Source organism: Haloferula rosea, from assembly GCF_016595525.1.
Classification (GTDB): domain Bacteria; phylum Verrucomicrobiota; class Verrucomicrobiia; order Verrucomicrobiales; family Akkermansiaceae; genus Haloferula; species Haloferula rosea.
The window spans coordinates 173,014-230,684 of record NZ_JAENII010000007.1; the positions used below are offsets into that span (position 1 = coordinate 173,014).

Annotated in this window: 49 protein-coding genes and 1 tRNA gene (1 of these 50 running past the window's edge); 30 read left to right on the plus strand and 20 right to left on the minus strand. The window is 60.4% G+C overall.

Going from position 1 to position 57,671, the window contains the following annotated elements; genetic code table 11:
- The 5 genes in view from JIN81_RS10820 to JIN81_RS10840 are tightly spaced (at most 53 nt apart) and all read left to right on the plus strand, a layout consistent with a single transcriptional unit that may run on beyond the window.
- Positions 1-874, plus strand: the 3' portion of a protein-coding gene (locus tag JIN81_RS10820) for a hypothetical protein (RefSeq protein ID WP_234044718.1). Its footprint begins 32 nt before the window's first position; the window shows 874 of its 906 coding nt (coding positions 33-906); its start codon lies off the left edge, out of view; it ends in the stop codon at positions 872-874.
- Positions 871-1,536 (plus strand): CatB-related O-acetyltransferase, encoded by a 666-nt coding sequence (locus JIN81_RS10825; protein WP_200279031.1) that lies wholly within the window; start codon positions 871-873, stop codon positions 1,534-1,536. The genes JIN81_RS10820 and JIN81_RS10825 overlap by 4 nt, the downstream gene beginning before the upstream one ends.
- Positions 1,533-2,630: a dTDP-glucose 4,6-dehydratase gene (rfbB, locus tag JIN81_RS10830; protein WP_200279033.1), complete on the plus strand. Its 1,098-nt coding sequence runs from the start codon at positions 1,533-1,535 to the stop codon at positions 2,628-2,630. The genes JIN81_RS10825 and rfbB overlap by 4 nt, the downstream gene beginning before the upstream one ends.
- Entirely contained in the window at positions 2,627-3,499 is an 873-nt protein-coding gene (gene rfbA, locus JIN81_RS10835; protein ID WP_200279035.1) for a glucose-1-phosphate thymidylyltransferase RfbA, read from the plus strand. Before rfbB ends, rfbA begins: the two co-directional genes overlap by 4 nt.
- Positions 3,500-3,552: 53 nt before the next feature.
- Complete coding sequence (locus JIN81_RS10840) at positions 3,553-4,650, plus strand: DegT/DnrJ/EryC1/StrS family aminotransferase (protein ID WP_200279037.1); 1,098 nt, start codon at positions 3,553-3,555, stop codon at positions 4,648-4,650.
- Positions 4,651-4,670: 20 nt separating this feature from the next.
- Here JIN81_RS10840 and JIN81_RS10845 read toward each other — a convergent pair whose 3' ends face one another.
- The 4 genes from JIN81_RS10845 to JIN81_RS10860 all read right to left on the minus strand — a co-directional run bounded on the left by JIN81_RS10845 (position 4,671) and on the right by JIN81_RS10860 (position 9,055).
- Complete coding sequence (locus JIN81_RS10845; protein ID WP_200279039.1) at positions 4,671-5,525, minus strand: FkbM family methyltransferase; 855 nt, start codon at positions 5,523-5,525, stop codon at positions 4,671-4,673.
- A 74-nt stretch (positions 5,526-5,599) separates the two neighbouring features.
- Positions 5,600-6,730 carry an FkbM family methyltransferase gene (locus tag JIN81_RS10850; protein WP_200279041.1) on the minus strand — a complete coding sequence of 377 codons (1,131 nt, stop codon included), beginning with the start codon at positions 6,728-6,730 and terminating at the stop codon, positions 5,600-5,602.
- Positions 6,731-6,759: 29 nt separating this feature from the next.
- Complete coding sequence (locus JIN81_RS10855) at positions 6,760-7,887, minus strand: Gfo/Idh/MocA family protein (protein WP_234044721.1); 1,128 nt, start codon at positions 7,885-7,887, stop codon at positions 6,760-6,762.
- A 19-nt stretch (positions 7,888-7,906) separates the two neighbouring features.
- Complete coding sequence (locus JIN81_RS10860; protein ID WP_200279045.1) at positions 7,907-9,055, minus strand: ATP-grasp domain-containing protein; 1,149 nt, start codon at positions 9,053-9,055, stop codon at positions 7,907-7,909.
- A gap of 389 nt (positions 9,056-9,444) precedes the next feature.
- Between JIN81_RS10860 and JIN81_RS10865 the strand changes: the two genes are divergently transcribed.
- The 4 genes from JIN81_RS10865 to JIN81_RS10880 all read left to right on the plus strand — a co-directional run bounded on the left by JIN81_RS10865 (position 9,445) and on the right by JIN81_RS10880 (position 13,830).
- Positions 9,445-10,347 (plus strand): hypothetical protein, encoded by a 903-nt coding sequence (locus tag JIN81_RS10865; protein WP_200279047.1) that lies wholly within the window; start codon positions 9,445-9,447, stop codon positions 10,345-10,347.
- Between the two features lie 69 nt (positions 10,348-10,416).
- Complete coding sequence (locus tag JIN81_RS10870) at positions 10,417-11,067, plus strand: sulfotransferase (protein ID WP_325100874.1); 651 nt, start codon at positions 10,417-10,419, stop codon at positions 11,065-11,067.
- 21 nt (positions 11,068-11,088) lie between these two features.
- The gene (locus JIN81_RS10875; protein WP_200279052.1) at positions 11,089-12,297 is read left to right on the plus strand and encodes a hypothetical protein; all 1,209 of its coding nucleotides are present in this window, start codon (positions 11,089-11,091) and stop codon (positions 12,295-12,297) included.
- Positions 12,298-12,303: 6 nt separating this feature from the next.
- Positions 12,304-13,830: an MBOAT family O-acyltransferase gene (locus JIN81_RS10880; protein WP_200279054.1), complete on the plus strand. Its 1,527-nt coding sequence runs from the start codon at positions 12,304-12,306 to the stop codon at positions 13,828-13,830.
- Here the strand turns inward: JIN81_RS10880 and mnmA are convergent.
- A complete protein-coding gene (mnmA, locus tag JIN81_RS10885; protein ID WP_234044723.1) occupies positions 13,827-14,993 on the minus strand; it encodes a tRNA 2-thiouridine(34) synthase MnmA in 1,167 nt (388 codons plus the stop codon). The two genes, JIN81_RS10880 and mnmA, sit on opposite strands and share 4 nt — an antisense overlap.
- A gap of 35 nt (positions 14,994-15,028) precedes the next feature.
- Here mnmA and JIN81_RS10890 point away from each other — a divergent pair, with 35 nt between their 5' ends.
- From JIN81_RS10890 to JIN81_RS10905, 4 genes are all read left to right on the plus strand, one after another.
- Entirely contained in the window at positions 15,029-15,895 is an 867-nt protein-coding gene (locus JIN81_RS10890; protein WP_200279056.1) for a hypothetical protein, read from the plus strand.
- A gap of 62 nt (positions 15,896-15,957) precedes the next feature.
- On the plus strand, positions 15,958-17,265 hold the full coding sequence (locus tag JIN81_RS10895; RefSeq protein ID WP_200279058.1) for an ATP-dependent Clp protease proteolytic subunit: 1,308 nt from the start codon (positions 15,958-15,960) through the stop codon (positions 17,263-17,265).
- A 78-nt stretch (positions 17,266-17,343) separates the two neighbouring features.
- Positions 17,344-18,543 (plus strand): ATP-dependent Clp protease proteolytic subunit, encoded by a 1,200-nt coding sequence (locus JIN81_RS10900; protein WP_200279060.1) that lies wholly within the window; start codon positions 17,344-17,346, stop codon positions 18,541-18,543.
- 156 nt (positions 18,544-18,699) lie between these two features.
- The gene (locus JIN81_RS10905) at positions 18,700-19,335 is read left to right on the plus strand and encodes a methyl-accepting chemotaxis domain-containing protein (protein ID WP_200279062.1); all 636 of its coding nucleotides are present in this window, start codon (positions 18,700-18,702) and stop codon (positions 19,333-19,335) included.
- Between the two features lie 57 nt (positions 19,336-19,392).
- On the opposite strand, the gene JIN81_RS10910 is transcribed toward JIN81_RS10905, so the two are convergent.
- Complete coding sequence (locus JIN81_RS10910; RefSeq protein ID WP_200279064.1) at positions 19,393-24,102, minus strand: PQQ-dependent sugar dehydrogenase; 4,710 nt, start codon at positions 24,100-24,102, stop codon at positions 19,393-19,395.
- 138 nt (positions 24,103-24,240) lie between these two features.
- Entirely contained in the window at positions 24,241-25,788 is a 1,548-nt protein-coding gene (gene gpmI / locus JIN81_RS10915) for a 2,3-bisphosphoglycerate-independent phosphoglycerate mutase (protein ID WP_200279065.1), read from the minus strand.
- Positions 25,789-25,972: 184 nt separating this feature from the next.
- Between gpmI and JIN81_RS10920 the strand changes: the two genes are divergently transcribed.
- Positions 25,973-26,048: transfer RNA gene (locus JIN81_RS10920), tRNA-Lys, on the plus strand.
- A 224-nt stretch (positions 26,049-26,272) separates the two neighbouring features.
- Here JIN81_RS10920 and tpiA read toward each other — a convergent pair.
- Both tpiA and JIN81_RS19035 read right to left on the minus strand, forming a co-directional pair.
- Positions 26,273-27,040, minus strand: a complete 768-nt coding sequence (tpiA, locus tag JIN81_RS19030) for a triose-phosphate isomerase (protein WP_234044724.1) — start codon at positions 27,038-27,040, stop codon at positions 26,273-26,275.
- A 36-nt stretch (positions 27,041-27,076) separates the two neighbouring features.
- Positions 27,077-28,273 (minus strand): phosphoglycerate kinase, encoded by a 1,197-nt coding sequence (locus JIN81_RS19035; RefSeq protein ID WP_234044725.1) that lies wholly within the window; start codon positions 28,271-28,273, stop codon positions 27,077-27,079.
- 89 nt (positions 28,274-28,362) lie between these two features.
- Here JIN81_RS19035 and eda point away from each other — a divergent pair, with 89 nt between their 5' ends.
- The 4 genes from eda (at position 28,363) to JIN81_RS10945 (ending at position 32,497) form a co-directional block, all read left to right on the plus strand.
- On the plus strand, positions 28,363-29,031 hold the full coding sequence (gene eda, locus JIN81_RS10930; RefSeq protein WP_200279067.1) for a bifunctional 4-hydroxy-2-oxoglutarate aldolase/2-dehydro-3-deoxy-phosphogluconate aldolase: 669 nt from the start codon (positions 28,363-28,365) through the stop codon (positions 29,029-29,031).
- 63 nt (positions 29,032-29,094) lie between these two features.
- Positions 29,095-30,648, plus strand: coding sequence for a pyridoxal-phosphate dependent enzyme (locus tag JIN81_RS10935; RefSeq protein WP_200279069.1), 1,554 nt, complete (start codon positions 29,095-29,097; stop codon positions 30,646-30,648).
- On the plus strand, positions 30,645-31,424 hold the full coding sequence (locus tag JIN81_RS10940; RefSeq protein WP_200279071.1) for a sialate O-acetylesterase: 780 nt from the start codon (positions 30,645-30,647) through the stop codon (positions 31,422-31,424). The genes JIN81_RS10935 and JIN81_RS10940 overlap by 4 nt, the downstream gene beginning before the upstream one ends.
- A 23-nt stretch (positions 31,425-31,447) precedes the next feature.
- Complete coding sequence (locus tag JIN81_RS10945) at positions 31,448-32,497, plus strand: agmatine deiminase family protein (RefSeq protein WP_200279073.1); 1,050 nt, start codon at positions 31,448-31,450, stop codon at positions 32,495-32,497.
- An 8-nt stretch (positions 32,498-32,505) separates the two neighbouring features.
- On the opposite strand, the gene JIN81_RS10950 is transcribed toward JIN81_RS10945, so the two are convergent.
- Positions 32,506-33,576, minus strand: a complete 1,071-nt coding sequence (locus tag JIN81_RS10950) for a vWA domain-containing protein (protein ID WP_200279075.1) — start codon at positions 33,574-33,576, stop codon at positions 32,506-32,508.
- A gap of 142 nt (positions 33,577-33,718) precedes the next feature.
- Between JIN81_RS10950 and JIN81_RS10955 the strand changes: the two genes are divergently transcribed.
- Positions 33,719-35,200 (plus strand): carboxypeptidase M32, encoded by a 1,482-nt coding sequence (locus tag JIN81_RS10955; protein ID WP_200279077.1) that lies wholly within the window; start codon positions 33,719-33,721, stop codon positions 35,198-35,200.
- On the opposite strand, the gene JIN81_RS10960 is transcribed toward JIN81_RS10955, so the two are convergent.
- Positions 35,193-36,020 (minus strand): hypothetical protein, encoded by an 828-nt coding sequence (locus tag JIN81_RS10960; RefSeq protein ID WP_200279079.1) that lies wholly within the window; start codon positions 36,018-36,020, stop codon positions 35,193-35,195. The genes JIN81_RS10955 and JIN81_RS10960 overlap by 8 nt on opposite strands.
- A 134-nt stretch (positions 36,021-36,154) precedes the next feature.
- Here JIN81_RS10960 and polA point away from each other — a divergent pair, with 134 nt between their 5' ends.
- Entirely contained in the window at positions 36,155-38,911 is a 2,757-nt protein-coding gene (polA, locus tag JIN81_RS10965) for a DNA polymerase I (RefSeq protein ID WP_200279081.1), read from the plus strand.
- Between the two features lie 49 nt (positions 38,912-38,960).
- The gene (locus JIN81_RS10970; RefSeq protein WP_200279083.1) at positions 38,961-39,602 is read left to right on the plus strand and encodes a hypothetical protein; all 642 of its coding nucleotides are present in this window, start codon (positions 38,961-38,963) and stop codon (positions 39,600-39,602) included.
- A gap of 8 nt (positions 39,603-39,610) precedes the next feature.
- On the opposite strand, the gene JIN81_RS10975 is transcribed toward JIN81_RS10970, so the two are convergent.
- From JIN81_RS10975 to JIN81_RS10985, 3 genes are read right to left on the minus strand one after another with little or no spacing between them, the layout of a single operon-like run.
- Complete coding sequence (locus JIN81_RS10975) at positions 39,611-40,096, minus strand: Lrp/AsnC family transcriptional regulator (protein ID WP_200279085.1); 486 nt, start codon at positions 40,094-40,096, stop codon at positions 39,611-39,613.
- 40 nt (positions 40,097-40,136) lie between these two features.
- The gene (locus JIN81_RS10980; RefSeq protein ID WP_200279087.1) at positions 40,137-41,210 is read right to left on the minus strand and encodes a 6-phosphofructokinase; all 1,074 of its coding nucleotides are present in this window, start codon (positions 41,208-41,210) and stop codon (positions 40,137-40,139) included.
- 54 nt (positions 41,211-41,264) lie between these two features.
- Positions 41,265-42,221, minus strand: a complete 957-nt coding sequence (locus JIN81_RS10985; RefSeq protein ID WP_200279089.1) for a D-alanyl-D-alanine carboxypeptidase family protein — start codon at positions 42,219-42,221, stop codon at positions 41,265-41,267.
- A gap of 332 nt (positions 42,222-42,553) precedes the next feature.
- On the opposite strand from JIN81_RS10985, the gene JIN81_RS10990 reads away from it, so the two are divergent.
- The 4 genes from JIN81_RS10990 (at position 42,554) to JIN81_RS11005 (ending at position 45,452) form a co-directional block, all read left to right on the plus strand.
- Positions 42,554-43,573, plus strand: coding sequence for an RNA recognition motif domain-containing protein (locus JIN81_RS10990; RefSeq protein ID WP_200279091.1), 1,020 nt, complete (start codon positions 42,554-42,556; stop codon positions 43,571-43,573).
- Positions 43,574-43,640: 67 nt separating this feature from the next.
- Positions 43,641-44,546 (plus strand): tRNA (adenosine(37)-N6)-dimethylallyltransferase MiaA, encoded by a 906-nt coding sequence (gene miaA / locus JIN81_RS10995; protein WP_200279093.1) that lies wholly within the window; start codon positions 43,641-43,643, stop codon positions 44,544-44,546.
- Between the two features lie 34 nt (positions 44,547-44,580).
- On the plus strand, positions 44,581-44,985 hold the full coding sequence (locus JIN81_RS11000; RefSeq protein WP_200279095.1) for a Minf_1886 family protein: 405 nt from the start codon (positions 44,581-44,583) through the stop codon (positions 44,983-44,985).
- Positions 44,982-45,452 (plus strand): hypothetical protein, encoded by a 471-nt coding sequence (locus tag JIN81_RS11005; RefSeq protein WP_200279097.1) that lies wholly within the window; start codon positions 44,982-44,984, stop codon positions 45,450-45,452. Before JIN81_RS11000 ends, JIN81_RS11005 begins: the two co-directional genes overlap by 4 nt.
- On the opposite strand, the gene JIN81_RS11010 is transcribed toward JIN81_RS11005, so the two are convergent.
- The 5 genes from JIN81_RS11010 to JIN81_RS11030 all read right to left on the minus strand — a co-directional run bounded on the left by JIN81_RS11010 (position 45,442) and on the right by JIN81_RS11030 (position 50,299).
- On the minus strand, positions 45,442-46,179 hold the full coding sequence (locus JIN81_RS11010; protein WP_200279099.1) for a purine-nucleoside phosphorylase: 738 nt from the start codon (positions 46,177-46,179) through the stop codon (positions 45,442-45,444). The genes JIN81_RS11005 and JIN81_RS11010 overlap by 11 nt on opposite strands.
- A 45-nt stretch (positions 46,180-46,224) precedes the next feature.
- Positions 46,225-47,166: a 2-dehydropantoate 2-reductase gene (locus JIN81_RS11015; RefSeq protein WP_234044726.1), complete on the minus strand. Its 942-nt coding sequence runs from the start codon at positions 47,164-47,166 to the stop codon at positions 46,225-46,227.
- A gap of 4 nt (positions 47,167-47,170) precedes the next feature.
- Positions 47,171-48,085, minus strand: coding sequence for a histone deacetylase family protein (locus JIN81_RS11020; protein WP_200279101.1), 915 nt, complete (start codon positions 48,083-48,085; stop codon positions 47,171-47,173).
- A gap of 107 nt (positions 48,086-48,192) precedes the next feature.
- Positions 48,193-50,004, minus strand: coding sequence for a sodium:solute symporter family protein (locus JIN81_RS11025; RefSeq protein ID WP_200279103.1), 1,812 nt, complete (start codon positions 50,002-50,004; stop codon positions 48,193-48,195).
- A 10-nt stretch (positions 50,005-50,014) separates the two neighbouring features.
- Positions 50,015-50,299 carry a DUF4212 domain-containing protein gene (locus tag JIN81_RS11030; protein WP_200279105.1) on the minus strand — a complete coding sequence of 95 codons (285 nt, stop codon included), beginning with the start codon at positions 50,297-50,299 and terminating at the stop codon, positions 50,015-50,017.
- 221 nt (positions 50,300-50,520) lie between these two features.
- On the opposite strand from JIN81_RS11030, the gene hflK reads away from it, so the two are divergent.
- The gene (hflK, locus tag JIN81_RS11035) at positions 50,521-51,483 is read left to right on the plus strand and encodes an FtsH protease activity modulator HflK (protein ID WP_343217935.1); all 963 of its coding nucleotides are present in this window, start codon (positions 50,521-50,523) and stop codon (positions 51,481-51,483) included.
- A complete protein-coding gene (hflC, locus tag JIN81_RS11040) occupies positions 51,483-52,478 on the plus strand; it encodes a protease modulator HflC (RefSeq protein WP_200279108.1) in 996 nt (331 codons plus the stop codon). Before hflK ends, hflC begins: the two co-directional genes overlap by 1 nt.
- Positions 52,479-52,577: 99 nt before the next feature.
- On the opposite strand, the gene JIN81_RS11045 is transcribed toward hflC, so the two are convergent.
- Positions 52,578-53,546: an AEC family transporter gene (locus JIN81_RS11045; RefSeq protein WP_200279110.1), complete on the minus strand. Its 969-nt coding sequence runs from the start codon at positions 53,544-53,546 to the stop codon at positions 52,578-52,580.
- 175 nt (positions 53,547-53,721) lie between these two features.
- Here JIN81_RS11045 and JIN81_RS11050 point away from each other — a divergent pair, with 175 nt between their 5' ends.
- The 3 genes from JIN81_RS11050 to JIN81_RS11060 all read left to right on the plus strand — a co-directional run bounded on the left by JIN81_RS11050 (position 53,722) and on the right by JIN81_RS11060 (position 57,647).
- On the plus strand, positions 53,722-54,891 hold the full coding sequence (locus JIN81_RS11050; RefSeq protein ID WP_200279112.1) for a hypothetical protein: 1,170 nt from the start codon (positions 53,722-53,724) through the stop codon (positions 54,889-54,891).
- A gap of 66 nt (positions 54,892-54,957) precedes the next feature.
- The gene (locus JIN81_RS11055) at positions 54,958-56,421 is read left to right on the plus strand and encodes an efflux transporter outer membrane subunit (RefSeq protein WP_267907995.1); all 1,464 of its coding nucleotides are present in this window, start codon (positions 54,958-54,960) and stop codon (positions 56,419-56,421) included.
- 23 nt (positions 56,422-56,444) lie between these two features.
- A complete protein-coding gene (locus JIN81_RS11060) occupies positions 56,445-57,647 on the plus strand; it encodes an efflux RND transporter periplasmic adaptor subunit (RefSeq protein WP_325100876.1) in 1,203 nt (400 codons plus the stop codon).
- Positions 57,648-57,671 lie beyond the last annotated feature (24 nt).

The following is a 57,671-nucleotide window of genomic DNA, read 5'->3' on the forward strand; positions in this document are numbered from 1 at the left end:
AAGGAACCCAAAGAGGGCATACGTGACATGCCGGGATCGGAGGGATGGAGGCGGTGCCCAGGTGTGCGCCCACCTCTCCACCATCCTCTACGCGGCCCACCACCGCGCGACCTACGCCCACACCCCCTTCCAGGAAATCGCCCATCGTCCCAGCGACCTTTCCCCATCGGAATGGGTCAAAACCTGGGAGGAGTTCTTCTCCATCGGCCACGGAGAGACGCAAGCCGAGGACATCGGCGACCTGAAGGAGGTGCCCTTGCCGAAACCTCATCGAAAAAGTCCGAGGAAGGGCGCTCTGAATGTGGTCCACCACTGCCATAAGGTCACCAACCAGCTCGTCGATGCATGGGACGCACTCCGACCATCGATGCGGACAAAGTATTTCCATCACGCCAAGCCGGCCACACCACTTGACGACAAATCAAAGCTGAATCTGGCGGTTCATGTCCGCCGTGGTGACGTGACCTCGAGTGGCACCTTCTCCGAGCGCTTCACCGAGGGAACCACGATCCACTCGCACGTGCACCGCATCGTCCAACTGCTGGGGCCCGACCACTGTCAAGTCCACCTGTTCTCCCAGGCCGGGCAGAACCTGTCTGAATTTGATTCACTTGAACCCCAATGGCATCTGGATCTGGATCCCCTGACCACCATCCACGCCATGGTATCCGCCGACGTCCTATTCGCGGCCAAGAGTTGCTTCAGCTGGCTCGCCGGCCTGATTGGTAACGGTCAGGTGATTCAAGACGACTTCTGGCATCCATCGATGCCGGATTGGATCAATTTTTCCGAGCTTCCCGAGCTGCCCGACGATCAACTCCGGCTGCGGCTCCAGCCTTCACTGTTAGCCCCAACCGTCGCCTCCAGGTCATGAAGCAGTGGCTGAGACAATGGAGGCACCAACGACGGTTCGCCCCCTACGGAAAACCGGAGTTCGTCCACCCCTCCGCACGCATCAGCCGGAACAGCAGTCTCGAAGGGCCGGTCTGCGTTGGACCGGGTTGCCGCGTGAAACAATCGTCCATCGGAGGCTACAGCTATCTGGCCTACGACATCCGCATCCACGATGGCACAATCGGACGCTACTGCAGCATCGGACCGGAAGTGATCATCGGAGGGCTCGGCAAGCACCCTACCGACCATTTTTCCACCTCTCCACTGACCTACTCTCCCAGCCATCCGCTGAGCGAACGACTGGGCCACTCGAAGACCGACCTCGGCTTTGAGGAATCCGCTCCTGTCACCATTGGCCATGACGTCTGGATTGGAGCACGAGCCATCATCGTGGATGGCGTCACCATCGGCCACGGCGCCATCATCGGAGCCAACACCGTAGTCGCCAAGGACGTCCCCCCCTATGCGGTGTTTTACGGCAGCCCCCCCAAGGCCCGCCGCTTCCGCTTTCCTCAGGAAACCATCGCGAGGCTGCTGGAGTCGGAGTGGTGGAACAAAGCTCCTGACCAGATCAACGACGACGACCTCCTCGCCCTCGTACAAGAACATCACCCATCCAACCCGGAGAACCCAGCCTCATGAGTGCATCATCCACACAACCCCAGAGAGTGCTCGTGACTGGCGGCGCCGGCTTCATCGGCAGCGCCCTGATCCATCACCTCCTCCGGACGACCGCTTACGAGGTCTTGAATGTCGATTCTCTGACCTACGCCGGAAACCCCGAGTCGCTGGAAGCCGTCAAGGATGACCCCCGCTATCGATTCAAGCAGATCGACATTACCGATCGGGCAGCGCTGACCTCCGCCTTCGCCGAATTTCAACCCACCGGAGTGTTCCACCTTGCGGCCGAGTCCCATGTCGACCGTTCCATCGAAGGATCCCGCGCCTTCATCGACACCAATGTCATCGGCACCCACACGCTGCTCGAGATCACCCGGGCTTACCTTGCGGAAGCCGATGAATCCGTCCGGAAGCCATTCCGTCTGCTCCACATCTCCACGGATGAAGTCTACGGTGACCTGTCGGAAACCGATCCGGCCTTCACCGAACAGAACCGCTACGATCCCAGTTCCCCCTATTCGGCGTCCAAGGCGGCTTCCGACCACCTCGTCCGCGCGTGGGCGAGGACCTACGGGCTCCCCGTTCTCATCACCAATTGCTCGAACAACTATGGTCCCCGTCAGTTCCCCGAGAAACTGATCCCCCACATGATCCTCAACGCCATCGCAGGCAAGCCCCTGCCGGTCTACGGGGACGGGAGACAGATCCGGGACTGGCTCCATGTCGAAGACCACGCCGACGCCCTTCTCACCGTCTTCGAGAAAGGACGAACGGGAGAGACCTATAATGTCGGCGGCAACCACGAGATGAGGAATCTCGCCCTCGTGGAAATGCTCTGCGACCTCCTTGACCAGCATCCCCAGGCTGTCGCAAATCGAAGTGGAGAGAGTTTCCGCGAGTTGATCACCTTCGTAACCGACCGTCCCGGACACGACCGCCGCTACGCCATCAACCTCAGCAAGATCCACGCCGAACTCGGCTGGTCGCCCGCCCACACCTTTGAGGAAGGGCTGCGCGAAACGATCGACTGGTACCTCACCCATACCGGCTGGTGGCAGCGTATCCTCTCCGGTGAATACCAGCTCGAACGACTCGGAACCCAACCCAGATCATGAAAGGAATCATTCTCGCCGGCGGATCAGGAACCCGCCTCCATCCGGTCACCAAGGTGCTCTCGAAGCAGTTGATGCCGGTCTATGACAAGCCGATGATCTACTATCCGCTTTCCGTGCTCATGTTGGCCGGGATTCGGGAAGTCCTGATCATATCCACACCCCGGGACCTCCCGCTCTTCAAGGAACTGCTCGGTGATGGCAAGCAACTCGGATGCGACTTCGAGTACGCCGAGCAACCCGAACCCAAAGGGCTCGCCCAGGCATTCACGATTGGTGCCGACTTCATCGGCGATGACTCTGTCGCGCTGATTCTCGGCGACAACATCTTCTATGGCTCCGGCTTCGGCCAGCTCATCCGCGAGAATGCGAATCCCGAGGGTGCCGTCATTTTCGCGGCTCCCGTTCACGACCCCGAGCGCTACGGAGTGGTCGAGTTCGACAAGGACCAGAACGTCCTCTCGATCGAAGAGAAGCCGATCAAGGCGAAGTCACACTTTGCCGTTCCCGGGCTGTATTTCTACAACAACGAAGTGGTGGAAATCGCGCGGGCCGTCGAGCCATCGGAACGCGGAGAGCTCGAGATCACCTCAATCAACCAGGCCTACCTCCAGAGGCAACAACTCAAGGTCGGCATCTTCAACCGCGGTATCGCTTGGCTCGACACGGGTACCTTCCAGTCCCTCAACGAGGCCTCAACCTTCGTCCGTGTGATCGAGGAACGTCAAGGGACCAAGATCGGATGCATCGAGGAAACCGCCTTCTACTCGGGGTTCATCAACGCCGACCAACTCGCAAGTCTGGCCGCCGAGTATTCCAACAGCACCTACGGCGACTACCTGCGCCAGCTGGTCCGGGACTCCCGGAGCTAGACGACCCCGACCCGCTCCGGGTTGCGACATCCTCCTTTCCTGCGCACACCTTCATGGCCACCGCCCCCATTCAAGTCACCACTCCCTTTCTCCCGGAGTTCCGTGCCTATACCGACCTCCTCCAGGGCGTATGGGAACGAAACCACCTCACCAATCAGGGACCCTTGGTTCGGGAACTGGAATCCAGAATTCCTACCCACCTCGGACTCGAGCGCCCCGTGCTCTGTGTGGCAAACGGTGGGCTCGGCCTGCAGCTGCTTCTCAAGGCCATGGATGTGCGCGGAACGGTGATCACAACGCCGTTTTCCTACGTGGCGACCTCGTCCTGTCCTGCTTGGGAAGGCCTTGACGTTCGCTTTGCAGACATCGAGTCCGACCATCTCACGCTCGATCCAGCCGCGGTCGAGGCTTCGATCGATTCATCCAGCGAAGCAATCATCGCCACTCATGTGTTCGGCAATCCATGCGCTGTCGACTCACTCGCACGCATCGCGGACAAGCATGGTCTGGCACTGATCTACGACGCTGCACACGCATGGGGAGTGCGCCACCAGGGAAAGAGCATCCTCTCGTTTGGTCATGCTTCCATGGTCAGCACGCACGCGACCAAGCTGTTCCACACGGTCGAAGGCGGCTTCGTTACGGCCGCCGCGCCGGATGTCATGGACAGGGTCGAGTGGATGCGTCGATTCGGCCACAAGGATAACGACAGCTTTCATGGCATCGGCATCAACGCAAAGATGTCTGAGATGCATGCAGCCATGGGCCTTGCCGTGATGGACCGGCTCGGAGAAATCAGCGGCCGCAGGGAGAAGATTTGCCAAACCTACAAGGAGGCACTCGCAAACCAGTCGGAGATCCGGCCCGCATTCGCCCTCAGAAGCGACACGGAGTGGAACCACTCCTACTTCCCGGTTCTATTTGAGTCGGAAAAAAACCTCCTTCGAGCCGTGCAGCGAATGGGTCAAGATGACATCCACCCGCGGCGCTACTTCTACCCTTGCCTCAATCAGAGTTTCTCGACAGACGACCGCGACGGGTGCCCGGTTTCATCCGACATCAGTCGTCGAATCCTGTGCTTGCCACTGTCCCACGCTCTGACAGACGCGGAATTGGCCAGAGTGATCAGAGCGCTCGGACTTGCCGCCTGAACCCGCGGCGATCACCCGACTCATCTGGTGATCAGCAGATCACACCAGCCCCTGCGATTTCGGCTGAGTTTGCGGGTGTAAGCAGCAAAGGCCCTTGCGTCCGCAGAAGCAATCGGCCGACTTAGAAGTTCATCGAACGGCTTCGTATAGTATCCATCGATATCAAGATTCTCGCAAACGCGATAGCGACCGACGAGATCCTCAAGGAATGCATCAGGATCACCACCAGCTTGCTCGATCCACCACGGGGCGTATTCGATCAATAACAACGGGTTGAAGTCCCCGCCCATCAGGGATCGGCAACCGGCCAAGACCTTGTCCTCATACCCCTGAGTATCCACCTTCACGAACACAGAGCCTGAAGTAACACCTTCATCCTCGAGAATCTGATCCACCGTGGTCTGCGGAACCGAAACCGTCTCGAAATTCCCCGTCAGCCCCTTGACACGGGAATCAACACTCATTGCCAGGTTCACTTGGAGCTCGACGGCATCCTCGACAACATCTCCAACGGCGGCATTCACCACCTTGACGTTGCCCAGCCCATTCTCCTCGCAATTGCGCTGGATCACACCTATCAGATGTGGATTCGGTTCTACCGCAATGACCGTGGAATCAGGAAAGGCCCGTGCGAAGCGAAGTGTCATAAAGCCTACATTCGCTCCTACATCAACCACCACGTCGGGCGCCATGTACTCACGGACCTTCACGAGGAATGAGCTATGGAACATTCTCCAATACTCTTCCTTCCTGTAAGTGGACACACTGCTCTCATCCACATGCAACTTCGCTTCCCCGAAGTCGATCTCCTTGGGCAGGAGCTTATTGATATGCGAATACAGCTCGGGGAGTGTTCTGGGTAGTTCGGAGCTCATATCCAGTTAGCAAGAATGACGCAAAGGCAGGAGCCAATCGGAATCGGTTTCGTCTGTAAGAACGACGGGGACCGTCAGGCGGGAACGAAATACATCACGGTCTCGGTCCAACCCTCGGTGTAATGCCGGAGATACAGTTTGTAGTCCGGACGGATGCCGAGGATGTAGTCCTTCAGCACCCTGAAGTCGGATGGATGGTGGTAAACGGCGATGGCCAACTTCGGATGATCTTCCGCGATATGACGGCGGCACCCGGTCAGGGCATTGATCTCCCATCCCTCGATGTCCATCTTCACGAAGCTCACCTTCGCCTCAACACGTTCGTCAATCGTTGTTGCCTGCACCTCTTCCGTTCCGCTGTCGGAAACCGCACTCGCTGAGCCGGAATCGGCATCGAAGCACATGGTGCCCGATTTGTCTGAGGCGATCTCCTTCACGTAGTTGATGTTACTCAAACCAGTCAAACGCTCCTTTGCCTTCTTCAGGTTCGTCTCGGATGGCTCGAAGAAGTAAACACTGTCATATTCAGGGCACCGCTTGCAGAATTCCTCGGTCGTATCGCCATCAAAGCCGCCGCAATCGACGAAGACCTCGCCCGCGCCAAGACCGAGGAAGTCCTCAAAGTACTGTTCCTTCGGCCGATAGGTCTGGCTTTCAAGATGGGACTGGTCACAAGTGAGGCGAAATCCAAGAACCTGATCAAGAACCGCCTTGGACTCCTCATCGGCAAGCGAGTTCCGAAGCTCCTGCCAACTCTCCAGGTACTCGGCGACGTCCACCCGGGTATCCGCCGAAAAGCCGGGAACCTCGACCGCATCCGGCAACACTTGCAAAAAATCACCATAGGAAAGGACCGCCCGAACACCGAGTTCCTTCGCACGCGCCAAGGCGAGGTTGTTGCGGGCCATGAGAACACAGTTCACGACTATCGACTCCTTCGGGACGTCCTCGCCACGAACCACCGGCTTTCCTTGCCACTCGGCATCGGAGCAAAAATCATCGATCACGCCAGCGACTCCCGGCAACCCGATCAGCGCCTGGGAGTGCTCGTTCCTTCCCAGCAGATACGTGGGGCCCACGTCTGCAGAGCCTGCGTGAACCTGCTCGACAAGTTGGCGTGTCTCCGGATCAACTTCCCGGATCTTCAATCCCAGCAACCCGTCTTTCGGGGGTGTGGCGGCGTTGGCATGACGATTCTCACTCATATGATTTGATGGATTCTGTTGGGAGGTTGCTATTGAACCTTCTCCCAATTGCTTGACTTGGATGATCTGACAAGGGCTTCGAGGAACTTCAGACCTTCGATCGACAGGTCGGCACCAAAGACCTCGCGTGAAGCGCCTGACCCACCTTGCTTGTGATCGTGAACCGAGTCAGCGAGGTCCCGGTAGAGATTGGCAAATGCCTCGATGAAGCCAGCCGGATGACCTGCTTTGAATCGGGTATACCGCTGCTCGGAAGCCACACTCACCGATGAGGCGCGATCCAACTTGACGCGACGGCCGTCCGCATAGGCAACCTCCAGTTCTTCCGGGTTCGCTTGAAACCACTCGGCCGACGCCTTGCTGCCGTAAAGCCGCAATCTCAGTCCATTCCGATGACCAAGCGCACACTTGCTGAACCACATCTGGCCCTGCACCTTCTCCGTGTAGCGGCAGAGGCAATTCACGTTGTCGACGACATCAAACCACCCACGACTGGCTTGATCGGCCACAACCTCCAACGGGGTAAACCCTGTCAGGTAGTGGATGAGCTCGTGAAGGTGCACCGCGAGATCAAGGTGCAGAATCGGCATGGGCCCGTCCTTCAGGCGCCATTGCTGCGGACACGGCTTGTTTCCATCGGCATCGGTCCGAAGGTAACCCTCCTGCGGCATCTCCGCCTGAAAGTGAAGGATCTCACCGAGCTCACCTTGATCAATCATGCGGCGGAGTTCGCGGACCATCGGGTAACCGGAATAATTGTAGATCACGGCGAGGTATCCCTGACTCGCCTCACAGGCCTGACGGAGTTCTTCAGCTTCACCACTCGTCAATGCCATCGCCTTCTCACAGATCACCCGCATCCCGGCATTGAGGCACTGGAGGATCATTTCGTGGTGCAGGGGCGTCGGGGTCAGGATCACGACGGCATCGAGCGCATCTCCTTCTTTCTCGAGCATTTCGCCCAGACTTCCGTAGGTCCGGTCTTCTGCCACTCCGTAGGTCTCCCCCGCCTTTTTGTTGGCTTCAGCGTGCGTGCTGAAGGCGCCGGCCTTGAGCGACCAAAGATTGTCCATCCTCGAAGCGCAGTAGTGCGCATATCCGACTGCTGAATCCGGTGCTCCACCGACAAATCCAAGGTTCAATGGCAAATTCGACATAACGATCTCCTGGGGCTTCTCAGGCGAGGTCATAGAGGTCACCGGAAAGCAATTGCTGGTATTGAGCATGCTGCTCGTCCGCCGACGATGCACGTAAAAAGAAAATCGCGGCTCGCCCTGCCGGACTCGGCTGGAGGAAATCGCCGGAGGAAGCCAGCGGCACCATCAGCTTGAGTTCGACCGGATGCCGGAATTCAAGCCCCCACAAGGACATACCCCCGGGCGAGGTGACCGTGTGGCGGATGATCCATTCCTCCGCCGCTGACGAATCCGCAGCCACGGGCAGGCACCCAAGAAAGCCAGACGCATAGTTCGCGGCATACGGCTGACCGTTAGAAAATTCGATCAAGAGCGAATAGAGATCACCGGGACAGCGGCGGGTCACCTCGATGATCCAGTAACGATCCCCGCTGACGATGAACTGGGAATGGACCAGACCATCCACCAGTTGCAGCGATGCGGCGAGTGTCTCCACGTTCTTCCGCAGGGCCGCGCCCATGCTTTCGGGAAAATCCGGATCCACGCGACTCGTATCCACCGCGAACGCATTGGCGGTGCAGTCCTCCTGCACAAAGACATCCGTGACCACCTGACCGGCCACCACAAACGCCGAGTGACTGAAGAGTTGGCCCTCAACAAACTCCTCAATGATCGAACCGGCAGTCGGAGAGGCCACATCGGCGGCTGCCACGGCCTTGGCAAGCTTTTCGGGAGTCACGTCCCGGACAACCTCAATCCCCTTGCCGCTGAAGGAGTCGACCGGCTTCACGATCACGGCATCAGCCACCTCGGCCTGCTCACGCGTGAGCACTGCCGGCACGGGCAGCCCGATTCCACGGGCGACCTCCCGAAATTCATGCTTCTCATTGATCACCCGAGTGGTCTCCGGCGAATCGAGCCCCTTGAAACGCCCGTCGTTGATTTCCGCACACACCTTGTAGGACAAGTCGGTGCAGCCGGGCACCAGAAAATCGAAGCCCATGGAGTCCACGAACCTGCTCAAGGCCTCCGTATCCGAGTAGTCGAGTTGCTCGTAGTGCTCCGCAAGCTTCGCCAGCGGCTCATTCGGCTTCCCGCCCACGACCCAAACTTCATGCCCGAGCGCACACAGCTCACGGTAGACCGGATAGGTGGCGCGGTTGGTATCAACTAGAAGCGTGCGGGGCATGGAAGAAGATGGCCGGTTCGGCCTTGACGCCCCGGTGGCAGGACGATTCCCGGCTCCGAAACGCCGGAGATTTCTTGGCACCCTGTCCGCTACTCTGACAAGGGTAAAACGGGCTCAAACCAGCCGCTCCCACGCAGATCCCGCTATCCCCGGCGGGTCTCCGGCTTGCAGCACTGCCCACCCCTCCAGACCACAACCGGGCCCGTATAGGAGAGCGTGCCGCTGACACACCTTCGCTGCCCGTCATCTCTGACCCGCCGAAGCCATGCCCGCCTATCCGCTTTACTCTCGCCGGGAATTTGCAAACGGTCGGCCCCATTCCGAAGCGGATCCGAGCGACCTGAAAGCCGCACCGCCCCCTTTCCAAGATCCTGAATCATCGACCCTTCATGGCCCTCGCTCCGATCTTCATGACCACCTACCGGAGGCTCGATCACCTCAAGAAGTCGCTGGAATCGCTCGCACGGAATCCACTGGCCTCAGAGAGCACGATCTACCTCACCTCGGATGGTCCGCTACCGGAACATAAGAAGGAGGTGTTCGCCGTCCGGAATTACCTCGAGAATCTGGAGGGTTTCGGCCGTGTGGAGCTCCACTTTTTCGACCAGAACCACCGGGGACAACTTTGGGATCTGCGCAGGGAAGTCAGCGAGAAGCACGGCCGCTTTATCTTTCTGGAGGAAGACTGTGTGACAGCTCCCGGATTCCTCGGTTTTCTCAATGCCTCACTGGTTCGATGGAAGGATGATCCGGCGGTGTTCGGGATTGTGGCCTTCACCCCACCGCTACCGGAATTGGCGGGCCCGGAAATGAGGGCATTCCGCGTCCCTTGCGCCAATGTTTGGGGTTTCGGCACCTGGGAGAGGAATGACAGGATCATCCGCAAAACGATGCCCAAGAGCGAGGTATCCAAGACGCTGCGGTCCCATAAGATGCGCGCAAAGGCCTTCGAATCGCTGGGAGCTCCGTTTCTCGGCATGCTCGGCAAGGCCGCGAGAGGCCAGTATTTCGGTTATGATATCATGGCCAACTACGAGATCATCCAGCGGGACATGGTCTGCATCTACCCGAGCCAATCACTCATCAGGAACACCGGCTTCGACGGAACGGGCGAACACTGCGGCACCAGCGACAACTACGATGTCCAGCTCTACGACCAGCCCCGCGAACGCTGGGACGACCTCAAGGAAGTGACAAGCAAGGAGGTGAATCGAGCCTTCGGGCGTTTCCATGGCACCAGCGCCAGAAATCGTTGGCGGTTCTACTCGCGGTGGCTGCGTGGAAAACTCTAGCCGAAGACCAGCTCCCCCACCCGGGCTTTCCCATTGACAGTCTGAAACGCCGGGAAGCAAGTTCGGCGGGTGAAATCAGTGTTGAGGCGAGTCTTTCGCAAACGCCAGAAGGTGTTCGTTGTCGGTCAAAACAAGACCGGAACCACCACCATGGCCATGGCGCTCCGGGCACTCGGCTACAAGGTGGGCGATCAAGTCGCTGCCGAGCTCCTCTTCGACGACTGGAACGAGGGCCGGTTCGACCGGATCATTGATCTCTGTAGGGAAGCCGACGCATTTCAAGACATCCCCTTCTCCCTGGACCGGACCTTTGTCGAAATGGACAAGGCGTTTCCCGGATCAAAATTCGTGCTCACGGTCAGAGACAGTCCCGAGGACTGGTTCGAGTCCCTGACTCGCTTCCACACCAAGATCATGGGTTGCGATGGCCTCCCAACGGCGAAGGACATGGCCGATTTCAATTATCGTGCCGAAGGCTGGTTTCTCAAGGCTCATCTCGCCATCCTCAAGATCAACGAAGAGCAGATCTATGATCGCGACATCTACCTCGCACACTACAACGCCTACAACCAGAAGGTCATCGATTACTTCAGGGATCGTCCCGACGACTTCATGCTCCTGAACGTGGGCGATGATGACGCAGCGGAACGCCTGTGCAATTTCCTCGGCAGGCCCGGGAAGCTGCAGGCAATGCCTCACGAAAACCAGAGCAAGCAGTAGTTCCTTTCCGTCCCATCCGCCATGCCTTCCGTTCGACGACACACTTGGGTGCTGCTGGGCGGAATTGTGGCCTTCATGCTGGCCACCGCGTTCATCAACAGCTGGGTCAACCCACTCCGGGTCATCCCCTCACCCTGGAGCGATCCGAGCTTCGAACCTTACCGGGACATCAGCTCGCAGATCAGGACGGGGAAGGCAGGGCTGGTGCGCAGCCACGATCAGGTCGACGTCGCATTTCTCGGATCATCCCGTGTCGAGAATGGCTTCGATCCGGAAATGCAGGAATGGAATAACCTGGAAGTGCTGAACCTTGGCTGCAGCGGAGGTTACATCTACGAGACCCGTGGTATTGCTGATTACCTGCTTGAACGAAACAGCCCCTCCATCCTGTTTTGCGGCATCGACCCAGGCGACCTCTCCCGCCCCATGGACAGCCGGGACAAGAGCGACTTCTATGCCTCCCCCTTTGCCCGGAACGGCGACACCATCGATCGCGAACTCCGCTACCTGCTCGGTGTTTCCTCGCTCGAGAACTCCCTTGAAACCATCAACCGCCGAGCGAAGGACCGTCGATCACCCTACACGCCGCGCGGACTCCGAGGCGTGGACGAGGGGATCGACCAAGGTAGCCAGCTTGGATTCATCCGCCGTCAACTGATCGGCAATGCATTCAGTCAGGAAGGCACGACGGCGAACACCAAGATCGTCCCCGACAAGATCGAGGCGCTTCGCGATCTCATGATCAAAGCACGGACTTCAGGCGCCCGGCTCATCATCTTCTTCCACCCCCAGCATGCGATCATGCTCGCAAGCCTCGAAGACCAGGATGACCCGCCGGTCTTCTTCGCCAATGAACGCGCGGTGCTGATTGATCTGGTCGATCAGGTGAATCGGGAAGAGTCGGCGGGGCCGCCGGTCGAGCTCTGGGACTTCTTCGATTTCCACCCCATCAACTGCGAAGCCCTGCCCCTCGGAGACACGTCGCGAATGACATTCTGGGACGATCTCGGACACTTCTCGGTCCCCGTAGGAAACGCCATGCAGGCGAGAATGATGGGGTGGCCGGTCGAACTCGAGGGCGCCGAAGACTACGGCACTCCGCTGAGCAAGGAAACCCTCCCACAAAGAGAGGCGGAAGTAAGGGAAGGATATCGGGCCTACCTCGAAGGTCCACGACGTGGCGACGTCCTCTGGAAGGAAGAACTGATCAACCGCAAGTCGGGACCCTGAGATGCGATGATCTTCAATTCCTATCTCTACCTGCTCCTCTTCCTCCCCGTCGTCGTGCTTGGATTCCAAGCCCTTCGAACGGCTCCATTCCGGGTATCCATCGGCTTCCTCGTGCTGATGAGTTTCATCTACTACGCATGGTGGAGACCGGAGGACCTCTGGGTGATCGGTGCATCGTGCTTGGTGAATTTCTTCCTTGGGCGCGGGATCGCCCGAGGCCGGGCCAAACCTTCGGGCTACGGTTTGCTCGTCGTGGGCCTCGTGATCAATCTGGGGCTTCTAGGATGGTTCAAGTATGCCGGACTGTTCGACAAGACCCTGCTCGCTCTCACCGGCAGTGGACTGGGACTCCCCGACATCGTTCTTCCGCTGGGCATTTCCTTCTTCACCTTCCAACAGGTCGCCTACCTCGTGGACTCATGGCGCGGTGAGGCGGAGGAATACCACATCACGGACTACCTGCTCTTCGTCACGTTCTTCCCTCAGTTGATCGCCGGCCCCATCGTCCACCACAAGGAGATGTTGCCCCAGTTCCAGCAACAGAAGGGTCGCGGACTTGAAGCAATCAATCTTTCCATCGGCGTCACGATCATCGCCATCGGACTCTTCAAGAAGGTGGTGCTGGCCGACAACTTCGCGCGGGTCGCCGGCCCCATCTTCGATCTCGCCGCAGCCGAGGGAGCCCGTGACCTGACGATCGGCGAGGCGTGGGCTGGCACCCTTGCCTACACCCTGCAGATCTACTTCGATTTCTCAGGCTACTCGGACATTGCGATCGGGTCCGCCCGCCTCTTCGGCATCCGCCTCCCGCTCAACTTCGCCTCGCCTTACAAGGCGACTTCAGTGGTCGACTTCTGGCGTCGCTGGCACATGACTCTTTCGCGGTTCCTTCGCGACTACCTCTACATCCCCCTCGGCGGCAGTCGGTGCGGGAAAACGCGTCGGTACATCAACCTGATGCTCACGATGCTCCTTGGCGGCTTCTGGCACGGCGCTGGATGGACCTTCATCCTCTGGGGCCTGCTCCATGGCAGCTACCTCTGTGCGAACCACGCATGGTTCCACGTTCGCAAGAAACTGGATTGGAAACCGATGCCCAAACCCATCGCGATCGGGCTCACCTTCTTTGCCGTCGCGCTCGCCTGGATTCCCTTCCGTTCGGGCAACTACGAGCTCGGCCCCGAGGGGTCCACCACTGCGGCACTCTCGTCGACGTGGTCGATTCTCGAGACCATGTTCGGAGCTCAAGGATTCACCTTCTGGCCACCCGACGCCGCGGTGGTCGTCAAGGACTCCAAGGCCATCCGGCCGATCCTTGCCGGACTCATCGTCGTGTTCCTGCTTCCCAGCACCCAGGAGTTCATGCGCCGATACACTCCCGCCATCGGGCTCAGAAAACCCTCCAAGGATGGGCCACGACGCAGCTGGCAATGGCGCCCGACGGTGCCGTGGGCCCTTTTCAGCCTCGCGATGCTCTACCTCGTCGGTCGAGAGTTCGACCAACTCAGCGAGTTCATCTACTTCCAGTTCTAAGAAACGCCGCCAATCTGCTCGAACACGCCGCCGCCCAGCAGGCGCCCTCCGTCGTAGAAGGCGCAGATCTGCCCTGCTGCGAGCGCGCGCTGGGGGTTCTCGAAGAGCACTTCGACCCGTCCGTCCTCCATCGGCGTGACCCGACACGGTTCGGGTTTCGAACGGTAACGCGGTTGAGCTTCGACCCGCCGCTGCCGATCAAAGGGCTCGTTGATGGTCGAAACGCTGCCCACCACCGCCGACGTGACATAGAGCCCCGGGGTCTCCCCTTCGTCCCACCCGAGGACGAGCTGGTTCAGCTCGAGGTTCTTCCCGACCACGACATAAGCCATCCCTTCCCGGGGCGATGCAACTCCATGCCCCTTGCGCTGACCCAGCGTGTAAAGGTGCAGGCCATCGTGGCGCCCGAGCACCTTGCCATCGAGATTCACGATGTCGCCCGGATTGTCCGGAATGTAGTGGCTGATGAAATCCCGCATCTTGATCTCACCGATGAAGCAGATCCCCTGGCTGTCCTTCTTTCCCGCCGTGGGCAGATCGTGGCGGCGAGCCACCTCACGGACCTCGGGCTTGAGCATCTCCCCGGCTGGAAACATGGCGTGGGAAACCTGGTGCTGGGTCATCAGGGAGAGAAAATAGCTTTGATCCTTGTTGGGATCCGCCCCCTTGAGGATGGCCGCCCCACCCCCGGCGAGGTCACGGCGACGCGCGTAGTGCCCGGTCGCCACATACTCGAACTCCTGCTCGAGCGCATAGTCGAGAAACACGCCGAACTTCATCTCCCGGTTGCACCAGACATCGGGATTCGGCGTGATGCCCTCCCGATATCCATCCACCAGATAATCGACAATCCGCGCCTTGTATTGATCGATCAGGTCCACCACCCGGAACTCGATGCCGAGTTTGCGGGCGACCGCCAGCGCATCATCCAGATCCGTCTCCCACGGACAATCCCCCGGGAGTCCTTCCGCATTGATCCAGTTCTTCATGAAGGCACCCGTCACCTCATGTCCCTGCTCAATGAGCAAGGCTGCCGCCGCGGAGCTGTCCACTCCGCCGGAAAGACCCACCAGCACCTTCGCCATGCCGCGAAAAGAGAGTGCCCACCGCAACCTGCCAAGCGGGAATTTGCCGATCTTGCGCTTCTTGGGCAATTTTCGCATTGGGCGATCCGGAGAATTCGGTGCAGCCTCCCGCCGTGTCCGACTCCGCTCGCTCTCCACTTTCCGGCTGCGCCATCCTGATCGCCGCCGTACTGATGCTCGTTTTCCTCATCGGCTTCTCCGTGTGGCTCCCGTTCCGCCAGGCGGACGAAATTGAAAAGTTCACTCAAGAACAACCCGCGCCAGTCCCCGCGCTTCAGATCTCGGATTTCGAAACCGAAACCACCTCGCTCGTCGAGCGGCTGGAGAACTTCCGCAGCAGCCTCGCCGATCAGGATGCCGAAGCCATCATCGAACTCGACGCCCAAGACCTGAATCTGGCAATCGCCCAGTTCGAGCCCCTCGAAGAGCTTCGCGGAACTTTCCATGTCGATGCAGTCAAGGACGACCTTCTTCACGTCTCGATCTGCTACCAACTCAACGGCCGACCACGCCTTGCGAAAGAAGGTGAGGACGGTCCCATCACCGCGGATCCACGCTATCTGGTCGGCACCCTGAAAGCTCGTCCCTTGCTGACCAAACGCGAGTTGGTGCTTTCGGTCGATGCTCTGGAAGTCCCGAATTCCGAGGTCCCCGAAGGTTTCATGGGGCATTTCTCCACACTCCGGATCTTTGAAGCGGCCAAGGATCACGAAGTGATTGGTCCGGCCATGGCTCAACTCACTAGCGCTCAAATCGAGGGCGACAAGCTGGTTCTGTCCCGAATTCCGGGAGCCCCCATCCCCGATGTCGTCACCGACGAGCAGTTCCAGAAAAGCGGCGGGAAGATCGCCATCTTCCTCGGAGCAGGCGTTTTGGTCTTCCTGATCTTTGCGGGTTTGGTGCTATTCATCGGATATCGCACCCAACTCCGAAAAATCCAGGAACAGGAAAAGACAAACTTCGGCGAGGAGGACGCTTGACGCGAGACGTCGGCAATCCGAGTTGATTTGGACCGAAGTCTGCTCATACCTAATCCCATCCTATGAAATCGAATGTCACCCGGACTGCCCTGCTGAGTCTAGCACTCGCCGGCGGCCTCCACGCCCAAGATAGCAACGCTTCCGCGGCCTCGACTGCGGTCACCCCCCCGGTGGAGGTGAAGCAGGAAGCCGAAAAGCAAGCTCCGAAGCCGAAGCCGAAGTCCAATGAGGAGAAGCGCCAGGCCGAGATGAAGAAAGAGCAGGAGCGCCTCGCCCTTGAGAACGCCTTGGTGGACGAGCGCGTGAAGTACGAAACCGCAAAAATGCGTGCGGAGGCCGCTCGCCTGAAGGCGGAGAAGGACCTCATTGCCGAGCGCTTGTCACACGCCACCATGAAGCGGAAGGCAGAAGAGGAAGCCAAAAACGCCAAGATGGAAGTCGAGCGTGAGCGTCTCACCCGCGAGGCCGCCATTGCGAAGGCCAAAGCCGAATCCCTTGGCAACCAACTCAAGGCGCTGCAAGCCGAGCACAGCATCGAACTCTCCAAGCTCGACGCCCAGATCAAGAAGATCGAGGCAACCGAGCGCCGCAAGGGCTACGCAAATGCCAAACCGGAGTACCTCAAGAACCCCCTCCGCAAGGACGGCACCGTGGTCATCTCTGACCGCCGGATCGCCCTGAACGGACCGATTTCCGGCGGCACTGCGGACTTCGTTACCGACCGGATCCACTACTACAACAATGCCAACCGCCAGCATCCGATCTTCATCGTCATCGACGAGTGTCCGGGTGGCTCGGTGATGGCTGGATACCGCATCCTCAAGGCGATGGAAGCCAGCGATGCGCCCGTGCACGTCGTCGTCAAATCCTTCGCGGCCTCCATGGCGGCAGCAATCACGACCCTGGCCGAGGAGTCCTACGCGTATCCGAACGCGGTCATCCTCCACCACCAGATCAGCTCGACGCTGTTCGGACGCCTGAACCTGACACAGCAGAAGGAATTCCTCGCCGAGAGCAATCGCTGGTGGGAGCGCCTTGCCACCCCCATCGCCGATGAGATGGGCATCACGAAGGAAGAATTTATCGAGAGGATGTATGAACACTCTTCCAGTGGTGACTGGAGCGAATTCGGTGTCGAAGCCCAGAAGCTCAAGTGGGTGAAACACATTGTGAGTGGTATCGACGAATCCTCGTTCCTGCGGGATCCGGACGCCAAGAAGACGACTCCGACCACCACCACGACGACCCGCACAGGTGAAGTCGAAGCTGGCGTCGACGAAGATGGTCGCCCCGTGATGTATCTCCCTCGCCTCAACCCGAAGGATGTCTACTTCATCTACAATCCGGACGGCTACTACCGCCTGCGCTGAGCCGACTTCAGCCTGATTTTCTCGAAAGACGGGGCCCCCAAGGCCCCGTCTTTTTTATGAGCCCCCGCCCCTGCCTCCATGTATCGCTCCATCCTCCAACTCACCCTCGTTCTCTCCCTGGCTCCATCGCTCCTCGCGGAGGACGAGAAAGTGAATGCCAGCGACGAACGGCAACGTTTGGAACTTGAGAACAGTCTGATCGACGAACGGACGAGGTTTGAAACCGCAGGGATGCGCGCCGAGATCGAACGACTCAAGGCCGAGAAGGAACTTCTCACAGCGCGGCTCAATCTGGCTTCGGCCAAACGCAGGTCGACCGACCTCAAGAATCATGCAACTTTGGAACTCGAGAAGCAGCGCTTGGAACGCGAGGCTGCCATCTCCAAAGCCCGGGCGGACAAACTCGAAGGCCGACTCAAGGCCGCTCAAGCCCAGTCCAGCCTGAGGATTTCCCGCCTTCAGAACGAGATCCAGAGGCTGGAAATGGAAAAGAAGCGGCACAATTACGCGGACGCTGAGACCCAGTATCTGCTCAACCCGCTTCGTCCTGACGGCACCCTCGTCATCTCCGATCGGAGAATCGCTCTCAACGAAACCATCACGACTTCCACCGCGGACTACATCACCGACCGCATTCACTACTACAACAATGCGAGCCGGGAATACCCCATCTTCATCGTCATCGATGAGTGCCCGGGCGGCTCGGTCATGGCAGGCTGCCGGATCCAACAGGCAATGAAGGCCAGCGACGCTCCGGTCCATGTGGTGGTCAAATCATTCGCCGCCTCGATGGCAGCCGCCATCACCACTCTGGCCGAAGAATCCTACGCCTACCCGGACGCCATGATTCTCCATCACCAGATCAGCTGGGATCACCGCACGGAGCGGAACCTGACCGAACAAAAGGACTTCTTGAAGAACTGCAACCGGTGGTGGAACCGCTTTGGCACGCCAATCGCCGAACACATGGGAATCACTTCCGAGGAATTCATTCGTCGAATGTATGCCCATTCCAGCAGCGGCGACTGGAGGGAATTTGCTCCGGAGGCCAAGCAACTGAAGTGGATCAAGCACGTCGTGAACGCCATCGAGGAATCATCCTTTGTGAAGCATCCGGATGCCCGCGACTCGCCCCGAACCGATTCCTCCACTCCGAGCGCAAATGGGGTCCAACAGGGGGTCGATGCCACGGGGAAGCCCATCATGATCCTTCCCCGGATCAATCCGCTCGACGTATACTTCCTCTACAATCCGGACGGCTACTACCGCCAACGCTGAGATGCCACCGAAATTCAGTGGACGAGGCATCCGACACAGCGCTTTTCCCGGTCTCACTACTCGTCATCCACGGTCGTTCTCGAACTTTTCGCAAACGACCACTTGAATGCTTAAGTTTTCTTGATAGTTTTGGTTCGTGATTTAACACACGAAACCATGAGCACGCACACCCTCCAAGACGTCAATATCGATCTCGGGACCCCCGCCGAGACCTCCGAAACTCCGTCCGCCAAGCCACGCCGCTGGTGGAATCCATTCCAACGCTCCGACGCTCCCCGCCGCCCTTGGCTGCGCCGGGGTCGTGCCTTGGAAGAACTCCGGGCCGAGCATCTCAAGCTGATCGAGACCATTGAGCAGTTGAACGAGCGGATTAGTGCTCGTGAAGACAACCCTTCCATGGAACTTGATCCGATGCCGGTCATCCGTGGAATCGAGAGCATCAGCAGCGGTCAGGCAAAAATTTCCGAGAGCCTTGAGTCCTTGAATGGTTTCATGGAGCGCGCCAGCGCAAGCGGTGAGCGCCTGACGGAAGCAGTCAGTCAGGTCGATCAGACTCTCGTTGCCGTCCAAGGAACCCATTCCGAAACCGTTGGTGCCCTGGGCCAGGTGTCGGACCGAATGGACGATGTGACGCTGCGCTTCGAGACGCTCTTTGACCGCATGGCCGAGTCCGAAAAGTCACTGGCCGAGGACTATCGCAAGCTCCAACATCGGACGCTGCTTTCCGTGGCAGCCATCAGTGCAGCCGTCATCGTGGTGCTCTCCCTGTTCATGACCGCGCCTTGGGCATAATCGCCAGAGGTTGGCATTCCCTCACGCCTTGGTTTTCATCCGGGACTCGCTCGGTGCTCATGGAGTGCGCACCCGGATGAAAAGGCTGGCGGGGACTTCCCCGCCCAGTTCCTCCTCCGTCATCACGACCCTCGTGGTGCTCGCCGGCCAGTCGGCCGCCTGAACGAATCCTGCTTCGTTCCAACCGCCCAGGTCTGCGGACCAATCGATCAGGTAAGTCCGCCCCGGCACCGATCGGAATTCGAGGCTCGCTCCCACACCGGCCTCAGGCAGGGCGGTCAACACTTCAAATCGACTGGAGGCATCCGTCGGGTCCGTCCCTGCCTCCTTCTCGTCCGCATCCAGCACACCGTCCCCATCGGCATCTCCGGCTCCGAGCAAATCCAGGTCGGGGGCGTAGACAAGCTCCCACGAATCCGCCAAGCCGTCCTCGTCCTCATCAGCGCTGCCACCGAAGCCGAGGCTCACGCTGAACAGGTAGGTCCGGTTGCTGAATTCGGGCGGAGCTTCGTAAATGTGGGGAATGACCGGTGGCTGCCCGAGCTCCAGGACGGCACCCACATGATCCGGGTCGTGATAGCGATAAAAAGGCTGGTCTCCGCCCCACACAAATGCCATCGCACCGGCATCATCCCCCCCTGATCCGTCGGCAAAGGAGTCCACGAAGCCCGCGGCCACCGTTTCACCCGGAGCAATCGAGATCAGGGTCGTTGAGGCTCCGAACGGCCGGTCGTTTTGACCGACGAGGTAGCTATCCTGCGTATTCCCGATCGCAAGCACGGTGAAATCATCCCCACCATTCAACCTGACCACGAACGGGGTGATCGGATCAGTCAACCGGGTCGTCTCGAACTTGAACCGATCCACGCTCACAGTGAGGGTATCGGGCGTCGTATTGGTAAAGGTCTCATCGAGATTGATCACGAAATTCGACGGGGCGCCATCAACGTTCCGAGTCCCCGGCAGTGAGGAATCCGCACCGACGCCCACCGCTGCCACCCGGTAGCTGATCGAGAAGTCATAATCGCGGTTCTGCCCGGTCTCCAGATTGGCACCTACCTGCGGCTGCAGCCCGACCACGACCGACCCTGCATCTCCTTCGAAGGGACCACCACTTCGCCAAATCTCAGCTCCACCCGGCGACCACGACACCACCTCGCCGCCGCTCCCTCCGGACCCATCCGGGTTCGCATCGAGGAAGCCGACTGCCAGCGTTTCTCCAGCCGCCAGAACGACATTCTCCACCCCGTCTGCGAAAGGAAACTCGTTGGCTCCCACGGCGTATCCGGTCCGAGTTTGCCCAATCGCCATCACGGTGAACTCGTTGTCCCCGTTCACCTTCACCACGAAGGGCGTGACAGGGTCTCCCACCGACATGGCCGAGAACCGGAACTGATCCAGCTGGACCACGCACTCCACCCCACTCGTGTTCGTATAGGTCGCGTCTTCGTTGATGACCAGATTCGCCACCCATCCATCGATCCCGCTGCCTGCGGGATCCGCCACTGCACCCAACTCACCTCCCTGATAGAAGCTCTGGGCGTTCGTACACGCATCCGGAGTCATCCCGAGAATCCACTCCGCCAGCTCGACCACCGCTGCCTGATCGACCCTTCCCTTGGCCAGCGGCGGCATCGCGCAGCAATCGTCGGTCGTATTGAGACGGTGGAACAGCACGGAGTTCTCCAAGCTCCCCGGCTTGATCACCGCTGGAGCGGGAAGCCCGAGTGACTCGATCACAGGACCACAAACCAGTCCCTGATTGGTGAGTGGGGTCGTCAAACGAGCGTCAAAGAACGCCCGTGAACTACCACCAGGATGATGGCAGTGCGCACAATTACTATCAACGTAGGACCTCACCCTCGTTTCCACATCGCTCGATGGATCGCCCAACGACACCGAGGTAATGACATTCACCAGGTCCTCTTCCTTGAGCTCCTGCTGGATGAATCCGGCTGCGCTGAGCGATTCGATCTGATGTCCCGACACCCCTGATGGATAAGTCACGGTCTGATTCAACTGCCGGGTGTTGTATCCAAGCACAAAGCCAGCCGAAGGAGTGTGGCACAGGTTGCACTGACTTCTGGACGGGTACTGGTAGTCGAAGATCTCACCCTCAACCGTCAGCAATTCCTCCGCTCCATCCTCGAGGAGATCCGCATCGCTTCCGTCCGCACGCCACTTGTAGGTCACCCCGCCCCATCCATCGACACCATGGACCAACAGCCGGGTCTCAACCGGGGTCCCGTCATCAGGTTGTTCGAAATGCTTCACAAACACCGTTCCGACCGGGAAGGCCCAAGCCTGATTCTCACTGTAACCGATCAGTTCGTCCGGAGCATCCGGGAAACCGTCACTCGGAATCATCACCCATCGACGCTTCGCAAGCCCTGCGCTCCAGAGCGGCGTATTCACCTCATAGGGGATCATCGCCGGTGCTGCCGTCAACGAGGGCACATCCGAAAACAAGCCCGTCTCGGACAACAGCATCGGATATTCCCAGTTCAGCGGCGATGTGCTCCCCGCCGGTTGGATCCGTGAAATCTGGCCACCTCCAGCGACACCCCCTCCCATCTGAAGCACAAACGGCTCACCCTGGGCATCCAATCCGAACGAACTGATCCCCACCCAGATGCCTCCCGCACGGGCCGCGCCCAGGGCTTGCACGCCGATGGCCTCGCCGGTCACTCCATCCACTTCAAGCGCACGGACCTGCTGGTTCCCGTTGTCGCCGAACAGATACTTCCCTTGCAGATCCGGAATCAAGCTTCCGCGATAGACGAAGCCTCCGATGATGCAGTTCCCTTCGTCGCGGAGATACTGATACACCGGCTCCTTCTCGACCCCGATCAACGGGTCCGGGGTATCGCGAAAGCCGGCCCCGAGGCCCTCCTTGTAGTTCCACTGAAAGTTCAGCCCCGGTGCATCCATCACATCGATCTCTTCGGCGACATTCGCCCCGACATCCCCGATCCAGAATTTCCCCGTCACCGGGTCGCAGCTCATGCGGTGCGGCTCGCGCAACCCGATCGCATAGAACTCCTCCAACACGCTGCCATCGGGATTCACCCAGGGGTTGTCGGACGGCACGTAATACCCCTGCGTGAAGGAATCATGCTGTGGCAGCGCCTTCTGGGGCTGCCGACGTATCGGATGGGAAACCGTGCCACCAATCTGATCCACATCAATGCGCCAGACACCCGACCGCGGCCGGTCATTGATCGTCTGGCTGTGAATGTCCGCATCCTCGGCGGCCGTTCCTTCGTCCCCGAATGGAATGTAGAGGAAACCATCCGGGCCGAACACCAGGGACCCACCGTCGTGGCCCTTCACCGTATCGTATTGCTGGATGAGGATCCCGGCATTGGCCGCGGCAATCTCGAACTCCTCCGACAGTGGGTTCCAGATGAACCTTTCAACCCGCTGGTAATAGTAGCTCACCTCGTCCGGATCGTCCGTGGGATGGTGAAGGTAGAAGATGAACAGCTCATCTTTCCCGACACCCATTCCAAACTGCGGGTGGAACGCACACGACATGATTCCGCCGTGCTTCGTGGTGGGATCCCCCGAATTCCAGTTCATGTACCACGCGCGGTCACGGATATCGAGCACCAGGTCCCTGACGGTGGTCGAGTCATCGTTATCGACTCGATAGACCCTGCCATCCATCTCGGCGATCAGGAGTTCGTCGGTCCCGCCGGGCCAGGGCCGGAGATCGATCGGCGAGTCCCACGACAGATTGGGAAACGCCGGCACAAACTCCACGCCAGTTGGAACGATCGACGAATCGGGAAGCACTCCATCCGCAAAAGGGCCGACCGCCACGGCGCCGCCAAAGCCGGTGAACCCCTCCGTGTGCTGCCGCAGAACCACCTCGCTGACGCCGGGAAAGTCCGGTGGCACTTCAGAGCCCACCACCTCTCCGGCACACCATCGGAGCGCCCTCACCAAGGTCTCCTGAAAGGCTGCGCAACGCATCCCCTCGGGCTCCGCCTGAAAGTCGTCCAAATGACCATAGGTCGAGGCGTAGACGCGTCCAGTTCCATGGTTGACCACCCATTCGACCGGCCATTGCAGGGCTGGGTTGCCCGCGCCCGGGTCCGGATCCTCCGCGTAGGAGATCACCGAGAAGTTCGTGGCGGGCCCCCGCGGATACCTCACCACCTCCAGATCGGCCGCCATCCACGATGCAGGGAATCCGGCATGAATCGGGTGATTCCCCAGTCGGGTGACCAAGGAGTCCGCCCGAGCCCCGTGACCGGTGATGCTCCCGACACCTGTTGGATAGAAAATAAGCGAGGTATCGACCGCCACTCCCACGCCGGTATCCACCACGGCGTCGGTCCTCCAGCCCAAGGCCAGCATGGATTGGTAAGCGGGCCAGTTGGGGAATGCCTGGGTCGCCTCGTGGAACGCCACGAAACCGCCACCTCCCGTGACAAACGCTTCGAATCCAGCCTTCGCTGGAGCCGACCATTCCGGCACGCCATCCACCCCGCCCCGATAGCCGGACACGACCACATCGTAAGCTCCGAAATCCGGGGACCACGTCGCCCATTCCGGGTCGCTGGCATTTGCGGGAGCCAACTCGACCTCAAGGGTGAACCCTCCCTCCTTCGACAAGATCGATTCAAGGATGGCAATCCGGTTCTCCCACCCGTGATTGCTCGCCCCTTCAATGAGCAGAACGCGCACCTGGGCCTGCCCGATATCGAGCAGCAAGACGGCACAGATCAGCCAGAGAAAAGGACGGTTCAGCAGGTGCATGGGAGGGGGGTGAGGGGTTCGCAGCACAGAGTCTGCCAACCCACGCCTCTCCTGTAATCACAGCGCCTGAAAATGACCAGAACCTAGAACCACGTAAACACGTAGGTTCCAGCACCACAAAAGATCAGATGCTCCGAACTACTTGCGCGCAATCAACGATGATCCGGTCATTTCTGACGGAGCTTCCAATCCCATCATGTCGAGCAGCGTTGGCGCCACGTCCGCGAGAATGCCATCATTCACTGTCACCTCATCGGCATCTTCCCCCACGTATACCGCATGGACCAAGTTGGTCGTGTGAGCCGTATGGGGCGAGCCATCCGCATTGATCATGAACTCGCAGTTTCCGTGGTCCGCCGTGATGAGCAATTTGCCACCAAGGCGCAGAGTCTCCTCCACGACCGCCTTCACGTCGGCATCAATGGTCTCGCATGCCTTCATCGCAGCCTCCACCACACCGGTGTGACCGACCATGTCGGGGTTCGCGAAGTTGAGGATCACCAGATCGTAGTCCTTGAGCTTGGATACCACCGTGTCGGTGACTTCCTGAGCACTCATCTCAGGCTTCATGTCGTAGGTCGCCACTTCCTTCGGTGAGGGAATGATGAATCGGTCCTCACCATCGTAGCTGGTCTCGACCCCCCCATTGAAGAAGTAGGTCACGTGCGGATACTTCTCGGTCTCGGCAATGCGCATCTGCTTCTTGCCAGCCTCCGAGACCACTTCACCCAGGACCATGTCGAGTCGCTCGGGTGCGAAAATCACATCACAATCGTAATCCGCATCGTACTCGGTCAGCGTCACGTAGTGCACCTTCGGTCGACGTCCCGCCTTGAAATCGGTGAAGCGACCTTCGGAGAGAAACACTTCACTGAGTTGACGGGCGCGGTCCGCGCGGAAGTTGAAGAAGACCACCACGTCTCCGGTTTTCACCCGCTGCTTGTTCGCGTCGCAGAAGACCATGGGCGACATGAATTCATCCGTGGTGTCCTGCCCGTACTTCTCCGCGACCGCCTCCGAGGCGAGGATCTCCTTCGACTCGCCCTTGCCATGCACGATCGCATCCCATGCCAGCTTCACCCGGTCCCAGCGTTTGTCGCGATCCATGGCGTAGTAGCGACCTATCACCGTGGCAATCCGGGCACCATGTTCCGCAATCCGATCCTCCACTTCGGAAAGATAACCGGCACCGGCGGTTGGTGAGGTATCACGGCCGTCGGTGATTGCATGGACCAGAATGTCCTTCGCCCCACCCTTGGCGGCCATGCCGACCATGGCACACAGATGTTCCTGATGGCTGTGGACTCCACCGTCAGAGACGAGACCCACGAAATGCAGGCGGCGACCTCGCTTGGAAGCCTGCTGGATCGCATCAGCAAAGACCTGATTCTCAGCCAGTGACCCATCCTCGATCGACTTGTTGATCCGGGTGAGGTCCTGATAAACGATCCGGCCGGCGCCGAGATTCAAGTGCCCGACCTCCGAATTCCCCATCTGTCCCTCCGGCAGACCGACATCGAGACCCGACGCGCTGACAAATCCTTTCGGATACTTTTCCAGCATCACATCATGGAAAGGCGTGTTGGCAAGAAGCGACGCATTGCCGTCCTTCTTGGCTGTTTTCTCTCCACCTGGGTTCACGCCCCAGCCATCGCGAATGATCAACACTACAGGTTGTTTTTCCATGACGGCCCGCGTGTACCTCCGCCCAGCGAGCGAGTCCAGTCCAAGCCAGAATGCAGGCAGAAAAACGCAAGCGATACGTCGCGGATCATTCCTCCCGAAACATGAAATTTCCGCATTGACAGAACCCCCATCGAGTGGCTTTCTCCCCGCCCCGTCCACCGCATGGCGGATGGGACCCACCAACGCCTCGTTAGCTCAGTTGGTAGAGCAGAAGACTCTTAATCTTTTGGTCCTTGGTTCGAGTCCAAGACGGGGTACCAATGAAAGCCGCAAACCTTCCAAGGTTCGCGGCTTTCTCCATTTTCAGGGACAGCTCGGAACGGCTCATCGTCCCTCACTGAAAACACGAACGCACCCGATGAGGGTGCGTCTGGCTGGGTCCGAACCAGATTCTGCCACCACCCTTCCGGCAGCGACTTCCTCTGGGGGTTTCCCATCCTAGGGACGAGAAAGTATCGGACCCGAGATTTGCGAACCGACCCGCTCAGGCTGTGCCGTTCTCAATGATGCCAAGGAAGCTGGACGGCTCAAGAGCCGCACCACCGATCAGCGCACCGTCGATATCAGGGCAGGCCATCAACTCGGCTGCATTGCCCGGCTTCACACTTCCACCGTATTGGATGCGGACTTTCGCAGCTGCATCCGCACCGAATTGTTCGGCAATCAGAGAGCGAACAAACGCGTGAGCTTCCTGGGCTTGCGCGGCAGAAGCCGTGACGCCGGTACCAATGGCCCAAACGGGCTCGTAGGCGATCACCGTGTCACCAAGCCCCTTTTCCTCGAGGCCGGCAAGGCCCACGGAAACCTGACGTCGGAGCACCTCCTCCAGCTTGCCCCCTTCACGCTCCTCAAGTGTCTCTCCGATGCAGAAGATCGGGCGAAGGTTCAGCTCGCGTGCCTTGAGCACCTTGGCGTTGATGAACTCATCGGTCTCACCATAGATCGCACGGCGCTCACTGTGACCGAGGATCACGTAGTGAACGAAGAACTCCTTGAGCATCAAACCGCTGATCTCACCGGTGTAGGCCCCGGCGTCGAACTGCGAGCAGTTCTGCACGGCCAGTGCGACCGACGACACGTTGCCAAACATCTCGCTCGCCTTGGCAAGGGAGACGAAAGGTGGCGCGATCACGATGTCGCATGGGAAAGTCTTGTGCTCGACATTCGGCAGGAAGCCCTTGGCAAAGTCCTCGGTCTCCGAAGGACCTTTGTTCATCTTCCAGTTGGCGGCAAAGATTGGCTTGCGATTCATGATATTGGGATGCGTTGAGGGATCGTATGCGGGGGTTCAGGCGTCGGTCAGTGCGGCGACTCCAGGGAGTTCCTTCCCTTCGAGAAGTTCCAGGGATGCGCCACCCCCGGTGGAAATGAATGTCATCTGGTCCTCGAGACCAAACTTCTTCACGGCAGTCACGGAGTCACCACCTCCGACGATCGTGATGGCATCGGTCTTGCCCACAGCCTTCGCGACCTCCTCGGTGCCCTTCGCAAAGGATCCGATCTCGAATACCCCCATCGGGCCGTTCCACAGGATGGTCTTGGCTGCGGCAACTTCGGCACAGAACTCTTCGATCGCCTTGTCACCGATATCAATTCCTTCCCAGTCGGCAGGAATGCCACCGCCATCCGCGTAGGCATCCGTGACCCGGGTCTCGGCCCCGTCCTTGAACTCCTGCGTGATGCGGGTATCTGCGGGAAGCAGGAACCGGACACCTTGATCCTCGGCATTCTTGAGAATCTCCTTCGCCAGATCCAGCTTGTCGTCCTCCACGAGGCTCATGCCGATCTCGTAACCCTGGGCCTTGCGGAAAGTGTAGGCCATCGCCCCACCGATGATGAATGCATCGGCCTTCGCCATCAGGGAATTGATGACCTGAATCTTGTCGGAAACCTTGGCTCCTCCCATGATCACGAGGAAGGGCTTTTCGGGGCTCTCAAGTTTACCGACGAGGTAGTCGAGTTCACGCGCGAGTAGGAAACCCATCGCGCTGGTGGAAACATGGTGCGTCACCCCTTCCGTCGACCCGTGGGCGCGGTGAGCAGTTCCGAAAGCGTCGTTGACGAAGATCTCCGCGTTCCCGGCAAGAGCCTTGGCGAAGCCGGCATCGTTTGCCGTTTCCTCGGCATGAAAGCGGGTGTTCTCCAACAGCAGCGCCTGACCCGCCCCAACAGAGGCACGCAGGGCTTCGGTTTCTTCGCCGATGCAGTCAGGAGCCAGCTTGACCTCCGACCCGAGCAATTCCGTCAGACGTTGGGCCACGGGTGCCAGCGAGAAGTCGGGATTGGCCTCGCCCTTCGGCCTACCGAGGTGCGAGCAGAGAACCAGTTTTGCGCCATTCTCCAGCAGGTGTTTGATGGACGGCAGCGCCGCCTGGATCCGGGTGTCGTCCGTGATGGTCCCATCCTTGAGCGGCACGTTGAAATCGGCACGCATGAGAACTTCCTTACCCTGAACATCCAGCCCTTGAATCGACAACTTCGACATGGCCGCAGTGCTGCACCCACCGCACCTAGAAGTCAAGTGCGCGCTGGTTCCGCCCAAGTCACCCGGTTGCACCCGTCCACCTCCCATCAATGCGCTTGATCCTCCGCGCTTCTCCATCAAGGGTCAGCGCCAAGATGATCGACCGCCTTCTTGCCAAACGCATCGTGCCCGTCGTTGTCCTCGATGATGCGGAGGACGCAGAACCACTCGCCAAAGCCCTTCTGGATGGAGGTCTCGATGTCATTGAGGTGACCTTCCGCACCGCAGCCGCCGAGGAATCCATCCGACGGATCGCCAAAGCATTCCCCGAGATCCTCCTCGGTGCCGGGACACTGCTTGAGACCCAACAGGTCGAGCAAGCCAAGGCAGCAGGCGCTTCGTTCGGGCTGGCCCCGGGCCTGAACCCGGAGATCGTCGCCAAGGCAAAGTCGGTCGGCATGGAATTCAGCCCCGGCGTGATGACGCCCGGCGAAATCGAAGCTGCCCTTGCCCTCGGCTGCAAACTCCAGAAGTTCTTCCCGGCCATGGCAGCAGGTGGTCCGGCCATGCTGAAGGCCCTCGCCGGCCCCTACTCGCACACCGGCGTGAAATTCGTTCCCACAGGCGGCATCAACCGCGCCAACATGGGCGACTTCCTCGAACTGCCCGTCGTCGCGGCCATCGGGGGATCCTGGATGGTCGACCGCAAGCTCATCCAGTCGGGCAACTGGGCGGAGATCACCCGCCTGACCAAGGATGCGCTCGAAGCGGCATCCTAGCCCGCTGACCTTCCACCGAGATCGGACTTTCGTCCACCTCGGTGAGCAACCAGTCTAACCCGCATGGAGCGTCACCACGATCTCCCTCTCGATCGGCGATTGCGTCAGGAAACCCTCCTGGCGCGCGAGCGGGTCTACCATTTCGCCGACCCGACTCCGCTTGAACCGCTGGAGTGGGAAGGTCTCGACCTGTGGGTGAAGCGGGAAGATCGATCCCCGATCAAGGCCTACAAGTGGCGCGGTGCATGCAACCGGATGTCCCTTCTCAGCGACGAGGAAAAGGAGCGGGGTGTCGTAACCGCCTCCGCAGGCAACCATGCCCAGGGCGTGGCACTCGCGGCATGCAAACTCGGGGTGAAGGCGCGCATCCACATGCCGCGCTCGACCCCCCGAGTGAAGCAGGACGCCGTGGCGAAGCTCGGAGGCGACCTTGTCCGGATCATCCTGTCGGGCGACAGCTACGATGAAGCCGTGGCCTCGGCACGGGACGACGAAGCCCGCAGCGGTGCCGTTTACATTCACGCCTACGACGACCTTCACGTCATGGCTGGCCAAGCGACGCTGGCCGACGAAGTCGTGCTCTCCGGCAAGGGTCCGTTCGACGTTGCCTACCTGCAGATCGGCGGAGGTGGCATGGCCGCCGGGGTCGCCGAGTGGTTACGGACCTATTGGCCCGACATCGAGTTGGTTGGCGTGGAGGCTGAAGGCCAGGCCTCCATGAAGGCCGCCATCGAGGCTGGCACGCCCGTCACCCTCCAGGAACTCGACATCTTCTGCGACGGCACCGCGGTGCGGAAAGCCGGTGAGCTACCGTTCGAGATCCTGCGCAACCAGCTGTCGAGGGTGGAGACCGTGACGAACAACGAAGTCAGCGCCGCAATCAAAACCCTGTGGGAAGGACTTCGCTGTATTTCGGAACCCGCCGGAGCGCTGGGACTGGCGGCGGCACTGAAGAACCGCGACCAACTGCAGGGAAAGCGCGTTTTGCTTGTCCTTTGCGGAGCCAACATCGACTTCCTCCAGCTCGGGCACATCGCAGCATCCCAAGGGGCAGCGGCCCGCCATCAGCGAACGATCAGCGTGGCCATTCCCGAAACTCCGGGAACCATGCGCCAACTGTTGGACCGCGCCTTTGCCGGTCTCAACATCGCCGATTTCCAGTATGGCAAGGTCGACGGCACCGACGCACGGCCGGTCTTCACCCTCACTTCCGACCACCCGGAGGATTTGGAAGCCCTGCCTCAACGGCTGTCCGAGGATGGCTTCGCATGGCAGTCACTGGATGGGGCGATCGACGTCCAGTTCCGCGCCATCCCCCTGCGCTCTGATCTCCTCCTCCACCCTCTCTTTCTTCGGCTGGAGTTCTACGAGCGACCCGGTGCCCTGCACGACTTCCTCCATCAGCAGCTGCCGGATGACACCAACCTCTGCTACTTCAACTACCGGCAATCCGGAGAACGAATCGGCCGGGCACTCATTGGTCTGGATTTCACGACGCAGGCGAAGCTCGACCACTTCCTCACCGAACTCCAACCGCAGGGCGACGGATACCGTCTGTGCCAACCGCTCGACGCAGAAGCCGCCGACCGACTGATCGCAACCCGGACTGAAACATGATCCGGCTGATCATGATCATGGCCATCGTCGTCGTGGCCCGGGCAAGAACCTACGACCTCGTCGTGCTGGCGGGACAGAGCAACGCGCAAGGATGGGCGAGCAACGCGAAACACTATCCGCCAAGCGAAGCGCAGACGGGCATTCCGCTCTACTACGAGTTTCCGATGATGGGATCCTCTGAGGGAAATTGGATTCAACTGGGCCCCCAGCCCGGAAGGTTCCCCAAGGGGCACTTCGGCCCGGAAGTCAGCTTTGCCAGCGAACTTGCGAGCCGGGGACAGACCCCCGCCATCTTCAAGTTCACCCTCGCCGGGAGTTCGCTCGACACGGCATGGAAAGCGCCGGGTGGTGGGGGGCTCTACGATCAGATGCGCCGGTCCCTTGACCAGGCGGTTCGCGCGTTGGAGGCCGACGGCCACCAGGTCCGCCTGCGGGCGTTGATCTGGATTCAAGGCGAAGCGGATGCCATCGACCCGGGATCGGCGGCCCGTTATGAGGAGAACCTGACCACCCTCGTGAAGCACTTCCGTAGCCGCGTCGCCAAGAACACGAGGCTTCCGGTGCTACTCGGCGTGGATGAGCAGAATCCCTATGTGGTCCGACGCCCCATCATCGTCGCTGCGCAGAAGAACCTCGCCAACCGGGATGCACAGATCGTCCGGACCTCCATGCTCGGCTTGAAGAAGGCGGATCGAACGCACCTGAAACCCAAGGCTGTGATCCAACACGGCAAGCGCCTTGCGGATGCCTATTTTGATTTGCTCAGCCGCCGATGACCCTCCACCCACTGAACGCAAACATGTCCCCATACCCCTCGGAACTCGGTTTCGTCATGCCCGCGGAATGGTCACCGCAGGAAGCGGTCTGGCTGTCGTGGCCGGTCGCAGATCCCCGCCACTGGGGCGGAACGAAGCAGCAAAGAATCGAGGGGATTTTTGCCAACCTGGCAGCGACCCTCTCCCGCTACGAAACCGTCCGCATCAATGTGAACCCGGGCGAAATCGACACCGTCCGCCAAGGCTGTCTGAGCGCCGGGGCCGACCCGGATCGACTCGAGCTTTTCGATCACGAGCACAATGACGTCTGGTGCCGTGACCACGGTCCGATCTTCCTGAAACACCGGGAGTCCGGCGAAGTGGCCATCGCGGATTGGATGTTCAACGCGTGGGGCGGGAAGTTCCCCCCATGGGATGCAGACAACACCATCCCTGAGAAAATCGCCGACTCCCTCTCGCTCCGGCGATTTCCCAGCCGCATAATCCTCGAAGGCGGCGCCATCGAGGTGAATGGAAACGGCCAGCTGCTCACCACCGAGGCGGTCCTGCTGAATCCCAATCGGAATCCGGCCATGAGTCGCGGCGAGATCGAAACCGAGCTCAAGCGGATGCTCGGGATTCACCAAGTGCTTTGGCTCAAAGAAGGGATCGAAGGCGACGATACCGATGGTCACATTGACGACCTCGTTCGCTTCACCGGACCCGACACGCTGGTTGCTGCCGTCGACGCCACCGGGACGCCGAACGGTCGCATCCTCGAAGAGAACCTCCGCTGCCTGAAAACCTTCCGCAGCGCCTCGGGAAGCCCATTCGAGTTGGTGGAAATCCCACTTCCCGAAGCCTGCGAGGTGCCTGGATGGAGACTCCCCGTTCTACCCGCCTCCTACGTGAACTTCCTGATCCTGAACGATGGGGTTGTCGTTCCTACCTTCCGTCAGCCTCGCAACGACGACCGCGCCCTCGGAATGCTCCGCGAGTTGTTCCCCGGGCGGGAGGTCGTCGGATTCGATGCACTCGAACTGGTCGAGGAAGGTGGCACCATCCACTGCCTCACCCAGCAGCAACCCGCCTGAGGCGTGCTTCACTTGATCGGCACTAACTCCACCTTGCCGTTTTCCTTCACGATGGTGAACTGACCGCCCGTGCGTTTGGCCAGCTCCTTCATCGCCGCCTCAGCCTTCGGCTGCATCATCGCGACCGTGTTGATGATGGTGCCTTTCGTCTTGGCGCGGTGCCCCAGCCTTTTTGCCAGCTTCACCATATCGCCACCGACCGCTCCATCGGTCATGAAGAAGATGATCTGTGGTGCCGGATCCATATCCAAAGCCATCTCCAAGGGATTCTCCCAATTGGTTCCCCAGATCAGAGGCGACCCCTTGACCTGCTTGAGGGCTTCCTGGCGCGTCCCGGGACCTCCGGAAATCCACTCCGGCTTCTGCTTCGTTCCCACGCTGTCCCAGTTGTAAGCTCCGCCGGGTGACTTCCACTTGAAGCTCTTGCCATCGAGTTTGACCTGAGCGGACTTCTTGTCCTTGGCCATGCTCACGTCGGAACCAGCAACCCAAGCGGGCCCGGCAAAGAATATCATTTGGAACTGCAGACCCACCCCCAGTTGCTCGACCGACTTCGTCAGCTCCTTGCGCATCAGTCGGTCACGAACCCCATTCATCGAACCCGAGTAATCGATCACGTAGCAAATCCTCTGCGCGGAAACCTGCTGGCGGAAGAAAGTGGTTCCCCCACCTCCCATGCCATCGCCGCTCCCATTTCCCCAGCCGTCGCCGAAGTCATCGCCGATTCCAAAGTCCAAAGACGGCTCGGTGATCTCCACGTCAGGCACCGGGATCGCTGTTGGAGAGACCGTATTGGCAGCAATCACCTTGGCCGAGGCCGACGAAGGCGCCGAAGGCTTGGACCTTTGCATGGAAACCGTCTTTTGCTGAATCTGCTGCTCGGGGTCGACCGGTGCGTTGTACGAAACCAGCACATGCTCCTCTCTCATGAAGGAGGGAAGCAATACGAACGCAAGAATGATCAGCAGCAGGGCAAGGGTGAGCAACGCGATCAGCAGACTCGTCAACGAAGACACCCTCCGCTGGTGTTTCACCATCGCTTCCTGCGCTTGAAAACTGTTCAGGGAGATTTTGGACATGATCTGAAAACGTGTGAAGGGAGCGATTCCTTAGAGCTCCCGATGCGCTGATAATGTCAACCCGCGCGAGAATGTTACAACTTCTTTCCAAAATCCACGTCACCGCTTGCGACCACCGGCCGAATCTTTGAGGATCCGCGCCATGCCCGACTCCCCTTCATTCCGCGAGCTAGCCATTGAAGCTGCGTTGATCCGCTCCAGCGCGTCCGTGCTCGGATGGGATCAGGAAACCTACCTACCCACCCACGCCCAGACGTGGCGGGCCCGGCAACTGAGCTGGCTTTCCGGCCGCCACCACGAACTCACCACATCCGAAGATTGGAAGTTGGCCCTGCAACAGGCGATCGAGGCCGCCGATTCACCCCGCGAGCAAGACTCCCTGAACGAAGCCCTGCGCCAGCTTCAGCGATCCACCCGCCTGCCCACGTCCTTGGTCGAGCGCGAAAGCGAAGTCACCTCGCTGGCGAAGCACGCCTGGGCAAGCGCTCGCGAGCGCAGCGATTTCCCCGCTTTCGCCCCGGAGTTTGAGAAGATCCTGCAAATCAGTCGCGAAAAGGCCGATCTCTGGGGATACCAAAACGAGCCCTACGACGCGCTTCTGGAGACTTACGAACGCGGCGCCAGCGCCGCCTCGGTCGCTGCCATCTTCGACGCCGTTGAGCCGGAATTGGTGAAAATCGCCAAAGCCGCCTGCGCACACACCACCACCACCCGTCCATCGCTGCCTCCAGGACCCTACCCGGTCGAAGCACAGCAGACATTCAACCGGAAAGTCGCTGCAGCCCTCGGCTTCGACTTCGACGGCGGACGCATTGACACGACCACCCACCCGTTCTGCACCACTCTTGGGCCAAACGACGTCCGCCTGACCACCCGCTACGACGAGGCCGACTTCACCTCATCCCTCTTCGGAGTGATGCATGAGGTCGGCCACGGTCTCTACGAACAGGGACTTGAGCCCGATGACTTCGGCACTCCGGCTGGATCCGCGGTTTCGCTGGGCATCCACGAATCCCAATCCCGCCTTTGGGAGAATCACATCGGGCGCTCCCGCGCATTCTGGAGCCACTGGCTTCCGGTTGCTGCCGAGCACTTTCCGCAGCTCGGCAAGATCGGGTTGGACGACTTCCTTGCCGCCATCCACCGCTCGGAATTCAGCTACATCCGGGTGGAAGCGGATGAAGCGACTTATGATCTGCACATTATCCTCCGGTTCAAGATCGAGCGCGCCTTGGTGAACGGCGAGTTGGCCGTCAGCGAAGTGCCGACCGCCTGGAACGAGGCATTCCATTCGTCCTTCGGCCTGACTCCGCCCGACGACCGCCGCGGTTGCCTCCAAGACATCCATTGGTCGATGGGAGGACTCGGCTACTTCCCCACCTATTCACTCGGCAATTTCAATGCCGCCCAGATCTACGCATCCGCGACGCGGAACAAGAACATCCGCGACGCCATTGAGAACGCAGACTACCGCCCGCTTCTCGAGTGGCTCCAATGCCGGATCCACCAACCCGGCAGCACCCTGAACCCAGCAGCCTTGGTCGAGCACGCGACAGGAAAAGCCCCGGGTGTCGAGGATCACCTCGCCCACCTGCGCCGGCGCTACGTCGAGCACACTACTTGATCTCCATGCCACTCTTGGGCCAGATCCACTTGATGACTTTGCCATCCTTGATCAGAGCCTGAGCCTGGATGTTCTTCACGCCGAAAATCGTCTCCGCTTTGTAGGCCACGGTGCCGGTCTGGTATTTCGCACCATCGTGTTCCTCCTCCTCGCCCGCCTTCCAGCCGAGCACTTGGTCAAAGGTGAATTCCTTGATCTGCCCGCCCTTGATGCTGTCCTGCATCACGGCAACGATGCCCTCCGCATCCAGACCTGCCGCAGCAGGCTCAGGGGCTGGCGTTGGAGTCGGGGCTGGAGCAGGAGCTGGCTCAGGCATGGGCGTCACCGCAGCAACAGGCTCGGGCTCAGGAGCAGGAGGCTTGTTGCCGAATCGCGTCAGCAGGTCGGTCTGCATCACCGGAACCTTCCCTTCGATCGGGCCGGCAAACGGGCTGATGACCAGATCCTGTCCTTCGATACGAACGGGAGTCACAGGAGCCCCCGCAGGAAGAATCATCGGCTCTGCCGAACCCGGTAGAGGCAGTTCCACCTTGGTTTTCAAGGTCACCTTCTCCGGCAACTGCGAAGGCTTCACATCCGCGATCCACGCTGGTGGGGCAGGAACCGGAGCGGGCGCTGGCTCTGGAGCGGGTGCAGGCGCTGGAGTCGGCGGCTTGACCTCCGGGTCGGCGTTCTCTCCACCACCGTTTTCTGCGAGTTCCACTTCCTCCGGCTGATCCACCGCATTGAACGAAAGCAGCGTCGGACGCAACATCGGTTCGAGAAAATAGCCAGCAGCGCCAGCCACAGCGACACCAATCAGGGTGGGAACAAGTCTCATGGGTGGTTCTTACGTAGATAGACCCGCAAATCTTTGCGAGTGTTTTCCATTCGTGGCCAAAATCCATTTTCCACCCTCACCATGGCGGTCTTCTTCGCTCGACGCCCCCCTCTGCCGTCTGGTCTGCTTCGGGCATGCCCCGGCTTTTCCTCCTCGATGGTATGGCGCTCGTCTACCGCGCCCACTTTGCCCTGATGCGCAACCCCATCCGCAATTCCAAAGGGGTCAACACCTCCGCTCTTTACGGCTTCACCAACACCCTGCTGACCATTCTCGACAAGGAACAACCCACCCACCTCGGCGTGGCCTTCGACACCTCGGCACCCACACCCCGGCACGAGAAGTATCCGCAATACAAGGCCCAGAGGGAAGACATGCCCGAAGAGCTTGCCGCCGCCATTCCCGGCGTGAAGAAACTCTGCGAGGCCTTCCACATCCCGGTTCTGGAGATCGACGGTTATGAGGCCGATGACCTGATAGGAACTCTCGCGACCCGAGCGGCGAAGGAAGGCATCGACACCTACATGGTCACTCCGGACAAGGACTTTGCCCAGCTGATCGGCCCCCACACCTACATGTGGAAACCCGGCAAGCAGGGTTCGGACCGGGAAATCATCGGCCTCGACGACCTGCATACCGTCTGGGGCGTTCAGGACCCCCACCAGATCATCGACCTGCTGGGAATGATGGGCGACTCCGCCGACAACATCCCCGGCATCCCCGGCATCGGACCGAAGACCGCACAGAAGCTCATCGAGCGCTTCGGCTCGCTCGAAGGACTGCTGGCCAACACAGACCAACTGAAGGGCAAGCAGAAGGAAAAGGTCGTCGAGAACGCCGAGCTCGCCCGACTCTCCAAGGACCTCGCCACCATCATCGTGGATGCTCCGATCAACACCGGATGGGACGATCTGAAACTCAGCGAGCGGGACGACGAGGCTGTCCGTGCGATCTTCAACGAAAATGAATTCCGCAGCCTCAGCAAGCGGCTCTTCGGGGAGAGCGTGAGCACGGTCGACGACGGAAAGGCCGAGGGCGATTCACCCGTGGCCCTCAAGACCATCGAAACCACCCCGCACACCTACCAGCTCGCGGACACCCCGGAGAAACAGGAAGCCCTGTTCTCTGCTCTCGAAGGACTCGGCAGCTTCTGTTTTGACATCGAAACCACCTCCCTGAATCGTTTCAACGCCAAGCTGTTGGGGATTGCCTTCAGCTGGAAAGAACACGAAGGGTGGTTCCTGCCCTACGATCCTTCGCAGCATGCACGACTCCTGGAAATCTTCTCACGCGACTGTGAGAAGGTGGGGCACAACCTGAAGTATGACCTCTCGGTCCTGCTGAGCCACGAACTCCCCGTGCGCGGGCCGTTCTTCGACACCATGCTCGCCCACGCGCTGCTTCACCCGGATTCAAAGCACAGCATGGACTACCTGAGCGAAACCCTGCTGGGTTACCGCCCGGTTGCACTGGTCGATATTGCCAAGGAACCCGAGACCGACGCAGACGACCTCTTCAGTCATGCCGCGAAGAAGGACAAGAAGGAGATCGACATGGAGGCCATCCCGCTCGCCCGACTCGCGGAGTATGCGGCGGAGGATGCCGACGTCACCTGGCAACTCTCCCAACAGCTGAGGAAGGAACTCGATGACTCCTCCCTCGGCAAGGTCCACAAGACCATCGAATCCCCCCTGCTCCCCGTGCTCGTGCGGATGGAAATGGAAGGCATTCGTCTCGATCCGGATGCCTTGATCCAGATCTCCGGGCGACTCCAATCCCGAATCGATGAACTTGGACGCAGCATCACCGAACTTGCCGGCCGTGCCTTCAACCTGAAGTCACCCAAGCAACTCGGGCAAATCCTCTTCGATGAACTGAAGCTCGTCGAGAAACCGAAGAAAACCAAAACCGGACAGTTCAAGACCGACGAGCAAACGCTGCAGTCGCTCGCCGGCGTGCATCCCATCATAGAAGCCATCCTCGAGTATCGTGAGGCGACCAAGCTCAAGTCGACCTACGTGGACACCCTCCCCGATCACCTCGAGCCCTCGACCGGTCGCATCCACACCCACTTCCACCAGTTGGTCGCGGCCACCGGGCGGTTGGCATCGACCGATCCGAACCTGCAGAACATCCCCGTTCGCTCCGTCAACGGCAGGGAGATCCGCCGCGCCTTCGTCCCCAGGAAAGGATTCAAGCTCCTCAGCTGCGACTACTCGCAGGTTGAGCTACGCGTCATGGCGGCACTCGCTGAGGACGAGTCGATGATCGAAGCCTTCCGTGAAGACCGCGACATTCACACCGCCACCGCCGCCAAGGTGTGGGGCGTCGATGATGACGATGTCACCAGCGAACAACGACGTGGCTCGAAGATGGTGAACTTCGGCATCATCTACGGAATCTCCGCATTCGGACTCAGCCAGCGACTTCGCATCGGCCGTGCCGAAGCCGCCGAAATCATCGACAACTACTTCAAACAGTACCCTTCCATCCAGCGTTTCATGGAGCGGACAATCGAAACCGCTCGCGAAACGGGCTACGTCGAGACCCTGGCAGGACGCCGACGCAGCTTTCCAGACCTGCAGTCGTCGAATGCCACCATCCGAGGCAACGCCGAGCGCGCCGCCATCAACACACCGATCCAGGGGACCTCGGCGGACATGATCAAGCTGGCAATGATCCAGATCGACGAACTGCTCCGGGCACGGAACACCGACACGAAACTGCTACTCCAGATCCACGATGAACTGATCTTCGACCTGCATCCGGATGAATCCGATGCGCTCCTGCCAGAGATCATCCGCATCATGGAAACCGCCCTACCCCTGCCGGGCGGAGTCCCGCTCAAGGTCGACCACGGAACCGGCAACAACTGGCTCGAAGCCCATTAGAGCAAACCATAAGCCTTGTGGCTCAGGACAACTCAGATAGTCTTTTCGTATGTCTAGAAGCGTCTGGGCGATCACCATCGCCGCAACTTGCGTCTCTCATGCGGCGATCATCGTAGGCGATGCAGCCATACTTGCGCCGGACGACAACAATCCTTACCCGCAGTATCTTTCACCGCCCGAAAATTTCGAGAGCATCTTCCTACAGTCCCAACCCGGTGCAAGAACCTTCATTCTAACGACAACAGGTGGTAATCTTGCATATGACGTTAGACTGGACTTCCTTTCAAACAGCGCGACTTTTTCGGGACTTGCCATCGCCGAGCCCTACTCCCTGATGCGGGTCCCTCAAGGCACTCTATTGGATGCCGCTTTCTTTCTTGGCAACCGGAACAGTGGGATCGATTTAGAAGCAGCCCCCCTGAACCTCTCCGACGTCACCTCCAGTCGCATCTTCCTCGGCTTCGCCGCGGACCGGGACAACAGCTACTTCCTGAACCCCGGAACTCCACTGTTTGACGATGGCGACAAATTCGGCTGGGCTGAACTTGCGCTAATCGGTTCGGAATTGGTCGTAATCAACAGCGCCACCTCAACCGATGGACCCATCATCGTAGGGATACCCGAACCCGCCTGCTCTCTGTTGGCAGTCTCTGGCCTCGCCATGATTACGGCACTACGCAAAAGACACTGACAAATCCCTCAGGGCGAGACCGGCAAACGTTCGGGCTCGTCGGGCTCTTCAAGCAGGAAGCCGTTCTCCTTATACGCCTTCAAACGAAAATGAGTGGCCGTGGATAATACGCCATCCATCGTACTAAGTTTCTCGGACACGAAGCGCGCCACATCCCTGAGATCCTCGCCCTCGACGACAACCATCAGGTCGTAGCCACCACTGGCGAGATAACAACTCGTGACCTGGTCGAAGCGTGCGATCCGTGTGGCCAACCGGTCGAACCCACCACCGCGCTCGGGTGTGAGTTTCACCTCGATGAAAGCGGACACGTCCTCGTCACCGGCACGAACCGGGTCGATGACCGCCTGGTAGCCGACAATGGTGCCGTCACGCTCCCACTCAGCCACCCTGGCCCGCACGTCCTCTTCACTCAGGGAGAGGATTTCCGCGAGTTCCTTGTGGGTGTGCCGGGCCTTGCGCCGGAGCAACTGAAGCAGTGGATCAATGGTCATCGCCCTTGCTGGTAACCCCTACGCACGGCAACGGCAAGACTCAGTCGCCAAGACAGATGCCCACCGCTTTCGCCGCACGGACCATCTCGCCGTCCGGGTCGACCAGGCGCAACTGGTGCACGGCATCCTCGATCGGCACGGAATCCACATGATACGCCTGATAGCTCACCATCCGGCCGAAGCGGCCTTCCTTGGCGAGATTCACGGCCATCACCCCAAAACGGGTTCCAAGAATGCGGTCGAGGGCAGTCGGACCACCTCCGCGCTGGAGGTGACCCAGCGTGCATGCCCGCGTTTCCTTGCCGGTAAGTTGTTCGATCCGCTGCGCGACCTTCTCACCCACGCCACCCAGACGGACTTCCCCACCGCTGTTCTCGGCAATCGTGGTCAACTCGCCATCGGAGAGTTTCGCACCTTCCGCCACCACGACCAGCGTGCTGTGCTGTCCCTGCGCATCGCGCTCCTTGATCACCGCGGCGACCTTCTCCATGTCGAAGGCGATTTCGGGAATCAGGATCACGCTTGCGCCACCCGCGATGCCGCCCCACAGGGCGATCCATCCGGCGTGACGGCCCATGACTTCCAGAACCATCACCCGCTTGTGACTCTCCGCCGTCGTATGCAGACGGTCCAGACCCTCCACCACACTGCTGACCGCGCTGTCGAAGCCGAAAGTCATGGCCGTAGCCTGAAGATCGTTATCGATCGTCTTCGGCACACCGATGACCGGCCAGCCGAGACGATGAAGCTGGAGCGCCGTGGTCAGTGACCCGTCACCACCGACGATGACCAAGGCTCCGATTCCAAGATCATCGATCGTGGCCTTCGCCTTGTCGACGATCTCCATGGGAACCTCGGCAATGTCACCCTTGCCCACTTTTGCCGCGAAGTGACCTTTGTTGGTCGTGCCGAGGATGGTCCCACCCAGCTTGAGAATACCGATCGTATCCTGCGGCTTGAGTTCGAGGTAATCCCCCGGAGGCAGGAGCCCCTCGAAACCATCTTTGAACCCGACGACTTCCCAGCCAAGTTGGGCCGCGGCGCCAACCACACCGTGGATCACCGCATTCAGACCTGGGCAATCGCCCCCGCTGTTGAGAATTCCGATACGCATCGACACGCCTTTGCCTCAATTTGCTTGGTGTTGTCAGTCAAAAAAGCCGGGATTTTAGCGAGGATTCGGCACATCGAGGATTTCCCTCCGCCGATCCTGGACCTGAGCGCCGCCCCTTACCCAGGCATCATAAATCCCCCACCCCTTCGGTATCAGCGCCTTGGCTCGCCCAAAGCGATCCGGAGAGTTGAGCAGCACGATGATCAACCGCCGCGGTGTGACACCTTTGCTACCATCCGCCTTGGGACGGATCAGCGGCGCACGCTCCACCCCGATCGCCACGCACTCACCCGCCGCCCGGGTCGTGCCGGTCTTGAGCCCGATGACACTTTCTGATACCAATTCGTTGGTGTTCTTCACCCGATACCCACGCGGCCCCTCGGCCCCCTTCACCGTGACCTGGCGCTCCTTCTGACGGGTGATGAAATTGAATCCGGGCCGCCTCATCGCGTAGATCGACAGCTTCGCGATGTCGGCCGCCGTCGACAGCCCGACCTGCTTGGGCAATTCCAAGCCGTGGGGATTGTAGAACTTGGTCTTTTTCATCCCGAGTGCCTTGGCGAGGACATTCATCTCGCCCACGAAGGCCGCGACCGGATCCCCGGACCGGCCCTTGCGGGCGAGGAATTCCCTACCCACATGATCGGCCAGGGATAGTGCCGCCGCGTTGTCCGAACCCAGAAGGGTCGAGGCCATCGCATCCCTCAGGCTGAGGCGCTCACCGGGCACCAGGCGCATCGGATTGGCCCCGGGAAGGCCAGCGACCGAGGCAGGCACGACAAGTTCACGCTCCTCGAGGTTCACCCCCGCGGCTTCTGCCCAATCCACCACCAGCACTCCGGTGGCGATCTTGGTAAGGCTCGCCACAGGCCGCTTCACGGTCGAATTCGTCCCAATCAGGACCTTCCCCGAGTGGGCCTCCACCACCATCACTGCTTCACCTTGCGCCTCCACCACTGGAGACCCCATGGAAACCCATGCTGCGATGCAGCCGATTAATGCACGTTTCATCATCGTGGCGCGCACTCTACCGAGGGTCTCCCGGCACTCAATACCTAATGATGGCCACCGAAAATCCCGCCTTGCCAAGGTTGGGCATTCCCCTAGCCTCCGCCGGTCGGGCGGGCTCCAACCCCCTGACAACCAAATGGGCTTGGCGCAAGTCGAAGCTGCCCGCAGACGCATTGGCGCATCCTCCATCCCGCATGACAAAGGACGGTGCGCCCCGACACCAAAAAGTCGGAGTGTCCGCAGGGATCACATCAGCCGGTGGCACTCCGACTCCGGAGTTCTCGAAAACTGCCTCCACCGACTGCGCCGCCCTCAACATAACGAACAAACACATGTCAGACGAAACATCCGCAAACTCGGGCAATGGCCAGCGCCGTCGCTCCCGGGGCGGGCGCAACCGAAACCGCAATCGCAACCGCCAGAATGGCGAAAACCGTGGGCAGGGAGAAAATCGCAACCAAGGCGACCACTCCAACAGGGGCGAAGGCGAGAACCGCAACAGGAACAGAAACCGCAATCGCAACCGCAACAGAAACCGCGACGGTCAAGGCGGTGGCAATCGCACCCGCAAACCGGCACCAAAGCCTGTCCCACTCACCTGGTGGCAAAAGCTCCTCAAGGCGATCGGCCTCTACACCCCACCCGCACCCAAGGGTCGCGGTGGCGACAAGCCACGGTCCAGCAAGCCTGCACCCAAAAGCAACACTCGTGACACCCGTCGAGAAAATCAGGACGGCGACGAGCGCCCACCACGCAAGAAGCGGGAGCGCAAGCCCCGCGAACCTCGTGAAGAGCGCCCGACACCCTCCACTGAGGACATTGATTCCAAGCGACTCTACCTCGGCAACCTTTCTTACGAGGCGTCCGAAACCGACCTCGAGGAACTGTTCCGCGGCATCGGCAGCGTGCGCCGCGTCGAGATTGTCTACAATCGCCAGACGCACCGCTCGAAGGGCTACGGCTTCATCGAAATGCTGAACGTCGACGAGGCCAAGAAGGCCGTCGAAGTCCTCCACGACCAGTTCTTCATGGGACGCAAGCTCGTCGTCGGAAGCGCAAAGTCGGACGGCCCGGCCAAAGAGTCGGATGGCCCCGAAGAGTTCCGCCCCGAGGACGTGGCTCCAGAGCCAGCTCCGAAGCCAGCCGAACCCACCCCAGCCGCTGAACCTGCCGCTGAGGAGAAACCCGCTGAGACTCCGGCTCCCGAGCCCGCCAAGGACGAACCGAAGGCCGAGACCGTCGTCGAGGCCCCGGCCGAGACCGAAGCTCCGGCTCCTGCCGAGCCTGCTGCAGAAGCTCCTTCCGAGGAAGCTCCCGCAGCCAGCGAACCGGTCGCCGAAAAGAAGGACTGATCGGAACCCATCATTTCCACACCCCGCCGGCCTTGCCGAGCGGGGTGTTTCTTTTCATACCCCCCTCATGAAACACCCGCTCTTCCTCTGTGGCCCCACCGCATCGGGCAAGAGCAGCTTGGCGCTCGCCATCGCCGAGGCCCTCGACGGCGAGATTGTCAATGGCGATGCCTTCCAACTTTACGACGCCATTCCCACCCTTACCGCAGCCCCAAGCGCGGAGGAAATGGCCACCTGTCCCCACCATCTCTACGGCGTGTTGTCGCCCACCCAGCCCTGCGATGCCATGCGCTACCGCGAAATGGCGCTGCCCGTCATCGCCGAAATCCAATCCCGGGGACGGCTTCCCATCGTCGTCGGGGGCTCGGGACTCTACCTGAAATTCCTCAGTCACGGACCATCGCCCGTCCCGTCCGGCGATCCCGAACTGCGCGCCAACCTCGACACGCGCACCCTCGACGATCTGGTGGACGAGTTCACCCGCCTCGACCCGGTCGAGGCCGCCCGTACGGACCTCGCGAACCGTCGTTTTGTCACCCGCGCTCTCGAGATCTGCCTGCTGTCCGGTCAGCCGTGTTCGAGCCTCCGGGACAAATGGAAAACCCGCCAGGCCGAGATCGACTCCGAACTGGCCGGCATCTTCATCCAGCGCCAGCGCGGCGACCTGCGCGAACGCATCGGCATCCGAACCCGGCAGATGCTCACCTCCGGAGCCATCGAGGAAGTCGCCGCCCTCGACGCCCCCGAACATGGCCTCGCCAAGGCCATCGGCGTCGCCCAGATCCGGAGCCATGTCGAGGGAGCCATCGACCTCCAGACCTGCGAAGACGACATCACCACCGCCACCCGGCAGTACGCCAAACGACAGGAAACCTGGTTCAGGCGGGAGACCTGGCTCAAGCAGGTTGATTGGGCGCCTGAGGCTCCACCACCACTCGATGCCGCGCTGAAAGCGGTATCCAACAGGCTTTGACGGCGCCCGCGGAAGCATCCACAGTTTTCCCCACATGCAAGCGGCCCAATTCGAACACGCAGTCGAGAACATCCTCAAGCGGGACAGCCGCTTCGAGCCGCATGCCTACCTGTTCCTCAAGGATTCGCTCGATTTCACCCTGAAACGCGCGGCCGAGGACAATGAAGGCAAAGCCCGCCACGTGTCGGGGCGCGAACTGCTCTTCGGGTTCCGCGATCTTGCCCTGCAGGAATTCGGTCCCATGGCGTCCACCCTCATGGCCGAGTGGGGTCTGACCGAAACCAAGAACGTCGGCGAAATGGTCTTCCACCTGATCGACGAACAGATGTTCGGGAAGCAGGACAGCGACACCCTGGAGGACTTCGTCGATGCCTTCGATTTCCACGAAGCCTTCGTCGTGCCCTTCACCCCGAAGAGCCGGCTGTCGAAAACCCAGTGAACGAATCCCCGGCGAGCGGCGTGATCACCATCCGCCAGAACCGCTGCAGCTGGTGGACCGCCGCCAGCCTGATCGCGGCCGTCGCCATGCTTGGCCTCTCGGTTGTCGGCATGCTCGGCAACCTTCCACCCAGCGCATCCTTCGAGTGGGGATTGCTGCCGCTGCTGTTCCTCGTCTCCGCAGCCATGGCGGTGAATTACGGCCATCAGATTCTCCATCCGCGGGACCACATCATCTCGATCGCGGCAGACTCGATCCGCATCGTCGACTCCAACTACGGCAAGTGGCGTGACTTCACCCTCGCGCCTGATCAAGTCGACCAGTTCGCGGACTACGAGGAAGGAGCCATCTTCATCATGAAGAGCCGCAAGGCCTTCGCCCTGAGCTCCACGCTCAGCATCCGCAGCCGGGAAATTGCTGAGGCTCTGAAGCAGCGACACCCACACATCAGCTGTGTCAACCGCTGAGACTGCGCTCAATCACATCGATCATCGCCTGCGCCGCCCCCTTGCCCGTCTTCATCACATCGCTGTGATCAAGCAAGGCTCCGGGCAGCCCGGCCGCGAAGTTGGTCAGGCACGACAGCCCCAGCACCTTCATGCCCAGCGCCTTCGCCTGCATCGCCTCAAGCACCGTACTCATCCCCACCGCATCCGCACCGAGTCGACCGAGCATCCGGACTTCCGCCGGAGTTTCGTACTGCGGTCCCCGTAGACCCGCATAGACGCCCTGCGCCAGAGGAAGACCGGAAGCATCCGCGATCTCCCGCACCCTGGCCCTCCACCCGGCATCATAGACTTCGCTCATGTCGACGAAGTTCGGCCCGCCCTCCAAGGGCGAAGTCCCGGTCAGGTTCAGATGATCCGTCAGCACCATCCACGAGCCCGGAGGGTTCTCCTCATGGAGGCTGCCAGCCGCATTGGTCAGAATCACTTGCTCGACTCCCTGCTCCGACATCCAGCGGATTCCCGCCGTCACTGCCTTGGCGTCATGGCCTTCGTAGAGATGAATCCGTCCGCGCATCACCACCACCGGTGCATCACCGAGCCGACCAAATACAAAGGCCCCGTCATGCCCGGGCACCCCCGAGGCCGGCAAGCCGGCATCCACGAAAGTAACTTCGCGCTCCACCGCCATCCGGTCAACCAGGGATCCAAGTCCCGAGCCCAGCACCATTCCTACCAGCCGATTCATGATTCATGGTCTAGCAGGCAAGCCCGCGCCTGACCAGTCGGCAGGCTACTCGCCCGACTCCAGCCGCCGCCGAATCCGTTCGGCAAGCCGCTCGAGGTGTGGCACCCCAACGCCCGCGTCATGCGCCTGCTTCAGCGGCTCTCCCCAGATCGCCTCAAATTCGACCGGCCGGTCCTCGACGAAATCAATCATGCTCGACGGCCGATAGGCACCCATCTTCCGAGTCCGATCAATCTCGAACTCCACTACCGAATCCTCAATCGTGTGACCCTTCGCAGACGCCACCGCGATCACCTCGCGCATCAGCGCGACCACTTCGTCCTCCAACCCCAACTCGTCGAGAATCCGATCGGTCGTCACGCCGCCCTCCGCAATGGCCAGACCATTGAACGGGATGTTCCAAACCAGCTTCCGCCACTGCGCATGCTCGAGGCTGTCCGCCGCCGTGCTTGGAATCCCCGCCGCCTTCAGCGCCGCACTCACCGTCTTGGCACGCGGATTCCCCTCCTCGGGCACATACTCCCCCACGGTGATTTTTCCTCCGGCGGTATGCTCCACCCTCCCCGGCGCCACCCGGTTGATGCACACGAAACACAAGCCGCCCAGGATCCGCTCGGGACCGAAAAGTTCCGCGAGAAGCGCATCATTCCCCAAACCATTCTGCAGCGTCAGAATCCGCGTCCCGGGCCCCACCAGCGGACCCAGCACTTCCTTGAATCGCCCGTTCGCGGTCGCCTTCCAGGCCACCAGCACCCAATCCATCGACCCCATTTCCTCAGGCGTCCGATATGCCTGAACCGGATGCACATGCAGATCTCCATCGACACTCTCGACCCGGATCCCTTCGCGGCACACCACGTCGTAGTCGCTGCGCAGGAGGAAATGCACATCCTCCCCACGGGCCACGAGACGGGCACCGTAGTACAATCCGATCGCACCCGCTCCAATGATGGCAATCCTGCCACCCAGCATCGGTTCGCCCGCCATGATCTCAGATTCCCTTCAGTGACTCCGACAAGCGCTTCGCCGTCGCCACGGTGTTGCGGTGGATCTTCGCCGTGAACTCGGTCTGGCGGTTGTAGCCGCCGCCATAGAGCACGGCCACCGGCACACGGTTGCGCATGAAGGCGCCGAGGAGCACCTCGTCCCGTCGTTGCAGGTCCTTGACCGAAAGGTGCATCTGACCAAACCGGTCGTTGCTATGGTTGTCGGCCCCGGCGATCCAGATCACGAGATCAGGTGAAAACGTATCCAATCCCGCCGCCAACGTGCTGAAGAGTTGCTTCAAATACATCTCACCCTCCACATAGCGCACCGTCTCCACATCCATCGACCCCTGCACCTTCTTCGTCGGATAGTTCTGCCCGACGTGGATCGAATAGGTGAATACCCGCGGGTCATCCGCGAGGAGAGAGGCCGTGCCATTTCCCTGATGGGCATCGGTATCCACCACCATCACCCGGATGCCCGGCCGGTGCACCTGGAGGTCACGGATCGCGATCGCGACATCGTTGAAAACGCAGTAGCCCTCGCCATGATCCTCGAAGGCATGATGGGTCCCGCCGGCGAGGCAGACCGCCACTCCTTCCTCAAGCGCCGCGTAGCAGGTCTGACGCGTTGCCTCCACCTCGGTCGCACTGCGCTGATAAAGTTTCGGCGTCACCGGCAGCCCCAGCCGGAGTTGCTCCTTCGGGTCGAGCTGGCCCCGGTAGATTTTTGACAGGTAGGCCGGATCGTGCACGCTCTTCAGCAGGTGCGGCTGCACCTCGGAGACATCCACGATCTCTTCCGGTTTCAAGATGCCTCCCCCCAGCAGCATGTCTTTCGACACCCGGAATTTTTCCATGGGAAACGGATGCCCCTTGGGCAGTTCCAGTTCCAGATCCTGAGAATAAAAGCAGCGCATCGTCCCGCCCGAAACAACCACACCCCCGCCGCCTTGCCTACCGGAAAAGCGACGGGCACGGGAGTCTCTGCCTACAATCGCCGGGGATGCCCCCCCGGCCCTCGGAATCAATGGTCCACCGGACCGGCGTCTTCCTCGCCGAAAGCAGCCCGCGGCAGCCTCACACGGTCGACCAGATCGCGGATCTCCTGCGGCGGATGAGGCGTGGCCAGTGACACCAGAATCGTCACCACGAAGTTCACCAGCATGCCAACCGTGCCGATGCCCTCAGGCGAGATGCCCCACCAGAGCGTGCCTCCCGCATTGATGAACTTGAAGTAGATGATGTAGCTGGCCGTGAAGGTCAGACCGCTGATCATGCCAGCGATCACCCCCTGCATCGTCGTCCGTTTCGAGAAAATCCCAAGAATGATGGCCGGGAAGAAGGACGAAGCCGCCAAGCCGAAGGCAAACGCCACCACCTCGGCCACGAATCCCGGCGGATTGATGCCGAAATAGCCGGCCACAATCACCGCCGCTGCCGCCGCACAACGGGCGAGAATCAACTCACTCTTCTCCGACAGCCCGGGCACGAAGGTCTTCTTCACCAGATCGTGGGCCACCGAGGTGGAAATCACCAGCAGCAGGCCCGCAGCCGTCGACAGCGCAGCTGCCAGGCCACCCGCAGCCACCAGCGCAATCACCCAGTTCGGCAACTGACCGATCTCCGGGTTGGCGAGCACGATGATATCGCGGTCGATGTACAGCTCGTTCGTGCCATCCGTCGGCGGATTCTCCAGCAGGCGTTCGCCGAACTCCCCACGCTCCGCGTCGTCCCGCTTGCCCTTGAATCTGGGGATGAACTTCGGATCCCCCTCGAGCGCCGCGAAAGCCGCGCCGTCACCATTATACTGAATCTTCCCGTCCCCGTTCTTGTCGACCCACGCGATCAATTCGGAGTCCTCCCAATTCTTGAACCACTCAGGCACCTCGGTGTAGGAAGTCTCACTCACCGTCTTCAGCAGATTGACGCGGGCAAAGACGGCAATCGCCGGAGCCGTCGTGTAGAGAATCGCAATGAAGAGCAGCGCCCACAGGGCGGACGTACGCGCCGCGCTCGCCTTCTTCACGGTGTAAAAACGCACGATCACGTGCGGCAGCCCCGCGGTGCCACACATCAGCGCTGCCGTGATGCAGAACACATCAAAAGTCGACTTCTGCCCCTCCGTGTAGGTGTTGAATCCGAGCTCCTCACTCAGTCCGTCCAGCTTCTCCAGCAAGGGCATCCCCGTATCGAGATACTCCCCCCCCATGCCGATCTGCGGCACGGGATTCCCGGTCATCTGGAAGGAAAGGAAGATCGCCGGCACCATGAATGCGAAGATCAGCACACAATACTGCGCCACCTGGGTGTAGGTGATGCCCTTCATCCCACCCAGCACCGCGTAGAACAGCACAATCACCATCCCGATGATCACGCCGGTATTCACGTCGACCTCGAGGAAACGGGAGAACACCACACCCACCCCGCGCATCTGGCCAGCCACGTAGGTGAAGGATACGAAGATCGCGCAGATCACCGCCACGAATCGAGCCAACCTTGAGTAATAGCGGTCGCCGATGAAGTCCGGCACCGTGAACTTGCCGAAACGTCTCAAATACGGCGCCAGCAGTAGGGCCAGCAGGACATAGCCACCCGTCCATCCCATCAGATAGACCGAGCCGTCGCGACCCGCGAAGGAAATGATCCCCGCCATCGAGATGAACGATGCCGCGCTCATCCAGTCCGCCGCCGTCGCCATCCCGTTGGCGATACTCGGTACGCCGCCACCCGCGACATAGAACTCCTTGGTCGATCCGGCCCGCGACCAGATCGCGATGCCGATGTAGAGAGCGAAAGTGAGGCCTACCAGAATGTAGGTCCAGTAACGTACGTCCATGATCCTTGATTCAGTCCTGTTCTCCTCCGAGCAACTGCCGGTCGAGCCGGTTCATTACCACCACATAGACGCCGATCAGCACCAGGAATACGTAGATGCTCCCCTGCTGCGCGAACCAGAAGCCCAGCTTGAACCCCGTCCCCGGAATCCGGATCTTGTCGAGTTGGTCGACAAAAAGAATGCCGCAGCCATACGAGACCACGAACCAGATCGACAGCAGGATGCCGAGCCACGTGAGATTTTTTCGCCAGTAGAGGCTCTTGGCCTCCTCAGACGGCAGATTGGGTTTGCTCATGAGTAAGCCATGGACCTACCAGCCCATCCCCCCCACGCAAAGCCCGATCTGCATCACCCGGTTGAGGGATGACACTCCTGCTGACTTTACCATGCCCGGGGAGGCGACTGGAAAATCGGCTCGGGATTCTTCTGGCGCGGTCGCGGGGTGTGGCACAGGTTCGCCCCATCGCGACCATGAACCAACAAGGACCACCCGATTTCCCGCCCCGGACGCCGGAGATGCCGCAGCTGCCGAAACTTCCCGAGCTGCCATTCTCACCAAAGCTTCTGCTTTTCATCCCCGTCGTTCTCGTTCTCCTCCTCGCCGTCTGGCGCTCCTTCTACACGGTCCAGGCCGAGGAAGTGGCCGTCGTCCTCCGCTTCGGTGCCTACCACAGCACCCAGGAGCCCGGCCTGCGCTTCAAGATCCCCTTCGTCGATGAAAAGCTGATCGTCCCGGTCCGCCGCCAGATGAAGCAGGAATTCGGCTTCTCCACCCCGGGCGCCACCAATCGCCACCAGTATTCCCGCGGCAACGAGCAGGAATCCGAGAAGCAGATGGTCACCGGCGACCTCAATGCCGCCCTCGTCGAATGGGTGGTCCAGTACCGGATCAGCGAACCCAGCGAGTATCTCTTCAACGTGAAGAACCCCGACGAGACGCTGCGCAATGCGTCGGAATCGGTCATGCGCGAGACCGTCGGCGACCGCACGGTCGACGAAGTCATCACCATTGGCCGTCAGGAAATCGAAGCCGAGGCATTGCTGAAGCTCCAGGAACTGACGAACAAATACGCCATGGGCCTCCGTATCGACCAAGTCCAACTCAAGAACGTGAACCCTCCGGTTCCAGTGCAAGCCTCCTTCAACGAGGTCAACCAGGCCGAGCAGGAGCGCGAGAAGTCGATCAACCAGGCCAACGGCAAATACAACCGCGCGGTGCCCCAGGCACGAGGCGAGGCGGAGCGCAAGATCTCGGACGCCCAAGGTTATGCCATCCAACGGGTCAACGAAGCCGAGGGTGACGCCGCCCGTTTCAATGCCCTCTACACCGAATACATGAAGGCACCCGCCATCACCAAAAGGCGCATCTATCTGGAAACCATGACCAAGGTCATTCCCGAAATCGGCAAGAAGGTCATCCTCGATGAGGAGGCCAAGCAGATCCTCCCCCTTCTCAACCTCGACACCCCCTCCAAGTAATGAGCAACCCAAACAAGAACGCTGCCAAGGGCTGCCTCGGAGTCATCGTCGGGCTCGTCCTTCTGACCCTGCTTTCGGCATCCCTCTACACGATCAACGAGACCCAGCAGGCCATCATCACCCAGTTCGGCAAGCCGGTGGGCGAGCCGAAGACGGAGTCCGGTCTGAAGTTCAAGACGCCCTTCATTCAGAAGGTCAACATGATCGACAAGCGCATCCTCGCCTGGGACGGCACCCCCAACGAGATGCCGACGAAGGACAAGACCTACATCCTGGTCGACACCTTCGGCCGCTGGCGCATCTCGGAGCCACTGAAGTATTTCGAACGCCTGCGTGATGAACGCAGCGCGCTCTCACGGCTCGATGACATTCTCGGCTCTGAAACCCGCAACACGATCGCCAAACATGAGTTGATCGAGGTGGTGCGCACCACCAAGGACCGCCAACCCGAGCAGTCGACCGACATCGTTGACTCGGACATGACCGGCAAGATCGGAACGCTTCGTCCGATCCGCAAGGGTCGCTCCTTGCTCGAACAGGAGATCCTCAGCAAGGCGGCACCGAAGCTGCAGGAGTTCGGCATCGAACTGCTCGATGTCCGCTTCAAACGGATCAACTACAACCGCTCTGTCCAGCAGCAGATCTTCCAGCGGATGATCTCCGAGCGCCAGCAGATCGCCGAGCGATTCCGCTCAGAAGGCGCGGGTGAGGCCGCCAAGATCATGGGCAACATGGAGCGCGACCTCCGCGAAATCGAGTCCGGCGCCTACCGCACGGTCGAAGAGATCCGGGGTGATGCCGACGCGAAGGCCACGGCCATCTACGCGAACTCCTACAACCAGACCGCCGAGGCCGCCGATTTGTACGACTTCACCCGTACTTTGAAGGTGTATGAGGACGTGATCGATTCCGATACGACCCTCATCCTGTCGACCGACAGCGAGCTCTTCCACATGCTGAAGAGCATGGGTCCGGTTCCTGAGCCCGAGCCCTGAAGAGCTCGCCGGCTCCTCCCGCTCGTAGCGGGGTCGCCCGAATCCGGTGAACGCGAATCGATTCAGGCAGGGCATGCGTGCCCTGCCTTTTTCGTGCCCCTAGAAGCCAACGAAGACCCGTCCCCACAAGAGAACGAAGGGCAAGGTGACCATGCTCACGACCGTGGTGGCGACGACGATCTCCACTGCGACCGCAGGTCGACCGCCATACAGCTTCGCGAGAAGGATCGGCGTCATTGCAGCGGGCATGGCGGACTGAACGATCAGCACCTGTTTCAGCTCGTCCGGCGACGGCAGGAACCGCGCCATCACCAGCATCACCGCGGGAATCAGCGCCAATCTCACGCCGACCCCACCCAGCGTGGCTCGCCAACTGGGACGTTCCTTCCCGATCAAATCCATCATGACCGCGCCGGTGGTGAAGATGGCCACCGGGAAGGCCCCGGCTCCGAGCCAACTCATCGTCCGCCTCAGCACTCCGGGCACCGGCTCACCGCCATCAGCGGCTTCCCTCATGCCGTCCCAATTCAGCGCCACGAGGATGAGGCCGAGCACGACCGCGACCAGCGGCCCATTCAGCAAGTGCCTCCACGGAATCTCCTTGCGACCTGAAATCAGCATCACGCCGACCGACCAGATCGCGATCTCCACGCCGAGGTTGTGCACGAAGAGCATGGCAAGCGCTCCACTGCCGGCCCACATGAGTTCGACCACGGGAATCGCTGTGTAGCCGAAGTTCTGGATGCCGGCCGTGAGGGCGAAGGTCCGCTTCCCCGTGCCATGCTCGTAGCGAAGCAGGCTCGCCACCAACCACGCGAGCGCCATCCCGATCACCGGGATACTGAAACCCAAACCAATCCCCCAGGCCACGGCCGAGACATCGCGCACGCTCTCGTTGCCGAGGATCTTGTCGATGATGAAACAGGGATACATCACCGTGAAGACCAGATGGAGAATCCCATCATCGTTCTCCCGCTTGGTGATGCCCACCCGCCGCAGGAACGCACCCACCGCGATCAGCAGATACACCGGCAACATCTGCCGCAGGACTTCGATCGCCGCTTCCACGGCGGGAGCATCATGCCGGGACCCACCTGCCACAAGCCTGAGTTTCGCACGTCAGGAGCCGGCCCCTCCACTTCGAGGCAAGCCTGCTGATCAAAACACCAGAAGTGAGGCGAAAGGATCCACTCGTGATGTGCGGGGTTGCCATCACCGCCCGTTCCAGCCCATCTTTCAGGCGATGAATGCCCTCGGTCTTCTTCCCATCCTTGCCACGGTCGTGATGGAGACGGAGGATCAATCGGACGAGCAGGCAGACGGAGCCCAGTCCGCCCCCTTTGTCGCCGCGGAATCGACCGAAGTGGACAGCATGTTGAAGCCCGTCGATTGGGTTCGGGAGCACAGCAAGTTCACCTTCAGCGGAAGTCTCGACACGCTCTTCATGGGAGTCGTTGGAGGGGATGGAGCCGACTCGGCTACGGGCATGGATGCCACCCTCATCTTCGAGCATCCCTTGCTGAGTCGATCGTGGGACAAGCACCTCACCCTGTATGGAAGACTCCGCTACCGCAGCGGACTCTGGAATCAGGCGCCAGCAGCCCTCGGGCCATCCATTGGTACCGCCTGGGGTGTCATCGATGGTTTCAATGATGTCGGCTTTGAGATTCCCGACTTCTTTCTCCGCCAGCTCTTTCCCAGCAAGGATCTGGAACTGCGATACGGCCAGATGGTCATCGACTCACAACTCGACGGCCAACCCGTGGGAGGTGCCAAGAGTGCCTTTCACAACCGCGCCTTCGCCAGCAACCCCGCCGCTGCATTCCCACGCCTCGGCGCCGGGGCCACAATCGCATGGGATCCGGATGGCCCATGGGACCTCGTCTACGCCCTCACCACCGTGCAGGGCTCCGAGTCCGGCGATCAGGTGGACTTCAAGTTCTCATCCAGCAACTTCTTCCAGGCCCTTCAGTTCAGCTACAGCTTCCCCGGCGACGACCCGGGCCCGCGCCGGCTGCAGTTGATGCTGTGGCATTCGGATGAGGCACCCGAAAGCGACAAAGCTCCCGGCGAGGGCCTTAGTCTCACCTATTCGCACCGTTTCGACGATCCGATCACTTCGGCATTCTGCCGCATTGCCTACGCTTCCGGCGAGGTCTCGGAGGCGAGTCTCATCGTCGTTGGCGGAATCACCGCGGAGCGCTCCGAGAAGGAGGTCGTCGGGATCGGAATCGGGATCGGCGAGGGCAACCTGACCAACAACTGGAACGGTGTCGTTGAAGGATTCTATCGACGCAGCATCGGAGACCACGGCAGCGCAGCCATCAATGGCCAACTGCTCGTGGGTGAGGGATTCAATGACTCTGGATCGGTGAGGCTTCTGCTCGGCGCGTCGGCCCGCGTCAGCTTTTGAAATGGTCCGATCGCCGTTGAAAGTGGACATACCCGTGGCTTCGGGCAATTCTTCGCCACCGTTTTCATGAGCACCCGATCTTCTCTCTCTCGCTCAGTATTTCGAGCAGTCCCCCTTTCGGCTCTGATCTTCTCCAGCTGCATGGTGGTCGGCACCGACTACAGCAGCCCTGACATGATCACCCCGGACTCCTGGCATCAGAGTCTGAGTTCGGATCTTGCATCAGGAAGTTCCAGCCTCGATTCGTGGTGGAGAAAATTCAATGATCCCACGCTGAATCGCCTCATCCAGACGGCCCGGGACTCGAACCGCACATTGGCCGTTGCCTACGAGCGGATCAACGAGGCACGCGCCGGGTTGGGCGTGTCCCGCAGCCAGCTCTTCCCCACCATCGATTTCGGCGGAGCCGTCTCACGGGGACGCACCAGCCAGAACCTGGGGTCCCCGTCTCCGCCAGCAGGGAAGACCACCGACGTCTACTCGACGGGATTGACCGCTGGCTGGGAGATCGACGTCTTCGGCGGGGTCCGCCGCTCGATCGAGTCCGCCAATGCCACCGTGGAAGGCACGGAAGAACTCTATCGCGATACCCTCGTCAGTCTGCTGGCCGATGTCGCACTCAGCTACATCGAGATCCGGACCTTCGAAGAACGCCTCGCAGTGGCACAACGGAACCTGACCGCCCAGCAGAAGTCGCTGGATCTCACCAAGGCTCGTCTCGACGCCGGTCTTTCTCCGGAGCTCGATGTCGCCCAGGCCGAAACGAACTTGTCCAATACCCGCGCCATCCTTCCCCAGCTCCGGAACGGGCGCAGCCTCGCCGTCAACCGCCTCTCCATCCTCCTGGGCAAGTATTCCTCGGCGACCGAAACCCTGCTGAAAGGCTCCAAGGGCATCCCCTCGGCTCCCAACTCATCCTTCGTCGGCATTCCCGCCAACCTGGTCCGCGCCCGTCCGGACATCCGGGCCGCCGAACGGAATCTCGCGGCACAGAACGCCCTCGTCGGCGTCGCCGAAGCCGAGCTGTATCCGCGCTTCGTCCTCGCAGGCACCTTCGACCTCCAGTCACTCGCCGCCAGCAGCTTGTTGGAATCCAACTCACGCAACTATGCGTTTGGCCCCAACTTCCAGTGGAACATCTTCAATGCCGGCCGGGTCCGCAGTCAGATCGCGATCCAGGAATCCCGGACCAAGCAACTCTACATGACCTATGAGCAAACCGTGCTCGCCGCCGTTGCCCAGGTCGAGGACAGCCTCTCCAGTGTCCGCAACGAACGCGATCGGATCGCGGAACTCCGCAATGCCACCGCCTCCGCGACGAAGGCTGAGGAGCTCGTGACCACGAACTACACGGAAGGCCTGGTCGACTTCCAGAACGTCCTCGACGCGCAACGCACCGTCTTCTCCACCGAGGATGCACTCGCAGCCAGCCGCGGAACCATCGCAGCAGGATACGTCTCCCTCTTCAAGGCACTCGGTGGTGGCACTCCCATGAAGCCCGGCCCTGTTGATCAAAACGGCAAGCCCTGATGAAACCTTCCTCACCCCATCCCGTGAAGCTGCTTTCCGCAGCCGCCCTGCCGCTGCTCGCCTTCCTGTCGTGCAGCAAGGAAAACGAATTCGTCCAACCGCCACCTCCGCCAGTGACCGTCGAAACGCCGGACACCCGCGAGGTCACCATTTACAAGACCGCACCCGCGACCATCGAAGGCCTGGCCGAAGTGGATATCCGGGCGCGGGTCCGCGGGATCCTCGAGTCGAAACACTTCGAAGAAGGCAAACCCATTTCCAAGGGTGACCTGCTGTTCAAGATCGAGGAGGAGCCATTCGTCGCCGCTCTCCAGGGCGCTCAGGCAAACCTTGCCAATGCCAAGGCCGCCCAAGGACTCGCCGCCGCCAAACTTGCCCGACTCGAAAAGGCTGGCGCCGGCGCCGTCTCGGAACTCGACGTGGAGATCGCACGCGCCGAACTCGATCAGGCCGCCGCCGCGGTCAGTCAGAACGAGGCGATCGTCGCCGATGCCAAAATCAACCTTTCCTACACCAAGATCACCGCTCCGACATCTGGACGGATGTCGGAGTCCTACGTCGACATCGGCAACCTCGTCGACGGCAGCCAATCGACCCTGCTCGCCCATGTCACGGCAGATGAACAGATCCGCGCCTACTTCGAGGTCCCGGAACGAGAGATGCTTTCCATCCTTCAGGGGAAGGATGGCCGCACCATCAAGATCGAGGAACTCAATGCCGTCCAACTGACCCTCGCAGATGGATCGGTCTATCCGGAAGAAGGACGGATCGACCTGCTCGACAGTCGTGTCGACCCGCAGACACGCACCGCGACGGTGCGCGCTGTATTTCCCAATCCAAACGGCACGCTTCGCTCAGGACTCTTCGGCACGATCGGTTATCCCGTCACCTTCCCGAATGAGAACTTCCCGAATTCAGTTCTCGTCCCTTCCGCGAGTGTTCTGCGTGACGTCGCCGGGGAATTCGTCTGGGTCGTTGACGAAACGGACACCGTCCGGCGATGCGGAGTCGAAGCGAAGGACACCGTCATCAAGCCGAACGATGACCCGAATGCCGTCGATGAGCGACAGCGACTCATCGTCAAGGGGCTCGAGAAGACGGATCGCGTGATCACCGTGGGAATTCAACGGGCCCGGGAGAGCGCCAAGGTCAGCCCCCAGACAGCGAACGCTGCCGGACCATCAACCCCCAAGGAGGAGTCAGCCGCCCCTGAAGCGGAGAACTGATTGCTGGGAGCCAGCAACGCCTCG

Coding starts and splice junctions, on each gene's coding strand:
- JIN81_RS10825 (WP_200279031.1), top strand. CDS start 871: ATGAAGCAGTGGCTGAGACAATGGAGGCACCAACGACGGTTCGCCCCC.
- rfbB (WP_200279033.1), top strand. CDS start 1,533: ATGAGTGCATCATCCACACAACCCCAGAGAGTGCTCGTGACTGGCGGC.
- rfbA (WP_200279035.1), top strand. CDS start 2,627: ATGAAAGGAATCATTCTCGCCGGCGGATCAGGAACCCGCCTCCATCCG.
- JIN81_RS10840 (WP_200279037.1), top strand. CDS start 3,553: ATGGCCACCGCCCCCATTCAAGTCACCACTCCCTTTCTCCCGGAGTTC.
- JIN81_RS10845 (WP_200279039.1), bottom strand. CDS start 5,525: ATGAGCTCCGAACTACCCAGAACACTCCCCGAGCTGTATTCGCATATC.
- JIN81_RS10850 (WP_200279041.1), bottom strand. CDS start 6,730: ATGAGTGAGAATCGTCATGCCAACGCCGCCACACCCCCGAAAGACGGG.
- JIN81_RS10855 (WP_234044721.1), bottom strand. CDS start 7,887: ATGTCGAATTTGCCATTGAACCTTGGATTTGTCGGTGGAGCACCGGAT.
- JIN81_RS10860 (WP_200279045.1), bottom strand. CDS start 9,055: ATGCCCCGCACGCTTCTAGTTGATACCAACCGCGCCACCTATCCGGTC.
- JIN81_RS10865 (WP_200279047.1), top strand. CDS start 9,445: ATGGCCCTCGCTCCGATCTTCATGACCACCTACCGGAGGCTCGATCAC.
- JIN81_RS10875 (WP_200279052.1), top strand. CDS start 11,089: ATGCCTTCCGTTCGACGACACACTTGGGTGCTGCTGGGCGGAATTGTG.
- JIN81_RS10880 (WP_200279054.1), top strand. CDS start 12,304: ATGATCTTCAATTCCTATCTCTACCTGCTCCTCTTCCTCCCCGTCGTC.
- mnmA (WP_234044723.1), bottom strand. CDS start 14,993: ATGCGAAAATTGCCCAAGAAGCGCAAGATCGGCAAATTCCCGCTTGGC.
- JIN81_RS10895 (WP_200279058.1), top strand. CDS start 15,958: ATGAAATCGAATGTCACCCGGACTGCCCTGCTGAGTCTAGCACTCGCC.
- JIN81_RS10900 (WP_200279060.1), top strand. CDS start 17,344: ATGTATCGCTCCATCCTCCAACTCACCCTCGTTCTCTCCCTGGCTCCA.
- JIN81_RS10905 (WP_200279062.1), top strand. CDS start 18,700: ATGAGCACGCACACCCTCCAAGACGTCAATATCGATCTCGGGACCCCC.
- JIN81_RS10910 (WP_200279064.1), bottom strand. CDS start 24,102: ATGCACCTGCTGAACCGTCCTTTTCTCTGGCTGATCTGTGCCGTCTTG.
- gpmI (WP_200279065.1), bottom strand. CDS start 25,788: ATGGAAAAACAACCTGTAGTGTTGATCATTCGCGATGGCTGGGGCGTG.
- tpiA (WP_234044724.1), bottom strand. CDS start 27,040: ATGAATCGCAAGCCAATCTTTGCCGCCAACTGGAAGATGAACAAAGGT.
- JIN81_RS19035 (WP_234044725.1), bottom strand. CDS start 28,273: ATGTCGAAGTTGTCGATTCAAGGGCTGGATGTTCAGGGTAAGGAAGTT.
- eda (WP_200279067.1), top strand. CDS start 28,363: ATGCGCTTGATCCTCCGCGCTTCTCCATCAAGGGTCAGCGCCAAGATG.
- JIN81_RS10935 (WP_200279069.1), top strand. CDS start 29,095: ATGGAGCGTCACCACGATCTCCCTCTCGATCGGCGATTGCGTCAGGAA.
- JIN81_RS10940 (WP_200279071.1), top strand. CDS start 30,645: ATGATCCGGCTGATCATGATCATGGCCATCGTCGTCGTGGCCCGGGCA.
- JIN81_RS10945 (WP_200279073.1), top strand. CDS start 31,448: ATGTCCCCATACCCCTCGGAACTCGGTTTCGTCATGCCCGCGGAATGG.
- JIN81_RS10950 (WP_200279075.1), bottom strand. CDS start 33,576: ATGTCCAAAATCTCCCTGAACAGTTTTCAAGCGCAGGAAGCGATGGTG.
- JIN81_RS10955 (WP_200279077.1), top strand. CDS start 33,719: ATGCCCGACTCCCCTTCATTCCGCGAGCTAGCCATTGAAGCTGCGTTG.
- JIN81_RS10960 (WP_200279079.1), bottom strand. CDS start 36,020: ATGAGACTTGTTCCCACCCTGATTGGTGTCGCTGTGGCTGGCGCTGCT.
- polA (WP_200279081.1), top strand. CDS start 36,155: ATGCCCCGGCTTTTCCTCCTCGATGGTATGGCGCTCGTCTACCGCGCC.
- JIN81_RS10970 (WP_200279083.1), top strand. CDS start 38,961: ATGTCTAGAAGCGTCTGGGCGATCACCATCGCCGCAACTTGCGTCTCT.
- JIN81_RS10975 (WP_200279085.1), bottom strand. CDS start 40,096: ATGACCATTGATCCACTGCTTCAGTTGCTCCGGCGCAAGGCCCGGCAC.
- JIN81_RS10980 (WP_200279087.1), bottom strand. CDS start 41,210: ATGCGTATCGGAATTCTCAACAGCGGGGGCGATTGCCCAGGTCTGAAT.
- JIN81_RS10985 (WP_200279089.1), bottom strand. CDS start 42,221: ATGAAACGTGCATTAATCGGCTGCATCGCAGCATGGGTTTCCATGGGG.
- JIN81_RS10990 (WP_200279091.1), top strand. CDS start 42,554: ATGTCAGACGAAACATCCGCAAACTCGGGCAATGGCCAGCGCCGTCGC.
- miaA (WP_200279093.1), top strand. CDS start 43,641: ATGAAACACCCGCTCTTCCTCTGTGGCCCCACCGCATCGGGCAAGAGC.
- JIN81_RS11000 (WP_200279095.1), top strand. CDS start 44,581: ATGCAAGCGGCCCAATTCGAACACGCAGTCGAGAACATCCTCAAGCGG.
- JIN81_RS11010 (WP_200279099.1), bottom strand. CDS start 46,179: ATGAATCGGCTGGTAGGAATGGTGCTGGGCTCGGGACTTGGATCCCTG.
- JIN81_RS11015 (WP_234044726.1), bottom strand. CDS start 47,166: ATGGCGGGCGAACCGATGCTGGGTGGCAGGATTGCCATCATTGGAGCG.
- JIN81_RS11020 (WP_200279101.1), bottom strand. CDS start 48,085: ATGCGCTGCTTTTATTCTCAGGATCTGGAACTGGAACTGCCCAAGGGG.
- JIN81_RS11025 (WP_200279103.1), bottom strand. CDS start 50,004: ATGGACGTACGTTACTGGACCTACATTCTGGTAGGCCTCACTTTCGCT.
- JIN81_RS11030 (WP_200279105.1), bottom strand. CDS start 50,299: ATGAGCAAACCCAATCTGCCGTCTGAGGAGGCCAAGAGCCTCTACTGG.
- hflK (WP_343217935.1), top strand. CDS start 50,521: ATGCCGCAGCTGCCGAAACTTCCCGAGCTGCCATTCTCACCAAAGCTT.
- hflC (WP_200279108.1), top strand. CDS start 51,483: ATGAGCAACCCAAACAAGAACGCTGCCAAGGGCTGCCTCGGAGTCATC.
- JIN81_RS11050 (WP_200279112.1), top strand. CDS start 53,722: ATGAATGCCCTCGGTCTTCTTCCCATCCTTGCCACGGTCGTGATGGAG.
- JIN81_RS11055 (WP_267907995.1), top strand. CDS start 54,958: ATGAGCACCCGATCTTCTCTCTCTCGCTCAGTATTTCGAGCAGTCCCC.